The organism is Acinetobacter sp. SAAs474, assembly GCF_032823475.1.
GTDB lineage: Bacteria > Pseudomonadota > Gammaproteobacteria > Pseudomonadales > Moraxellaceae > Acinetobacter.
On sequence record NZ_CP127915.1, the window covers coordinates 2,595,216 to 2,652,886 of the forward strand.

Consider the following 57,671-nt stretch of genomic DNA (forward strand, 5'->3'; position numbering starts at 1 on the left):
CCCTAAAAGTGGGTTCAGGTGGCATTATGCTGCCTAATCATGCGCCATTGGTTGTGGCAGAACAGTTTGGAACCTTAGCAACATTATATCCTCAACGTGTTGAACTGGGTCTTGGCCGTGCACCCGGTACCGATCAGTTGACCATGCGTGCTCTACGCCGAGGGCGTCAAGAAACAGAAGATCAGTTTCCACAAGACGTATTAGAAATTTTAAGTTATTTTCAAGAAGCAAAGCCAAATCAAACGATTATTGCTACACCAGGCCAAGGGACGCATGTTCCAGTATGGTTACTCGGATCAAGCTTATTTAGTGCACAATTGGCCGCTCGCTTAGGATTACCGTATGCGTTTGCATCACATTTTGCACCACGCATGTTAGATCAGGCTATCCAGCTATACCGAGATAACTTCCAAGCATCTGAATATTTAGATCGTCCTTATGTTTCCATGGGAGTACCTACCGTGGTGGCGGAAACTGACCAAGAAGCACATTATTTAGCCACCAGTGCCTATCAACGTGTCTTGGGGTTACTACGTGGACAAAGCTTAAAATTAAAACCACCTGTGGAAAATATGGCAGATTTATGGAGTTCTGCAGAAAAAATGGCCGTCAATAATTTTTATGCTATGGCACAAATTGGCAGTCAAAACACAGTACAAGCCGGACTAGAACAATTATTGACACGTTACGCAGTCGATGAATTTATTTTTACATGTGATATTTACGATACTGAAAAGCGTTTGGCAAATTTCCAATATCTGATGGATATTAAGCATCATTAATTTTTGCCGACAATCATCAAGCGATGCCATCAACATGACATTCACTTGATCCAGCGATACCGCTTTAAGTCAATCATTGTATAATAGCAATGATTGACTTAGTGTTGGCTTATTTTAGATTAAATAGACTGCCGACAATGATATAGTTAAGGTGAAAACCCACTAAAACAATCATAACAACAAAGCCATTGATGTGTTATTTTGATCAACAAGATGATGTCTTAAATCATCCTATTTAACACTGTCATGCTATACCCTCATTTTCTATCGATTTATTGTTGCTGATTACGATCGATTAGGTTTATTTGCATTTATCTGTTACTATGGCTTCAGATCAAATTGCTAAATGAAATGAAATTGTTTCGGCTGTAAACCACGATGATCTATTCCATTTTAAGAAAATATTGGAATATTTGATTCAGTCTCAACCACAAATACCCAACCTCATACGCTTCGTATAACGATCTAAAAACGCTAAAATTCACCATAATTGTGAATTTTTAATTATTTTTAAACACTGTAAATGTAAAATTGTAATTTGAATTGTAGGCGTGAGCCTCTTTTGATATCAGAACTAACAACCTTTGCTGATTTTTAAATATTGAATGATTTCTAATTTTACATGAGCTCAAATATGAGTAAATGAATATGCATATCTCAAATGGCTGGATGATTGCCAAAGCAGTAAACGGGGAACAAATTCGTGTAAAAATTGTTCCTTTGAAACGGAAACAAAACTCTTTATCGGGTCCAACATGGGTGGAAGTTTGTAAGCAAATCCAAGTTGAATCTGGTGAAAAATTTAATTTTAATTTAGATGGTAAATCGTTTTATAAAGGATTAAACAACTTATATAAGTTAGTGCTTTAATCTCCCTATTTTATAACGATATACCGAGTTGCTACGCAACAAATCAAACCAGGCTCATCTTTAAGGTGAGCCTTTTATCATATTTAGATCATGACTATAAGATCAGCACTTGATACAGAACATGATCAAAAATAAGACATATATATTTCTATATTTAATAGTATTTTTTTATAACATCCCAGAAAAAGACAATAAACCAAGCATACATATCCGCATACTTGGTTAGGTCAGCCGATGGCTTAACTAATACGACGTTTTAATCCTGTCATTTGAATCACACGTGTGGAAATTTCCTCAATCGACATTTCAGACACATTTAAATATTTAATTCCTTCAGAAATAAAAATACCTTCAATGGCACGAAGCTCCATTTGGCATTGTGAAAAACTTGCATAACGGCTACCCGCTTTACGTTCAGTACGAATGGCAACAAGACGTTCAGCATCAATCATAAGCCCAAAAAGCTTCTGTTTATGTGGGCGTAGTACAGCAGGCAGGCAATTGTCGTCCAAATCTTCTTCGGTTAACGGATAATTGGCAACTCGAATACCAAACTGTAAAGATAGATAAATTGAGGTGGGTGTTTTACCTGAACGCGACACCCCAATTAAAATTAAATCCGCTTTATCATAATGACGTGTCCGTGCACCATCATCATTATCTAACGCAAAATGTACCGCATCAATACGCGCTTTATAAGATTCCGAATCGGTCACCGCATGAGTCTGACCGACTAAAGTTGTAGGCGCAACCCCAAGCTCATCAGATAATTTACCAATAAGCCCCTCAAAAACATCAAGATTTATAGCATTTGCCGTGTTAATAATTTCGCGTACATAAGGATCTACCAATGTATCAAAGACCAAAGGTTTTTGTCCGTCTTGTTGTGCGCGAATATTGATTTCACTGACCACAGACATTGCCGCTTCTTCTGAACTGATATAAGGAATAATATGGATATCAAAATCAACATTAGGAAACTGTGCTAACAGTGAATGACCAAGGGTTTCAGCGGTAATTGCAGTCCCATCTGAAATAAAAAACACACTTCGCTTAAATTGTTTACCATCTGGCATTAAAATTCTCCCCTAAACATTTGTCTTAGCACTGTATAATCTTTATAGTAAACGCATCTTACACGTGTGTCATGTCCATCGCCCAGTAAAATACAAGACTGGCGGTTTTTGATATATAATGTCACACGGAAATAGTGATTCATACTGCATAAGTGGAGTAACAACTTTGGAAGCGCGCGTAATTGGTCTGGAAAAATTAGGGAAACATGATGTTGAACTTGTCGGTGGGAAAAACTCATCACTAGGTGAAATGATCAGTCACTTATCAAATGCTGGTGTGTCTGTACCGGGTGGCTTTGCGACAACAGCGGCTGCATATCGTGAATTCCTCGAGCAAAGTGGACTAAACGCTAAAATCAATGCAGAACTGGCAGCACTCAATGTAGATGATGTTAATGCTCTTGCAGAAACTGGCGCAAAAATTCGTCAATGGATTGTAGATACTCCTCTGACAGCAGAATTAGAACAAGAAATTCGCACTGCCTTTGAAGATTTATCGCATGGTAATCCGGACATTGCAGTTGCTGTACGTTCTTCAGCAACAGCTGAAGACTTACCGGATGCATCTTTTGCAGGCCAGCAAGAAACGTTCTTAAATATTCGTGGTATTGATAATATTCTGATTGCAATTAAAGAAGTATTTGCATCTTTATATAATGACCGTGCAATTTCTTACCGTGTTCACCAAAACTTTGCCCATGATGTTGTCGCATTATCGGCTGGTGTACAACGTATGGTTCGCTCTGAAACAGGCGCTGCTGGTGTAATGTTTACCTTAGACACCGAGTCTGGTTTCCGTGATGCTGTATTTATTACTGCATCTTATGGTTTAGGTGAAATGGTCGTTCAAGGTGCGGTTAACCCTGACGAATTTTATATTTCTAAACCATTACTCAAAAATGGTAAACATGCCGTATTACGTCGTAATCTTGGCTCTAAGCACAAAAAAATGATTTACGGTGAAGAAGGCGCTGCAGGTAAATCTGTTGTGGTGGTTGATGTTGAAAAAGCAGATCGTCAACAATTTGCCTTGAATGATCATGAACTTCAAGAATTAGCAAAACAGGCCTTAATTATTGAAGAACACTACGGTGCACCAATGGACATCGAGTGGGCAAAAGACGGTGATGATGGTCAAATCTATATTGTTCAAGCACGCCCTGAAACCGTAAAAAGTCGTGAAAATGTTGGCACAATGGAACGCTACCTTTTAAAACAAAAAGGTACTGTTATTTGCGAAGGCCGTTCAATTGGTCAACGTATTGGTTCTGGTAAAGTCCGTATTGTAACTTCAATCAAAGAAATGGATAAAGTACAAGAAGGTGACGTTCTGGTTTCAGATATGACCGATCCAGATTGGGAACCTGTCATGAAACGTGCTGCGGCAATTGTGACTAACCGTGGTGGTCGTACTTGTCATGCTGCAATTATTGCACGTGAGCTTGGTGTTCCAGCGATTGTCGGCTGTGGTAATGCGACTGAGATCTTGGTGGATGGCCAAGATGTTACGGTATCGTGTGCTGAAGGTGATACAGGCTTTATTTATGAAGGTGCTTTGGATTTTGAAATCCAGAAGAACTCTATTGAATCTATGCCTAAACTACCGTTCAAAATCATGATGAACGTCGGTAACCCAGACCGTGCCTTTGACTTTGCACAAATTCCAAATGAAGGGATTGGCCTTGCACGTTTAGAGTTTATCATCAACCGTATGATTGGTGTACATCCTAAAGCATTGTTGAATATTGACAGCTTACCACGCGAAACACGTGCAGCCGTATTAGCACGTACTGCAGGTTATAGTTCGCCAATCGAATTCTATGTAGAAAAACTGGTTGAAGGGATTTCTACACTGGCGGCTGCATTTGCTGACAAACCAGTGATTGTGCGTATGTCTGATTTTAAATCAAACGAATATGCCAATCTTATCGGTGGTAAATTATACGAACCTGAAGAAGAAAACCCAATGTTGGGCTTCCGTGGTGCGAGTCGTTATGTTTCTGACAATTTCCGTGACTGCTTCGAATTAGAATGCCGTGCATTGAAAAAAGTACGTGATGAAATGGGCCTCACCAATGTCCAAATCATGATTCCATTTGTCCGTACTGTGGCTGAAGCAAAACGCGTCATTGAACTTTTAGCACTCAATGGTTTAAAACGTGGTGAAAATGGCCTTAAAGTCATCATGATGTGTGAATTGCCAACCAATGCATTATTGGCTGAACAATTCCTTGAACACTTCGATGGTTTCTCGATTGGCTCTAATGACTTAACGCAATTAACACTCGGTCTAGACCGTGATTCTGGTATTGTTTCGCACTTGTTTGATGAACGTGATGCAGCAGTTAAAGTGTTATTGTCTATGGCAATCCAAGCCTGCCGTAAAGCCAACAAATATATCGGTATTTGTGGTCAAGGCCCTTCTGACCATCCAGATCTTGCGCGCTGGTTAATGGAGCAAGGGATTGAATCTGTATCACTTAATCCTGACTCTGTTCTTGATACTTGGTTCTTCTTGGCTGAAGAAGAAATCTAATCCAGATCGGCTCAGTTGCTGTCAATCAGCAACTGATGCCATTTTGTCCTGCTGTGTTTTGCCCTGTCGCAAACACAGCTTTTTAATCTATAGATCATCAATAGCGATCATGGTCAAGCTGACTAACCAGTCTCTCGATCATCTATAGTGTAGGTCTTGCACCGATCTTATGCTGTAAGCGATCTTGATGATTAATCTATCACAATCACCTCTTTTTTCCTTTTGACTCAATATTGCTTTTAATGCATGAATCATCGTGATCAGATCTAATCACACTGTATGCTTACCATCATGCTAATATTTGCTTTATTGATAGCGATAAGCCCCATCTATAGTGCTTTAACAGCATCAAAAACTTGACGATTTAAATTAAGTTTTCACCTCAATCACAAAAAGGTCTGCCAACTTTATTGCACTGTGTTTTGAAATCAGGTTAAATCAACAGCTAATGGTGTAAAAAATGCATGCAAAACTGGGCAGTTAAATTGGCTTGAGATTCTATATCATCACGTATTTAAAGCTCGAGCGCTATTCAGCATTTTTTTATTTTTGACTTTGAGATTTTATATTTATGCAGATTTACTTGGCACGCAATAACCAACAGGCTGGCCCATATACACTCGATCAACTCAATCAAATGCTGGCAAGCCAGCAGGTATTACTGACAGATTTAGTATGGCATCAAGGTATGACTGAGTGGAAAGCTTTAGGCGAACTTACCCAAGGTAAATTTATTTATCAACCTGAAGGCTTTACTGCGCCTGTTGCGACTGCACCTACAGTGCAAAATGCACCAACCCATCAAAGTACTCAGACCACTACGCCATCACAATCCAAAAATAATGCACAGACCACACTGGCATCCATTACCAGCCGTTTTTTTGCCAAGGTAATTGATTTATTACTTTGGATTCCTGCGTTGATGATCATGTCTTTATTTTTTAAAGCAGATCAAATTCCACAATTGGTGGCCTTACAACAACGTATGCAATCAGCAACAACAGCAGATCAAGCTACGCAATTACAACATCAAGTTTTCCAACTTATTCCTATGGAAGCATGGCAAGCGGCTGGCTTATACATTTTCATCATGTTAATTGTACAAGCAATGCTGATTGTGAAATCGGGACAGAGTATTGGCAAACGCTTACTCAAAATACAAATTGTGGATGCTGAAAGTCAGCAACCAACCACACTTTTTAGAGCTTTTACTCTACGCTCAATTGTGTTTATTTTTCTTAATGTGTTACTTTTTCCCTTTATCACCTTCTTTGATTTTGTCTTCGCTATTAGTAAAAAACGTCAAACACTGCACGATAAATTAGCAAAAACGATTGTTATTAAAAAATAATCTTCCAGCAATATCATCAAGGGAATATTTCCCTTGATGCCCACACTACCTTGATATTCAAATAAAATTTGATTAAAAAAATGATTTTTACAGCAATAAAATTAGTTTCTATTACAACTGTTTAAAGCGAGTTTACATATAGCTTAGTTTGACGATATAAGGCATAATGCGCTACAACGTAGCGGTGCCTCATGATTGGGAATAATTTACTTTAAGAGAGTAATTCTCAATCATGCGACACTTTAATCGCTATCCCATATTTAAAAATTAGGGAATGGGACTCTTCACCGAGGTTGTAAAATGAGACAAACGATTTTAGCTGTATTGTCTTTATCTACGCTTGCTGCACTCTTAACTGGGTGTGGTGGTGATTTAGTACTTCTAAACTCAAAAGGTCCAGTAGCTGAAGGTCAATCAAACTTAATGATGACCGCAATCTACTTGATGCTATTGGTGGTTATTCCATCAATTCTTATGGCACTGTGGTTTGGTTGGAAATATCGCGCGTCGAATAAAGATGCAGACTATAAACCTACTTGGGCACACTCTACTGCAATTGAAGTTGTAGTATGGGGCATCCCAGTCATTATTATTGGTATTTTAGCTTGGTTAACTTGGTGGGGTTCCCACAAGTATGACCCATACCGCCCGCTTGAATCAGATAAAGCGCCTTTAACTGTTCAAGTCATTGCTGAACAATTTAAATGGGTGTTCATTTATCCAGAACAAAATATTGCAACTGTAAACGAATTGCGTTTCCCAGAGAAAACTCCGGTTAGCCTTCGTTTGACTTCTAACTTCACAATGAACTCGTTCTTCATTCCGGCGTTAAGTGGTCAGATTTATGCAATGGCTGGTATGCAAACCCACTTAAACTTCATGGCAAATGAAACAAGTCCTATTGAAGGTTATCGCGGTTTTTCTTCTAACTATTCAGGTTATGGCTTCTCACAAATGCGTTTCCGCGCATACTCTGTGACAGATGCTCAATTTACTGAATGGGTAGATGCAATTAAAGCAGGTAAAGGTACGACCATTAACCCGCATGCAATTCAAAAACCTATTTTAGATCAGGCTGAATTTGCAACCTTACGTGACGGTAACCGTTCTAAGTATCAAATTGAAACGCTTATCGCAAATGCAAAAACTCCTGAAGAAAAAGCTGCTGCTGAAGCAATGAAGCCTTATCCAACTAAGCCTGCTCCAGTTATGTATTTCTCTTCTGTAGAAAAAGGCTTGTTTGAATCAGTCATTAACAAATACATGGCAAACTATCATGGTGCTGATCACTCAGCTTCAGCAGTCGCTCATGATGCTTCTGCATCAGAAGCACATGTAAATGTTGAGCATGCAACTGCTTCTCAAGGGGAATAAGACATGAGCTTATTAGGTAAGTTAGGTCCAGATGCAATTCCTCACGATCCAATCGTGCTGGTTACAGTTGCATTAATGATCTTAGGTGGTATTGCAGTTTTTGCAGGTATTACCTATTTCAAAAAATGGGGCTACTTGTGGAACGAATGGTTCACATCTGTAGACCATAAAAAAATTGGTATCATGTATATCATTGTATCCATTATCATGTTGTTACGTGGTTTTGCCGATGCAATCATGATGCGTCTTCAGCTGTTCCTTGCCAAAGGTGGCGGCGAAGGCTATCTACACCCTGAACACTACGATCAGATTTTCACCGCACATGGTGTGATTATGATCTTCTTCGTAGCGATGGGTCTTGTCGTTGGTTTAATGAACATCTCTGTACCGTTACAAATTGGTGCACGTGACGTTGCATTCCCATTATTAAACTCTTTAAGTTTCTGGTTATTTGCCGGTGCTGCAGGTTTAATGATGGTATCACTTGCACTTGGCGAGTTCGCAGCAACAGGTTGGATGGCTTATCCACCATTGTCTGGTATTGAATATTCTCCTGGCGTAGGTGTTGACTACTATATTTGGGCACTGCAAGTTTCAGGTCTAGGTACACTTTTAACTGGTGTGAACTTCTTTGTTACCATCATTAAAATGCGTGCACCTGGTATGGGTCTGATGGATATGCCAATCTTCACATGGACATCTTTATGTACCGCTGTGTTGATTATTGCATCTTTCCCAGTATTGACTGCAACAATTGCAATGCTGTCTCTTGACCGTTATTTCGGTTTCCACTTCTTTACAAATGACATGGGTGGTAGCCCAATGTTATATGTAAACTTGATTTGGACATGGGGCCACCCAGAAGTTTATATCTTGATTTTACCTGCATTTGGTATTTTCTCTGAAGTTGTTTCAACTTTTGCTCGAAAAACATTGTTTGGTTATAAATCAATGGTCTATGCAACTATCGCAATTACTGTACTTGCCTTTGTTGTATGGGTTCACCACTTCTTTACCATGGGTGCTGGTGCCAACGTTAACGCGTTCTTCGGTATCATGACCATGATTATTGCGATTCCAACAGGTGTGAAGATCTTCTCTTGGTTATTCACCATGTATAAAGGTCGCATTACCTATACCACACCAATGCTTTGGACACTTGGCTTCCTTGTGACTTTTGGTATCGGTGGTTTAACAGGTGTATTAATGGCAGTTCCACCAGCGGACTTCCTTGTACACAACTCTTTATTCCTCATCGCTCACTTCCATAACGTCATTATTGGTGGTGTAGTATTTGCAATGTTTGCAGGTATTATTTTCTACTGGCCAAAAATGTTTGGTTGGAGATTAAACGAAGCTTGGGGTAAAGCAGCATTCTGGTTCTGGTTCTTTGGTTTCTATTTTGCATTCATGCCACTTTATATCCTTGGTTTCATGGGTATGACACGTCGTTTGAATACATATGACAACCCAGAATGGGATCCATACTTAGCGATTGCATTATTTGGTTCTGTATTGGTACTTTTCGGTATCTTATGTTTCATCATGCAAATCGTGGTTGGTTTCTTACAACGTAAAGACAATATGGATTACACAGGCGATCCTTGGGATGGTCGTGTACTTGAGTGGTCAACCTCATCTCCTGCACCGTTCTATAACTTTGCGCATCTTCCAAAAATCAATGGTATTGATACATTCTGGAATGATAAACAAGACGGTATTGCATACGTAAAACCAACATCATATGAAGATATTCATATGCCAACAAACCGTGCAGCTGGTTTTGTCATTGCCATGTTTATTACAGTCATGGGCTTTGCATTAATCTGGCACATTTGGTGGTTAGTAGCAGTTGGCTTTGTCGGCGCGATCATCAGTTTCATTGTGTCTTCTTTCACCAAGAAAGTTGATTACTATGTCCCTGCTGCTGAAGTTGCTCGCATTGAAAACGAACGCTATGCGCTTCTTGAAAAACATTTGAAGAAGGACTAAGACAATGGCTGAAGTACTTCATCACGATAACCATGGACATGATGAGCATCATCATCACGATGATACTGACATCACCGTCTTTGGTTTCTGGACTTACTTGATGAGTGACTTGATTTTATTCGGTACACTCTTCATCGCTTTCGCTGTATTAAGTAGTCACATCCCTGTGGGCACTCCAAGTGCAAAAGATCTGTTTGGCGTATCTTTAGATTTCGTTTTAACTGAAACATTTGCACTATTAATTTCTTCTGTTACATTTGGTTTTGCAGTACTTGCAGCCTATAAAAAAGATGTTGCAAAAGTATTAACTTGGTTGGCTGTGACTTGGGTATTTGGTGCAATCTTTATTGGTATGGAACTTTATGAGTTTTCTCATCTTGTTCATGAAGGCCATGGTCCAAGCAAAAGTGCATTCTTATCTGCATTCTTTACACTGGTCGGTACTCACGGTATTCACGTGACTTCTGGTTTGGTATGGATGCTGGTATTGATGTTCCAAATCAAAAAATACGGCTTAACACTTCCAAATACACGTCGTCTTGCGTGTTTAAGTTTGTTCTGGCACTTCCTTGACATCGTTTGGATCTGTGTATTCAGCGTCGTTTATTTACTGGGAGTTATCTAATGAGTAGTCATGAACACAACTCAGCTGGTGCAGCACACGGTAATGTTAAACAGTACACTGTTGGTTTTATTCTTTCCGTTATTTTAACCGTGATTCCTTTTGGCATGGTGATGTCTGGTGGATTTAGCCGTGGTGTATTGGTCGCAGTAATTGCGATTACAGCCGCTGTACAGGTTCTTGTTCAATTAGTTTACTTCTTGCACATGAACTCTTCTTCAGAACAACGTTGGAATGTGATTGCATTCATTTATACTGTGTTATGTATTGCCATTCTTTTGATTGGCTCTGTATGGATTATGAATCACTTACACAACAATATGATGATCTAAACTGGTTGTCATGCTGAAAAAGTATTTATTCCTGACAAAACCAGGAATTCTCTTTGGTAACTTTGTTACCACTTTGGGTGGCTATTTATTAGCTGCCCAAGGTTCTGTAGATTTCCTCCTGTTATTTATTACGCTTATTGGAACAACGCTGGTTGTTGCATCTGGTTGTGTCATCAATAATGTTATTGATCAAGACATTGATCAGAAAATGCAACGTACTCAAAGCCGTGCTTTGGTCAAGAAAACGGTTACGGTACCTGTGGCATTGGCTTATGCCTTTGTTTTAGGTCTAATCGGATTCAATATCTTATGGTTTGGAGTCAATGCATATGCCTTTTTATTTGCTGTCATTGGTTTTGTAGTTTATGTTGTTTTTTACAGCCTTTGGACAAAACGAACGACAATTCATCAAACACTGATTGGAAGTATTTCTGGTGCTAGCCCACCTGTGATTGGTTATACGGCTGTAGCCAACCAATTTGACATGGCTGCCCTCATTATTTTCCTTGGTTATGCGTTATGGCAAATGCCTCATTCATGGGCGATTGCAATATACCGTTTTGATGATTATAAAAATGCTGCTGTTCCAATTCTCCCTGTTGCACGTTCAATATGGCGTACCAAAGTTGAATCACTGATTTATGTCATTTTGTTTACACTTTGCATGAATGGTTTATTTGTGCTCGGTTATACAAACTGGATATATTTGATTATTTTAAATGCTTTATGTTTTTATTGGATTTATATTGCTGTGATTGGCTTTAAAGCTGAAAATGACCAGCTTTGGGCAAAACGATTTTTCTTATATTCAGTGATTTTAATCACGATTTTAAGTCTTTCTTTTAGCTTTAGTTCCACTGCGCCTGCAACACCTATTGTTCTTTTTTAAAAAGATAGAGGTCATCTCTATCTTTTTTATCTTGTGCATACAATATGATCGAATTGATATTTTATGTAAGAGCACGATATGTATCATCTACATCAATCCGTTCAAACATCAAGATCAATTGTAAATATACAGACACAATAAAAAGCTCATGCGAACATGAGCTTTAACTTCTACACTACAACCGTTTAACTATTTTGTGGCAATCCTAATTCTGAGTTTTTTGCAAAAATTACAGAAATCAAGATTGGACTTGCCAAAATAAATGGGATTGCACAAATCCATGACACAATAGTAGCTTCTCCAGTTGTAAAGCTATGAATAATAATACCCACCACGATTAACACCAGAAAAAGGATGCCTACAAATCGCATTAAATAATTTTTAGCCATGTTTTACTCCCATAAAACGTTTATAGCACAGATACAATATAGGCCTAAGCGTGATGCTTGGTATGCCTTTATTATTATTAAGGTATATCTATTCAGTATTTATGACTGTTATGCTAACTTAGTTTCAGAATAAAATTCAACTAAAAATACTGAGGTTTTTGTTTAGTTTTGATACAAAAACAATGTCGTCTCATTTCCATTGCATACCAATAGAAGCACCACCTCCCCAATGCCCTTGACTATCTGTAGTGCTGGCAAATTTCCAAATATAATTCACCGAATTACGACCAATTTTTTTATCTTCTGTCATACCCGATGCGCCCATAGATACCCCCATTTGTCCCTGCCATACTCCTGTACCTGCTGCCAACATTGCACTACCTTTTTCAACAGGTTGTGGCAATGATGCAATCGCGATGGCAGAAGCGATGGCAGCTTTGCTATTTTTTTCCACTTCATTAATATATTGATGCGCTGATCTAACGACATGATTCATTTGATCAGCTAAGTGCTTTACTTTGTGATTTAATCGGGCATCTTCATCATTTAATGCAGCAATCGCATCACCGATATTATTGACACTACGTTGATGATCACCATAACCAAGCTGATAATGTGGCGCAGTCGCGACACCATTTTCAAATTTAGCCCCACCCCCCAAAGCATTGGCCATGACTTCATAGCTGATATTTAACTGGTTAGCTGTTACCACATCGCTAGAACCTTTGGCGATATTACCATCGGCAACGCCTGTGACCAATCGATTACCGTCAGTACCTGACATTATAATTTTTTGTCCTCCGGTGCTACTGGCCACCCGTATATCAGTAGTATTTTTATCTTGCGTGATTACGCCAATACCACCATGATTTAAATCTGCTTTAAGTATCTTAATATCATCGCGATTGATATTAATTTGCTTTTGTAACTGATCACCAAGCGTAAAAACTTGTCCCCCGTTAATGGCATCTTTTGAATCTAGCGCAATTTTACCGTCTGCCACATTGCTCAACTGTGTACCTTGCTGACCCGCAAAATTAATCAATTGATGATTCATCTCACCCGTTGCCGTTTGATCATAGTGTACTGTCCGATTTTCAACCTGTTGAATCTGATTTTTAACTTGATCAAGATCAATTTTCACACCTTCAAGATGGTGATGTTTAAGCTGTAATTGAGCATTTAAATCTTGCCGTACACTGGCCAGTTGCCCCCCGTTGACGGCATCTTTTGAATCTAGTGCAATTTTACCGTCTGCCACATTGCTCAACTGTGTACCTTGCTGACCTGCAAAAGTAATCAGTTGATGATTCATCTCACCCGTTGCCGTTTTATCATAGTGTACTGCCCGATTTTCAACCTGTTGAATCTGATTTTTAACTTGATCAAGATCAATTTTCACACCTTCAAGATGGTGATGTTTAAGCTGTAATTGAGCATTTAAATCTTGCCGTACACTGGCCAGTTGCCCCCCGTTGACAGCATCTTTTGAATCTAGTGCAATTTTACCGTCTGCCACATTGCTCAACTGTGTACCTTGCTGACCTGCAAAAGTAATCAGTTGATGATTCATCTCACCCGTTGCCGTTTTATCATAGTGTACTGCCCGATTTTCAACCTGTTGGATCTGGTTTTTAACTTGCTCAAGGTCAATTTTTACACCTTCAAGATGGTGATGTTTAAGCTGTAATTGAGCATTTAATTCTTGTTGTATTTTGGCTAACTGCCCTCCATTGACAGCATCTTTTGAATCAATCTGAATGAGACCATCCATGAGTTGTGTAATTTTTTGATTACCCGCATTAATCCCTGAAATGAGTACACTTGGACCCTGATTAAGATGTAATCCTGTGTGATCTAATTGACTTTCGCCTGTAGTTAAACGATGAAATGACGGTGTATCTGATATATTAATTCTATAATTTGTCGCACCATGTGCTGTTAATTCAGCTTTAACCATTAAATTTGAACTTACACTTGTCACATGAGCAACTGCTGCTTGAATCGCATCTGTAATATTCAACTGCGTATGGTCACGAATATTAGATTGCCAACTTAATCCTCCATTTTTGTCGATGGTTGCACTTTGTCCCAAGTTTTTTTGTGTGCTATCAATCACAGCTTTTATTTGCCTTACTGTTACAGCATCATGGTCATGATAACCATCCGCAATATTGATTAAACGTCGAGTTGCATAAGGATCATCTTTTCCTGAACCAAATGACACCACGGAATTCACTGCTTTATTTTGAGTTAACCATGCTGGATGTTTAACGACGTCTTTTACTGTGGAACGATATCCTATAGCAATACTCCCTGCAGCATTCACTTGAGTATTTTTACCTAAAGCCACTGCATAATCGACTTGATGTCCTTTATATCCTGCATTTGAATTATGACCAATCGCAATTGATCCAATACCATTCACTTCTGCACCCGACATAATCGCCAAGGCATCACTTCCTTTAGTTTTTGCTGGATTTCTAATATTATCGCCGATTGCAATTGAGCCACCGTGACTTAACTCAACCCATGCCGCTTTTTTTTGATTCTGTTTTTCTATAATAGATTGATCAACATTTTGCTGTTCTCCTTCAATTCCAGCAGGCGTAATGGTCATATTGGCATTGACTGTTGTGATGTGAATCAAACAACTTATTGAAAATATAACTATCATCCAATTCAAAATTCCAATATAAAATATATGAAACTGAAATCTTCTAAAAAAATTACGATAACAAATAATAAATTGTTTTAATATTTGATGACTATATTGCTTTATTTTTTTAATTTGTCTTTTTTCTCGAATAATGAACAAAATACACTCCCAAAATAAAAAAGATCTGATGAGATTAATCCGTAAGTTTTATGATAATAATTAAAATTATAAATAGATTAAAATCATATCATTAATAATATTTTATGGTTTTTTACAACTTATTTATTATAATTGCTGGATATTATTATATTTTTTATTCTAAAATTTTAAATCACTAGATCAAATAAGATATTTTCTATATAATATCTTTTAAGGTTTAAAATAGAGTTCAATATAGCAGCATAAAGTTGTATATGATAAAAACCATATTTTGCTCAATTTCAATCATTAAGTTATTGTTTTTAAATCTATTAAATTAGATATTTTTCATATATTTACCTAAAAAATAACAAGATTTAATTTGGATTTCAAATCAGTCTTTTTCTTTAAAATGATGAAATAATGGTATTTTTTAAGTTTCTTTTAACTTAACATTAAGGGTGATTAGATTAGTCAATAGATTTATCATTCTTAAAATAGTGAACTAAATAAAAAGTTAAAGAGATTTTTTATTAAAACAGTATGCAGACCATTTTTAAAATATAGATATATGTATATTTTTACTCAACATATAAATTTTTTCCATAATGACATCATGCCAAATCAATGACCTCATATAAGTAATAAATATAATTAAATGTTAATTGATATAAAATCTCCGCTGTTCAAATCACTAAAATATATAAATATGCGTCATCATTTCTAACAAAATCTGATAATCGTATATATTTTTAAGATAAAATCAGTAAACTCCATCATTAAAAATTTCTATCACTATAATTTGGTCACATAAAATCATAGCAATAAAAAAAGGAAAATACGTATATTTTCCTTTTTATCAACAGGATAGATTTTTTTAATCAATAACACCACTCACGCCAACACGGAATGCTGGGGAACCATCTGAACCTGCGGCAACCCCAACATGACCAGACCATCGACCATTTTCTGCTGTTCGGCGCAAAGAAACACCAATCGCATTACCATTTCGATAATTAGCAGCTCCCACCGCATAGGTAAACTTACCCGGTACATAGGCTGGTGCTTCCATAGAAAGTGCCGCAGCAATCCCCGTATTGGCTCTTTTCTCTACATCATCAATACGTTTATTGGTGGCTTGAAAAGCATTATTGACTTGTTGCCCCAAAGTATCGACTTTCTGATCTAAACGACTATTTTGCTCGTTTAATGCTTGAATAGCATCACCGACATTATTAACACTACTCTGATTACGACCATAACCCACATTATAGTGTGGTGCAGTCGCGATACCATTTTCAAATTTAGCTCCACCACCCAAAGCTTTAGCCATGGCTTCATAGCTCATATTGAGTTGATTCCCCGTCACCACATCACTAGAACCTTTGGCGACCTTACCATCCGCCACACCTGTCACGACCCGATTGCCCTCAGTACCTGACATTTCAACTTTTTTACCGCCAGTATTACTGGCAACCATAATATTAGATGTGGTTTTATCTTGGGTCACTAAACCTACGCCGATATGGTTTAAATCGGTTTTTAGGGCACTAATGTCTGCACTGTTGTTATTGATTTGCTTTTGTAAATCATCACGAATACCCACCACTTGTCTGCCATTAATGGCATCGGTTGAACTTGCAGTTAACTCACCATCAGCAACATTATGAATTTGTGTTCCTTGAGCGCCTGCCAATGTAATGGAGTTGTTATTAATACTGCCATCTTTATTTTTATCATATTGAACGGTATCAGCCATAGCACGAGTTAATTGTCCAAAAGTAGCTGCATCATCGGGAGCTGTCCCATCTGCAACATGAATAATTTTTCGACCTCCAGCATTAATCCCAAGAATATCGATTGCTTTTTGATTATTGACGAATGCGAATGTTTGATTGTTTCCTCGTGAAAATGCATCATTATCATTATTATTAAAATGAATGTTATATTGCATTGAACCATCGCTGAGTTGTTGACTATCCACCGCTAAAGAAGGATCTGTTGTAATCACTTTGGTAACCGCGGCTTTAATCGCATCAGTAATATTATTTTGTGTTCTACCTCGAATATCAGATTTCCAAGTTACATTACCATTATTTCCCATAATAGCAGCAGATCCCATCACACTTTGCATATTATTCATTGCCATAAGCAACTGTGTTGCATTAATGGCATCTGTTGAATTTTGAGCTAAACTACCTGCTGCGACATTGGTTATTTTTCCACCCGCAGCATCAATACCATTGATGGTTAGACTCGGGCCAGCAACAGTATTACTTGATACTTTAATTCCTTGGGCATTTAAGGTCATCATATTGTTATTTTTATCACTAAAACTCGTATTTTCTGCATTAAAATTGGCGATATAATCATTATTTTTTGACTTATCTTGCATTTTTAAGCTGTCAATATGTAAGTTTTTAGAGAGTTGGATGGCAAGTTGCCCTTTGGTCACATCTGCCTGTGTACTAATATTACTATCTCCATTCACTGCAATTGAGCTGCCCAAATCCTTGGTAATTTTATTGCCATCATCTGCAGTTAAAGCAAATGTTCCTCCCCCACCTTTAATATTTTTAATCAAATTTTGCACTTGCGATAGATTTGTAGCATCACCCGCATTTATAGCATCACTAAGATTGGTTATTTTTCTATTACCGGCATCAATACCGCTCGCCAATATTTTTGGACCACCGACAATGGTTAAGCCATCCTTATTTAAGCTACTTGCACCGGTAGTCACACTGTTAAAACTTGGTGTAGCTGATAGTGCCAGTGCATAGTCCGTCGAACCATCTTTGGCCACAGAAGATGAAACATTCAAATTGGCATCTTTACTGTTGACCGTCGATACTGCGGCTTGAATTGCATCGCTTACGCTACTTTCTGAAATTTGAGGATTGCCTCGAACACTTGATTTCCATACCAAGGCACCATTACTGTCTAATGTTGCATCATGACCTAGAATATTTTTGGTACTGCCGAGTGCACCCAACAGTTGTGCGCCATTAATAGCATCCATAGAATTTGCTGTTAATTGACCCGCAGCCACATTGTGGATTGTGGTGCCATTGTTGGTATCCAAGCTGATTGAGTTTTTATTGATGCTACCATCTTTATTTTTATCATAAAATACAGCAGTATTGAGTACATTACTACTCAGTGTTCCCAGTGCTGTATCAAATTGCGTTTTATTAATCGCATCACCCGCATTTACACCATCACTGAGATTGGTTATTTTTCTATTACCGGCATCAATACCGCTCGCCAATACTTTTGGACCACCGACAATGGTTAAGCCATCCTTATTTAAGCTACTTGCACCGGTAGTCACACTGTTAAAACTCGGTGTAGCTGATAGTGCCAGTGCATAATCCGTCGAACCATCTTTGGCCACAGAAGATGAAACATTCAAATTGGCATCTTTACTGTTGACCGTCGATACTGCGGCTTGAATTGCATCGCTTACGCTACTTTCTGAAATTTGAGGATTGCCTCGAACACTTGATTTCCATACCAAGGCACCATTACTGTCTAATGTTGCATCATGACCTAGAATATTTTTGGTACTGCCGAGTGCACCCAACAGTTGTGCACCATTAACGGCATCCATAGAATTTGCTGTTAATTGACCCGCAGCCACATTGTGGATTGTAGTGCCATTGTTGGTATCCAAGCTGATTGAGTTTTTATTGATGCTACCATCTTTATTTTTATCATAAAATACAGCCGTATTGAGCACATTACTACTCAGTGTTCCCAGTGCTGTATCAAATTGCGTTTTATTAATCGCATCACCCGCATTTACACCATCACTGAGATTGGTTATTTTCTTGTTGCCTGCATCAATACCACTCGCCAATACTTTTGGACCACCGACAATGGTTAAGCCATCATTATTTAAGCTGCTTGCACCTGTAGTCACATTGTTAAAACTCGGTGTAGCTGATAGTGCCAGTGCATAATCCGTCGAACCGTCTTTGGCCACAGAAGATGAAACATTCAAATTGGCATCTTTACTGTTGACCGTCGATACTGCGGCTTGAATTGCATCGCTTACGCTACTTTCTGAAATTTTAGGATTGCCTCGAACATTTGATTTCCATATCAAGGTGCCATTACTGTCTAATGTTGTATTATTGCCTAAAATATTTTTGGTACTGCCGAGTGCACCCAACAGTTGTGCACCATTAACGGCATCCATAGAATTTGCTGTTAATTGACCCGCAGCCACATTGTGGATTGTAGTGCCATTACTTGCATCCAAGCTGATTGCATTTTTATTGATGCTACCATCTTTATTTTTATCATATTGTAGCGATTCCGCACTCACATCATCTAATTGCTGTTTATTTACTGCATCAGTAGGATTTGTTCCAGCACGAAGATTGGTAATTTTTCGACCGCCAGCACTGATCAATACTTGTGAATTATCTGCTAATGCTAATCCCTGACTATTATTATTAAAACGAACGTCATATTGCATTGAACCATCGCTTAGTTGTTTACTATCTACCTCTAAAGAAGGGTCTGTTGACACCACTTGTGCAACAGCGGCTTGAATCGCCTCAGTAACATTGCTCTGTTTTTCACCCCGAATATTAGACGTCCAAGTTAAATGACCATTATTCCCCATAATAGCAGCAGGCCCCAGCATACTCTGCATATTATCCATCGCACTCAGCAGTTGAGTTGCATTAATGGCATCCGTTGAATTTTTAGCCAAACTCCCTGCTGCAACATTGGTTATTTTTTCACCAGCAGCATCAATACCATTGATGGTTAAACTCGGGCCAGTAGTGGAGGTTTTTTCATTGCTGAGTGTGATGCCCTTGGCAGTTAAATTCAGTTGATTTTGATCTGTATCTATAAAACTACCACTGCTGGCAGTCAGGTTAAATTGATTATTCTTTTTATTGCTGGTATCTAAAATATTTAAACCTAAGGTATTCATTTCTGCCACCTTACTTAAGTCGGCTGTACCCATGCTAACCGAATCAACCAGTAAATTTTTAGCAAGATTGACTTGCAGCTTATTGTCTTTGATTTCAGTCTTCAGGTTATCTCCACCTGCAACTTCAATCGACTGATTCAAATCTTTGTCAATACTCTGACCATCATCTGCGGTTAAACCAAAAGTACCTGCTTTACCTCCACCAGAGAATGAAGCCTTTTTAATTAAATCATTTACCTGAGCTAAATTCGTTGCATCATGATCTGCTGTACCTTCGGCTAAATTATGTAAAGTGGTAAAATGTGTACCATCGCCTAAGGTAATTGAAGTTTTATCTTTTTTTGTCGGATCATATTGCACCACATTAGCTGCTAAATTGGCTAAATCAGTATTTACCGTATTCAATTGTTTTTTATTTACAGCATCGCTATCTTTTACACCATCCGCAACATTACTCACCACCATGCCACCCGCACCAATCCCATCGAGGGTTAAACTCGGGCCAGTAGTAGAGGTTTTTTCATTGCTGAGTGTGATGCCCTTGGCAGTTAAATTGAGTTTATTTTTATCTTTATCGCTAAAGCTTGCTTCACCAGAATTTAAATTAAATTCATTATTTTCAACAAAATTAGTATACTGCAGCCTTGAAACATCCATGAAAGCCGACTTCAGACTCATCCCCGAAGGGTTGGCCTCATACATTCCAACACTATCAAGCGCCAGATCCCGAGTTAGATTGAGGTTAAGCACTCCATTTTGATCATCTGCCGTCGCGGTGATATTGCCATCACCATTCACTTGAATCGCTTCTCCAAGTGGTTTACGGACCGTTTTTTGATCTGTTCCTATACCTGTACTTAAAGCAAAATCTCCCCCACCAGAGAATGAAGCTTTTTTAATTAAGTCCTGCACTTGGGCTAAATTTGTTGCATCAGTTTGCGCTTGCGCTTGAGCAACATTACTCACCACCATACCGCCAGCACTGATTCCATCAAGAGTTAAACTTGGACCAGTCGTAGCAGTTTTTTCATTGCTGAGTGTGATGCCCTTGGCAGTGAAATTCAGTTTATTTTTATCTTTATCGCTAAAGCTTCCTTCACTGGTATTGAAATGAAGTTGATTATTTTGACTGGCAAACTCTAGACCGCCTTCAGTACCTAAAGTCATCATGGTCGGTATATTATTTGAATCAGTACCAAGCATGGTGATGGAATCAAGAACAAGTGCTCTGGATAAACTTAAATTAAGTTCTCCCTTATCATTATTGGCAGTAGCAGTAATATTACCATCTCCATTAATTTGAATCGCACTGTTCAGCGCTTGTTCTACCGTTTTTTTATTTGTTCCCGTTCCAGTACTTAACTTAAATTTTCCACCTAAGCCAGATGCGCTACTAATAAGTGCTTTGACTTGATCTAGGTTGGTTGCATCGGTATTCGCAACACCTTTGGCCACATTATGAATCATAGTTAAGTTTGGTGTTGTGCTGAGCGTTCCTTGCCCCCCACCCAAGGTGAGTGAGCTATAATCTGTTACCAGATTTCCTTGCACTTTTTTCAGATCGTACTGAATCATTTTTTGATTAAAAGCATTGAGTTGCTTTAGATTGACTGCATCGGTCAATGCATCTGCATCAGCAACATTGGTGATTCTTTGACTTCCAGCGCTGATCCCATTTAAGCTTAAACTCGGTGCATTGGTGATGACATTATGATTGGTTTTATCTTTAAATTGGATGCCTTGAGCCGTTAAACTCAGTGACTTATTATTGTAAGGGTCATCTCCATCGATCACCGTCACCGAATCTAGCGTAGGATCAGAAGACAAACTTAATTTATAATTGGTCTTATTATTGCTCAGCTCTGTGACAGCTGACAAAGTCAAATTCGAACCTGCCGATACCGTTGGAAGCATCCCCCATACTTTTTTGACTTGTGCAACTGTTGCCGCATCACTATCTTCTGTACCATCTGCTAAATTGATTAGACGGCGAGTTGCATAAATATCGTTAGGTTTTCCAGATCCAATTGAAACTAACGAAGTAGAGGGGATACTATTGGTCAGCCAACCGTTAGTACTAGAAACAGCACTCGCAATAGAATACTCACCTAATGCAACATCTCCAGAGCGATCGGCTATACTATATGCCCCCAAAGCAACTGCACCATTTGCACTTAATGCTGCTGCCTGTGGACTTCCGCTTCCGGATCGTGCATCTCGCCCTATGGCAATGCCATTCTCTCCTGCATTAGCACCAGATATCATGGCCAAAGAATTATTGCCCCAAGCCTGTGTGACATCATAAGGATCTGTTCCTACAGCAATTGCACCAATCGTTCCTTGTCTTCCCCCATCCGTATTTCCAGCAATTGCAAGCGGTTTATCATTAGGATCACTACACACAATTTTACCATCGTGAAAAATACCCACGGCACCATTTGAGCACATGGCTATATTTCCATTACTGCTTTCAGCCCAAACGCTGGTTCCAGCCAATAAAGATATCGATACCACTAAGCCTTTTAAGCCTTTGCCCCACAACTGTTGCGCTTGACCCTGTTGCAATAGAGTTGGTTTTTGAGAGGTTATGTTATTTTTTAAAGCTCTTTTTTGATGTGACTTGGTATTTTCCGCAACCGCAACCCAGATTCCTAAAGATACATTCCAAACCACTTTATAAATTTTGTTCATACTTCTAAACTGCCCAGTTGTCTAAATAGACCTCTTAGTGCATGCCGTACTTGTGCTTATTTTTATGCATACATCATGGCTATTGCGCTGAATGAAGGCAAAAATTTAAGCGAAAGCTTAGGCAAAAAAGGCTATTTTTTTTGTTTTTTTACGCTCAATGCTAAAGGTTGAGCCCTTAAATCCAAAACAAAAGTAACAAGGAAGGCATGTGCATATCGTTTAGATATGTTAATTAAAATTACATAGTGATATTAATAATTATTGATAATTTTTTTAATATGCTGAGTAAAAAATACAAAACAATCAATTAAAACTTAAAAAATGCAACCTAAATCACATCAAATTTTCATATGCTATCGCATTACGCTTGTAATACAAAACTTCACCAAGCTGACTATCAGTATGAAAGCGGCTAAGGCTATAAGTCAATTCAAGCAACAAGATGAATCACGATTCAACCACTGCCAAGTGTCTTACTTCGCCTTCCTTGGTCAGTTTTAAGGAAGGCGCTTTTTTATATGTTACATTATCGGTTTATACGCATGATCAGCTTGAACCTATGGATCTAAGCTGGCCATAAGGGCGCTAAAATCTGTTCAAATTGTTGATTGTCTGTTTGCCAACGCGGATTTTTGTCTTTATCGACAATCAATGCACGTACCCCCTCAATAAAATCGCCTTGATCGGCCCAAATCGCCTGTAAGTTTTGTTCCAATTGCATCGATTTTTCTAAAGATAAACTTTGCCCAACCTGTTGTAATTTTAAACTGACTTTTTTTGCCAGCATTGGGCGTTGTTGTAAAATATCCAAGACCTGTTTAGCCCATGACGCATCTTGCGTTTGACTTTGATCTGCCAAGCTTTGTTCAATTTGCTCAATGCTGGTATAGGCAAAATGCTGGTCAATCGTTGCAACTTGCTTTTGTAATTCACTGGCCGATGGATGGGTAATAAATTGCGCAATAATACGTGCAATTTCAATATAATTTAATTTTGGTGCCACACTCAGCGCCTGCTGTAAAGCAGCCAAACTTGCACTTGGAACATAATAATCAATTAAATCTAAACTCAATGCATCACTGCTGCTGATCTGAGCACCAGTTAAAGCCAAATAAACCCCAATTTCATCTAGGCGTGATAAAAAATAAGTGGCACCCACATCGGGAAAAAAACCAATCGCTGTTTCAGGCATGGCAAAACGTGACTTTTCACTACTGACGCGTATATGACAGGCTTGGGCTAAACCAAATCCTCCACCTAAAACATAGCCATCCAGTAAGGCAATCACCACTTTAGGATAATCACGTAACATGCTCAGCATGGCATATTCGCTACGGAAAAACTCAAGATATTGTTGATCACCAGCATGATAACTATCATACAGTGCGCGAATATCGCCACCTGCACAAAATGCTTTGGCACTATTGGATTGAATTAAAATCGCTTGAATTTGTGGATCATCACGCCATTGTAAAAGTTGCGCCTGAATCCCTTGTACCATTGCTAAATTTAAGGCATTTAAATGTGCACTACGATCTAAAGTGATTATACCCAAGTGCCCCTGACGCTGAATAATCAGATTATTTTCATTGTTCATGCGGTTTTCCTATTGTTGTCTATGCATGATTTTCTATGATATATCAAGTAAATAACCAATTGTGCTTGACTGTAGCCCAACATATTCCACTTGAATTTAAGCTTGATTGATCTTTTTATTCCACACAATCTTAATTCAATTGCTCAAGATATTGTGCAGATATCATCAATCGCAACATCATCACCCTATCATCATGTAAAGTTATAAACTACGTGCAATCACCAAACGTTGAATATCGCTGGTTCCTTCATAAATTTGACAAATACGTGCATCACGATAAATACGCTCTATACAGAAATCTCTTAAATAGCCATAGCCACCAAAAATTTGTAAGGCTTTAGAGCAGACCCGCTCTGCCATCTCTGAGGCAAATAGTTTGGCCATTGATGCTTCGGTTAAACAGGCTTCACCACGTTGTTTTTTTGCTGCAACAAAATGTAATAGCTGACGTGCAGCTTCTATTTCAGTCGCCATACTGGCCAAACGGAAGGCAATTGCTTGGTGTTCAAAAATAGGTTTCCCAAAAGTGGTACGTTCATGGGCATAACGTGTCGCTTCTTCCAAGGCAGCACGTGCTAGACCCACCGCCTGAGCAGCAATCCCGATTCGTCCACCTTCAAGATTGGCCAAGGCAATTTTTAATCCTTCACCCTCAGCACCTAATCTCAAGCTTTCATGAATGCGTAGATCAGTTAGTGCGATTTGACAGGTATCAGAAGCATGTAAACCCAATTTTTCCTCTACACGAATCACCTCATAACCCGGTGTCTCTCGTGGCACAATAAAAGCACTAATCCCCTTTTTACCAGCACTTGGATCTGTTACTGCAAAAACAATAATCATGCCTGCATTATGGCCAGAGGTAATAAACTGCTTGGCGCCATTGAGTATATAATGATCACCATCTTTTACTGCACGCGTTTTAATAGCAGCAGCATCAGAACCTGTATGAGGCTCTGTTAATGCAAAAGCACCAATCATCTCACCTTGTGCCAGAGGAATTAAAAACTGTTGTTTTTGCTGTTCTGTACCAAACTTTAATATGGGCATACAACACACTGAGTTATGGACACTCATAATGGTCGATGTGGCACCGTCGGCTGCTGCAATTTCCTCCAAGGCCAATACATAGGCCAATGTTCCAGTATCTGAGCCCCCCCATTGTTCGGGGATCAACATGCCCATAAAACCCAATTGCCCCATCTGGTTTAAAGTTTCTCTAGGAAAAATACCTTTTTCATCCCACTGTGCGGCAAAAGGTTTAATTTGTTGTTGTGCAAAACTCTTTGCCATATCTTGGATCAGTTGTTGTTCTTGGCTAAATTGCATGGATAGGTCCTTTTATCTATTGCTTAAATCTTAGTAGGGCTTACATTTTTACTGAGATTAATATAAGCAGCCTACAGGGTGTGTCATACACCCTGATTTTGTTGCTTATTCACTTCTTGATTGCGCAGTAAAAAACGTTGAATTTTGCCACTCGGTGTTTTGGGTAATTCAGTGACAAACTCAATTAAACGCGGATAGGCATGTGCAGATAAACGCTTTTTAACAAATTGTCCCAAAGTTTCAGCCAGTTCTGTGGTCGCAGTCACCCCCTGTGCTAAAATCACAAAAGCTTTAATGATTTCAGTACGCTCAGGATCTGGAACGCCCACCACCGCCGCTTCAATCACGGTATCATGTTCTAATAAGGCACTCTCAACATCAAATGGTCCGACTCGATAACCCGAAGTGGTAATCACATCATCGCTACGCCCGACAAAACTCATACTGCCATCCGCATGAATCTCGGCAGTATCTCCGGTTAAATAATAATGTTTAACAAAGGGAGATTTTCGGCTTTCTTCATAACCTAAAAACCACATCATCGGTGATTGCTGAATATCAACTGCTAAAATCCCAGGCGTATCGGCAGGTAATTCTTCACCCTGTTCATTCAATACCGCAATGCGATAACCCGGACTGGCAAATCCGGCAGCACCCGAACGTATTGCATGGCTTAATGCATGATGATTACACACCACCATCCCCACTTCAGTTTGACCATAATGATCATAGATCGGGGCCTGTAAAACTTGATCAAACCAGCGAATTACCTCGGGATTTAACGGCTCACCTGCACTACTCACCACACGTAATTGACCACGAAGCTCTGCCATTTGTGACGGTTCAGCCGCCATCATCATGCGATAAGCTGTAGGTGCGCCAGCTAAATTGTTAATATCATATGCTTTAACAATCTCACAGACACTTTGTGCATTAAAACCACCTTCATAAAATAAGGTCGCATGGCCTAATAATAGTGGTCCTGTAATCGCATAATATAAACCATAAGCCCAACCTGGATCGGCAATATTCCAAAACCGGTCTTCTGCTCGTAAACCAATAGCGTGCTGCATATATGCACCAAATGCAATCAGTGCCTTAAGCGGAACTTTTAATGGTTTTGCAGGTCCCGTCGTACCCGAGGTAAACATCAATAAAAACGGATCATCAATGCTGAGCATCACTGCAGGATAATGCGAATCTTGTCCCTGAAGAACCTTCCAAAAACTCAAATCATCTGGATAACGTGCGGCTTCAGTGTCCACATTGACTGTCACAATTGTAGGACAGCCACTCATTTCTGATAATTTATCGCGATTGGCTAAATCAGTCACGACCAGTTTACTCTGAGCAAGTTGAATCCGATGTTCAATTGCTTTTGGGCCAAAAGCAGTAAATAGAGGCTGATAGACTGCACCAATACGCCAAGCTGCCAAAATCGTAATGATTAATTCAACTGTTCGTGGCAATAGTCCTGAAATACGATCACCACGACCAATGCCTTGTGATGTTAGAAAATGAGCAAATTGAGCTGAATATTGTTGTAATTGCTGAAAGGTATATTGTGCTTTAGCACCCTCCTTTCCCTGCCAATATAAGGCAATGGCATCAGGATTGGCATCAGCATGACGATCACAGCATTCATAGCAGGCATTTAATGCATGAATTGATCCAGATAAAAGTTGATTGGCGACTTGATTAAAATCAAAATCTTGTTTTATGTTTTCATAACTTAACATGGCTAAACCTCAGTCTAAATTTATCGTTATTCGCGACAAGGTATTGGGTTTTGTTGCGCATCCTTGCAACATCATTGTTTTAATCTTGGGCGTATTCAGGACAATACTGATACATAATGCTGGAAAAATCTAAATGTGCATCTCCCTCTCGACATAGCTGTTGATACATTTTTTGTACCACATTGCCAAGCACCATTGGATATTGCGCCTGCGCTGCTGCTTCTACAGCCAAACCTAAATCTTTGAGCATCAACTGTGCAGCAAAACCATCACGATAACCACGTGAAGCAGGTGCATTTTCACAAATACCCGGCCAAGGATTATAAACTTCTGAACTCCAGCAGCGCCCTGTTGAACTGTTAATCACACCTGCCAATGCTTGAGGATCCATACCAAGCTGAACACCCAATGCCATACTTTCAGCCACAGCAGTCATCGAAATACCTAAAATCAAATTGTTACAGATTTTAGCCACTTGTCCCGTACCAATTGGACCACAATGTACCAAGTTTTTCCCCATAGCACTTAATACTGGTTGAATAGCAGCAAAAGTATCGCTATCCGCACCGACCATAAATGTTAAGGTCGCATCTTGAGCCCCTAAAGTTCCCCCAGAAACAGGAGCATCACAAACGTGAACCTGACATGCTTCTGCTGCCGCAGCAATTTCCTGAATGGTATTAGGATCAATCGTACTACTATCAATACAAATCGTTGCTGCTTTAAGCACATTTAAAATACCATTTGCACCTAAATATACATCACGGACATGTTTTGCTGCAGGCAACATGGTCAGCACCACATCAGCATGTTGCGCTGCATCTTGAGGACTGGCACAAACAATACCGCCAGCCGCTGCAAAATGCTCAAGTGCCAGTGTATTTAAATCAAAACCATAAACTTGATAACCAGACTTGAGCAGATTTTTTGCCATCGCGCCGCCCATGTTACCCAAACCAATAAATGCAATATTCATGGCATGCTCCTTAACCTAAATTAATGGTAGTATTGACTGTACTGCTACTTGCCTGACTATCTTCAAACCAACGACTGGTGATGGTTTTGGTTTGGGTATAGAACTGAATCGCCTGTTTACCATAAGGTCCTAGATCACCTAGTTTTGAACCACGAGAACCCGTGAAACTAAAGAATGGTACAGGGACTGGAATAGGAATATTAATGCCGACTTGACCGATGTTAATCTGCTGCTGAAAAATACGTGCTGTACTGCCACTTTGGGTAAATAGTCCAACACCATTACCAAATGGATTGGCATTAATCAACTGAATGGCATCTTGTAAACAGTCGACATGAATAATCACCAATACAGGACCAAAAATTTCTTCCTGATAGATACGCATATCGGTATTGGCATGATTAAAAATCGTAGGTCCAATAAAATTACCCTGCTCATAGCCTTTGACATCAACATTGCGGCCATCGAGTAATAATTCTGCGCCTTGTGCAACACCACTTTCAATTAAATCAAGAATACGTGTTTTAGCACGTTTGGAAATGACAGGACCTACATCCGTATCTGGTTCATGACCAGCATTCACTTTTAATAATTTAGCCTTGTTGACTAAATCATCCACCCAATGTTTGCTTTCACCGACCATCACCGCGACAGAAAGTGCCATACAACGTTGACCAGCAGCACCAAAAGCAGCACCCACCAATGCATTGAGTGTCTGTTCTTTATTGGCATCAGGCATGACCACGACATGATTTTTGGCACCCATCATCGACTGTACACGTTTGGCATGTTGTCCTGCAAGCTGATATACATGCGTGCCAACAGCAGTTGAACCGACAAAAGAAATCGCTTTAATATCTTGATGTGTACATAATAGATCGACCACCTCTTTACCACCATGTACTACATTTAATACTCCTGCAGGAACTCCAGCCTGAATTGCCAGTTCAACCAGCATCATGGTCGATAATGGATCTTGCTCAGAAGGTTTTAATACAAAGGTATTACCACAGACGATCGCCATTGGAAACATCCATAATGGAATCATGGCAGGAAAATTAAACGGGGTAATTCCTGCACAAACACCAAGTGGTTGCTGTATGGTATAGGTATCAATACCACGGGCAACGCCCTCGATATATTCTCCCATTTGTAATGTCCCAATCGAACATGCATGCTCAACCACTTCTAAACCACGCTGAATATCCCCCTCTGCATCAGCCAGCGTTTTTCCTTGTTCAGCAGTCAATACTTGGGCAATATCTTTTAATTGACTACGAATTAAGGCCTGTAGTTTAAGCATAATACGCATACGGGCCTGAATTGGTGTCTGATGCCAATCTGCAAATGCAGTTTGTGCCGATTGAATGGCAGCATGTACTTCTTCTGTCGTGGCAAAAGGGACTTGCCCTAATACTTCCTGAGTTGCAGGATTAATAATATCTTGCCAGTGACTGGTTTTTGACTCAACAAACTCACCATTAATCAGAAGTTTTACTTTCTTGGTTGCAAGGTTATGCTGCTGTTGATGAATAGCGTTCATGATTGCTCCGTGCTCGGTTGTTATTGTCCTTGTCCTAGCCTTTACTGGCTATTTATTTTAAACGTATAATTTTTACGCTGTTTTTGCAGACTAGCAAAGAATACTTTAACCACCAATAGAAATTGATGCACGATGGTTGTGCATATTTGCACAAAGATTTAACAGGATGTTAAGTAGATGATGAAAGTTGACTGGGATCACTTACGGTTTTTTTTAACCTTGGCACGTGCTAAAACACTGACCAATACAGCACGATTAATGACAGTTGAACACAGTACTGTTTCACGTCGAATTCAAGCATTAGAAACGGCCCTTGGTAAACAGCTTTTTAAACGTGAAGCAAGCGGTTATGAATTAACTGCTGAAGGTTTAATACTGTTACCGCAAGTCGAACAAATGGAGCAGGCTTTTGCACAAATTGATATCTCTAAACACCCGTTACAGGGCCGTGTGCGTATTGGTGCACCAGAAGGATTTGGTACCGCATTTTTGACCCGTTTATTGGCCGAATTTTCACAACACTACCCCTTACTGACGATTGATTTAATTCCAGTTCCTAAAACCATAAAATTGTCACATCGAGAAGCCGATATTGTGATTTCAATTGATCGGCCTAAATCTGGACCTTATATTATTACTCGCCTCTCCAATTACTGTTTAAAGCTCTACGGCAGTGAAAGCTATTTAGCGAATAATGCTTTAATTTCAAATATCAATGACTTAACTCAACATCGTTTTATCGATTATATTGATGATTTAGTTTACAGTTCAGCTTTATATTCATTGGCACGCCTTCCTGTACCATTATCTGCATGTTTTCGCAGTAATAGTATTTTGGCACAGCAGATCGCAGTCAGTGCTGGCGCAGGTCTGGCAATTTTGCCATGTTTTTTAGCGCATAATAAAGCAGAACTCAAGACAGTACTCAGTGATCAAATCTGTTTTACCCATACCTTTTGGATGCTGACCTTGGTTGATTTACAGCATGAACCGAAAATTAAATTAGTGTGGAATTTTTTACGTAAACAAGCCGACCTACAACAAGATATATTGATGGACCATGAATATGTTACCCAGCAACGATGGCCCAAATAGGCTTTACAGTCATTTTTTCGCCAATAATATATGATTTAAACCATATGAACTGGCGAGCTATTTCTGATCGATACTCAGCTTTCGCTATGTATCGATCGCATATCTAAATACAAGAAATCGATGACCAAATCATAGGTAATCATATGTGAGCTGCTGAACCAGTGTGGTATGAGCTATGTTCAGTGGCATCGTGCTGGCGTAAAAACGCCAGTCAATACTTTAAGCAGCCATCGCATTACTCAGCGAAATTATGCACCAACTCATCAATACGCTGTTTTTGAAAATTTTGAAATGCTTCGCCTTGTTGCTGTTCAATAATAAAATCTTTACATGGATCAACAACTGCAGTACGTATCCCTGTCATGTCTTCAAGTACCGCAAGACCGCAAAACGGTACATAAGATTCTGAATAGCCTCCTTCATGTACAATCACCAGTTTTCCATCACAATATTGTTCAGCAGCCTGTCGGGTAAGACGGGTCATCTCACGAAAGGAATCACTATGCAATAACATTCTTGCTAAAGGATCCAGACCATTGGCATCATAACCACACGCAACAATAATCATTTCAGGTTGAAATTGTGCTATCGCAGGCAAGACAATTTGCTCAAATGCATAGATATAGGCGTCATGACCACTGCCAGCATATAAAGGAATATTGATATTATAGCCTTTACCTAAACCTTCACCACGATCCTGATCGCCACTATAACCAGGTGGGAAACACTGATCTTGATGAATAGAAATGGTCAATACATCATCACGTTGATAATAGATATGCTGGGTACCATTACCATGATGCACATCCCAATCAATTACCACGACTTTGCCTAAACCATGCTCTGCTTTGGCACGTTCAATGGCCAGTGGAATATTGGCCAAAAAGCAAAAGCCCATAGCCTGATCAGGTAAACAATGATGACCTGGTGGACGCGATAAGCTATAAGCATTAGCAAATTCACCCAAATACACCTTTTCAACCGCTGCACAGGCTAAACCCGCAGAAATTTTAGCAATTTCATAACTACCAGGACCAATCGGTGCTTCCACACCCAACGGACCACCCCCTTGATCACTGACTTGTTTAAAATGATCAAGATAATGCTGTGGATGAATACGCAATAAATCCTGCTCCGTTATGGCGGGTGCAGACAATGAAACCATGTGCTGCATTAAACCTGAAACTTCCAGCAAATTTTTTAAACGTCGTTTGGTTTCGGGAGATTCTGCATGACTGGCGCCACTGGGTACTTGTACCCAACCACCAATCGGTAAAATTCCGGCATATAATCCAGTACTATGCCAGTAACACCATTCATCATTAAAAAAGGCTGTTTTCATGATATATAGCTCATTCAATTATAAAGTGAGGACATCAGTTATAACCGAAATTTCAAATAAAAAAATCATCCGAAAAACTGATTTATTGCATGTTTTAATGTGATCGCTATTTTTATCTCTAGGTAAAAAATAATGATTACTTTAATTATTTTAATTGTATGGCTTTTTATACATTTCATTTTTGTATAATGCTAAAAATAAATTTAACGATTTAAAATTTCAAATAAATCGTCATTTTTATTTTTTTAAATTATATGATAGAACAATCAATTATCTAAATATATTTAACTTTTATATTTTAAATATAAATGTACCGATTTATCAATAATAAAATTTAACATTCATTATTTACATAATAAATAGATATCAAGCTCTATATTTCAACATAAAATTAATTTGGATTTTTTATACAGCATCGTTTGTGATGGTGATTCTCCAAATAAGCGCTTATAATCTACTGCAAATTGTGATAAATGCCAAAAACCCCAATGGGCTGCAATATCACTAATTGTCATTTGTGTGGATGAATACTGTAACATTCTACGTACTGCATTCAATTTCATCATCTTTAAAAATAATGCTGGACTTTGTCCGGTAATCTGCTCGAAACAGTTTTGTAATGTTCTACGTGATGTGCATGTAATATGACATAATTCTTCAATTGAATAACAATAGTCAGGATTATCATTCAAGACTTCACAGACTGTTTTAACCACATTTTGTGCTTTTTGGTTGGAAACTCGAATCGGTTGATGATGAGCATTTAATACACTCAAAAAATCGTCACCAAGGGCTAAAATTTCAGATTTTACCTGCTGTTGTGTCGCAGAATTTTGAATTAAATGTGAATTTTTTAATACATCATTAAGTAGTTGGGTAAATTTTCTATAAAAAATTTCACTATATTGTGCTTCAAGTATATGACCGTATTTTGCATGATTATATTGCAAATTATGATCATTTAATAAGTTAAATGGAATAGTTAAGGAGTAAAATGCACTATTTTCAGGCAATCGTAATAAAATCTCTCCTTCATCATAACAAGAAAGAATTTCATGTCCTGTAATATTTTTACCCAACCAAATCGCATTATTTGAAAGTTGCGAAAACATCCCTATACATAATGAATTTTTTTTAGCCAAACCACGTTGGAAAATTGAAGGTACAAATCTTTCTTCATAAATTTGAATATCGTCGAAGGAAATTTCACGTAGATAACTTTCAAATTTTCCAGCAGAAACTTGGTCATAGGTCAAAATCCATTCATTTAATATTTCGGCATGTACATATGACTCGGTAATACACCGATTTTCACTCATTGACTGTAATTGCATCCGTTCTTCTCATTTAGCATGAATAACATTGATTCCTATCAATGCAAAATATATACCACTCTTCCTTAATTCATTCTCTAATTCACAAATTAGTTAATACTTTAATTAAAATATATTTCATTATTTACTGATATAAATTAAAAATCAACAAAAAAAGAGTAATTCATTATAACTACTCTTTTTTATGATTTATTTATATTGCAATATCTTATATTTAATGTAAAAAACATTATTTTATCTATAAATCTTAGATATATTCAATCAACTTTTTTAATTGTTTAAATTTCTGTGGTTGTACCATTTGAATCATTTGTGCCCAGAAAATACCGACAAAAACAACTGCAAAAACAAACCAAGGAACCAGTTGAATAACGGGTGACTCACTACCACTTAATGTCTTAATATTTTGTACCACCAGAACCAATACACAGCTCATACCAATCAGGGCTAAAAATGGTGCAATCGTACCGTTCCATAAAGAGACTGGAAGATGTGAGTTTTTTCTAAAGAAAATCATCACTGCAACAGAAACACCGATCTGTAATACCAAAATAGACATACTGGCGATCACGGAACCCCATGCAAAAACATCAACCATCGGATCTAGATTTTTTAATCCGGTCAATGCCAGAATCACGATAATGAATATACCTTGAATGATACTGGCAATATAAGGTGTATTATTATTCGCATGTGTATTGGCCATTTTTGACCAAATCAAACCATCACGGCTCATGGTAAATAAATAACGTGAAAGTGAATTGTGAAATGCTTGTGTTGCAGCAAATAAACTGGTGATTAATAATAATGACATTAATTCAATTGACCATGGTCCCAGACTTTGTTGTGCAATGTTATAAATCATCATACCCGGATCGGCAGCAGCAACTTCAACCAGTTTGCTCTGACCAACATACTGAATGAGTGACCATGACGTTACGGCATAAAATACCGTAATTAAACAGACGGCAATAAAAGTCGCACGTGCTACGGTTTTTTGAGGATCTTTACATTCTTCCGAATAGATAGCAGTCGCCTCAAAACCGATGAATGAACAGATGGCAAATACCAATGAAATCCCAATATTACCACTGAGAAATACACTGGGTGCAAATGATGCAAAACTATATTGTGCAGCGTTATTTACACTCACAAAATCAAGTAATAACACAATCCCAATTTCTAAAAGTAATAATATTCCTAAAACTTTCCCACCGATTTCAACTTTTAAGATGCCTAAAACAACCACCAGCATTTGCATTAAAATTGAATAGATCCACCACGGGATTTCAATATTCCAATGTGATTGAATAAACTGATTGGTAAAGAAACCAAACATAGCACTGACCGCCAATTGAATTGCAATATAGGCAAGTAATGCAGCATTTAATCCTCCTAAGCCACAACGGACACCAATACCCTGTACAATATAGGCATAAAATGCACCAGCATTAACCACATATTTAGCCATGGTCACAAAGCCAAAACTAAACAATAACAACAATATTCCCGCTAGAATAAAAATACTTGGTACACCAACCCCATTACCAATAAAAAAAGTTACTGGAAGTGCACCAATAACACCAGTTAAGGGTGACGCTGCAGCAACGACAAAAAATACTACTGTAAATAGCCCTAGGCTTCCTTGTTTTAATGCGTTATTGTTCGTCATTTTTTTCTCCGTGAACAATGTATTGATTCAGTCTATGGGTATTCGTCCCAAGGTATTATCAAAATTAAGCATTTTTTAGTTTTTATAGATAATTTAGAATATCGGCTTAATTTCTCTGACATCATCATCCATCAAAAATAGCCAAATTTAGCCGCATCACCTGATGGCATACACTGCACGATCTAGATGATTTGAGTTATTTTAACTCGGTAAAAATTGCCCAATTTTGATAACAGTCCACCCAAGATCAAGGGATGATAGGTAAACAATGCGCAGTTATTGGCTGAGATTTGTCATCAATTCTATAGTTTAAGCTCAGATTAGCATCTCACCATCAGCTGTAAATAAATCCAGAATTTATCGATATTATTTGGACATGGAGTCAAACCAACAATGCAAACAAAATCATGGAATCAATTTGTCGATCATTTTATCTATGCCTTAAATCGTGTAGTTCCACTACAAAGTTTCTTTGCTTATCATGTTAAGTTTTCAACGACAACAGCACATTTAAACGCCTATTATGCTAAAAATATTCCTCAACATTCGATTCATCATTATGTTGATTATATGTGTCAATATGATCCAATTAATGCACTACAACAACCACAAAAATCAGTCATGACACAGCTAAAACATCAACATATTCCTCAACCTTATTCTGATTTTTTAAAAGACAATCAGGTACTCGATAATATTGAATTAATTTTTCAGGCTGATCATGAAAACTGCCTAGCAATCAGCCTTATTCGCAGTGAAAATGAGCAGGTTTTTAGTCCACAAGAAATTGAAATGATTCAAAGTTGTTATGATTTAGCACAATATAATGGTACTAAACACTTAGGTTCTCAGATAGCGAATACTGCTTGTCAAGAGATGATTAAATTATTAACACGCTCCGAACGTGAAGTTTTAACCCTTATTTTAACTGGCAAGAAAAATCAGGAAATTGCCGATGCCTTATTTGTCAGTCTTGCCACAGTTAAAACACATATTTATCATATTTTTCAAAAAACCATGGTTAAAAGTAAACGTGAACTCATTCTTAAAGCCTTAGCAGCATCATAAGGCAGTTTTTTTAAGCACCTTAAATAGGAAATTAGCATGCCTTAGACCGCTAATTTCACGAATGTTCTATAACCGTTTAAAGCTATAAGGTGTTGGATCAATAATGGGCTGATGCTGTGAAATCAAATCGGCAGCTAAATGCCCAGCAGCAGGCGAAGTACCAAAACCATGACCTGAAAATCCTGTTGCAATCGTTAGCCCTTGGATATGTTCAATTGAATCAATAATCGGATTGGAATCTGGCGTTACATCAATCATGCCTGCCCAACTATTTTCAATTTCAGCATGTTTAAATATCGGCCACGCGGCAGCTAAGTTTTGCCATGCTTCTTGATTTAAGGTTTGATTTGCTACTGGGTCCATCATACGTACTTTTTCAAATTGCGTGACTGTATCTTTAGACCATTTACGTGGTGCCGATAAATCCTGAAAAAAATAACGTCCAAACGAAATATTTAAAAAATCACGTTGTGTTTTTAATTGTTGCCAATATTTACTACCCAATAATAAATGATCCAATGTTAAAGGTGCATCCAACTTACCGCGTTGAGTAATAATATAGCCACCATCAATATGTTTTCTAAAAGAAAAATTAGATGCGCCTACGGCAATTTCTGTTGGCCCCTGCATCGGTTTGGTCTTAAATACAGAACACACCAATGGTAAACTTGGTAATGAAATACCTAAATTCCCCAAGAAACGACGTGACCAGAAGCCGCCTGCAAGTAAGATTTGATCACAACTGATTTTACCCTTTTCAGTATACACCCCTACCACACGCCCATTTTGGATATCTAATTGACGTGCAGCACATTGCTCAACAATAATCGCACCATGCTTGATGGCTGCTGTAGCAATTGCACTGGATGCCAAAGTTGGCTCAGCACGACCATCGGAAGGTGTATAGAGCGCACCGGCCCAATTGGCTTGACCATGTGGAACCAATTCATTGACGTCTTGTGCACTGATAATTTTTGAATCCAAATTTAAATGAGCAACTGATTTTAGCCATTTTTGCTGTAATTCAATCTGTTCTGGCTGACTCGATAAAAACATAATTCCAGCTTGACGATAACCCACCTCTCCTGCAACACGTTCATTCATTTCTGACCAAAGTTGATCAGATGCTAATGCAAGGGGTACATCATCAGCCAATCGATTGGTTTTACGTACCCAACCCAAATTACGTGAAGACTGTTCAGCTGCAATCTGGCCTTTTTCAATCACCACCACAGAAATATTTCTTTCTGCTAATGTTAAAGCAGCATTGAGTCCAACAATGCCTCCACCAATAATCACAACCGTTGCCGTTGCAGGTAATTGACTTGACGTTTTTACCGGAACAATCGTTGGAACCATGCAATTTTTTCCTTTTATTTATATGAGCAAGCGATTTGATCAATGGCAATCTAATCGCTTAACCATTCATACTTAAGCAATTTTAATATGCTCAAGCTCTAATTTTGCTGCACCACGATATGCTGTGAGTTCTAACTCAACTTTATATACTGTAGAGCCCAGTGGAGGACATGTCACGGTCGTTGCTGGATTAATGCCTTTAAATTTAGTGCCAATAAAATCCATTACTTTTGCTGTATCTGCAGGATCTTGAATAAAGACACGAGACATCACGACATCTGCCAATGAAGCATCAACAGTGGCTAAGGCTACTTCAATATTTTTAAAAACTTGTTCAGTTTGTTGTAAAACATCTTCTGAAATTAATTTAGTTTCAGGATGACGCCCTGCAGTGTTAGAAACATAAATCCAGTTATCTACCATCACTAAACGTGAATAACTACCTTTCTCTTCGAATACTGAACTGGTATTAACTTTAGTAATTTTACTCATGTACTTTCATCCTCATCATCAATAATTAAATTGGGTTAATGTTGTGTTTTAACGTAAGGTTGGACTATCCCAAAGATTAAGTTTGGTCCCAATGCCTTGTGCTAATGCATTTTGATAAATCACGGTTGCCCAAGCGACGTCTTCAACAGGCATACCACCGACTGACATTAAAATAATTTCATCATCGTTTTGACGTGCGGGTGCTTCTTGTGCCACAATTTTTCCGAAATCTTCTAATTGCGTTGCTGCAATTTTTCCTTCTTCGACCAAATCCATAAATTTAACCCCAATTAATGGTACGGTGTGATGTGCTGGTTTTGGTAATTCTTCAAACCAAGCTTCATACATCCCCGGATTATCGAGTACCTTACGCACATCTGCGGCTTGCATTGCATCATCAATATTGCATCCTGCTGGCATAGCTAAAAATGCACCTTTCTTGACCCATGCTCTTTTAACCATCGGATAGGTATTTGGATCACCCACCTCGCCAGAATTACAATAGGTAATAATGTCTGAACCTCGAACCACCTCTTCTACACTTTCTACAACTTGAATATTAGTGATTTGTGGGAAGTTTTCTTTGAGCCACAGTACAAACTCATCAATACTCTTTTGACTACGCCCTTTAATTTTAATCGTATCGATATTTGGACGTACCGCCATAAATGCTGCAACCGAAGTCCGTCCCATGACCCCGGGACCCACCAAACCAATGACTTTTGCATCTTCACGTGCCAGATGTTTTGCACCTACACCAGGAATCGCACCAGTACGATAAGCTGATAATAAATTTGCAGACATATACGCCATTGGCGCACCAGTGTCCGTATCATTTAAAGTGAACATTAAAATAGAACGTGGTAGGCCTTTTTGGCGATTTGCAATATTAGAGCCATACCATTTCACGCCCGTCGTACCAAACTTACCGCCCAAATAGGCTGGCATCGCCATAAAGCGTCGATCGGCTGTTGGTTTGGGCATATTGGGAAAAGGAGAGTTTTCAGGAAAAACCATCATGGCACCATGTGAATCATTATTAGGTCCAGCCATACGGTAATCACCGTAGTACAGTAGACTAAACATATCTTCCATGGTTTGAACACAAGCAGGCATATTGGTGACGCCAGCCTTGATCATGTCTGATTCCGATAAGTAAATAAAATCAATTTTTGTATCTTGAGTCATGCGCTTACTTTCCCTAAAAGCACACTTTCTTGCACTAAATTTGTAATGTAGATCCTGTTATTGATCTGGTATAAATTTAAGCATTTTGCTTCAGTGTGACTTTAAATAAAATATTTTGATGAGATCAAGTTATGATAAATAATGATAAAAAACATCAACCTTAGGGTTGATTTGATGATGGTTAACTCACCAAACGATACTATATTTTTACGATATAAATAGACTAAAAAAAAATTTAATTTAATATTATTCAATATATTATATTTTTTTATTTATCAAAAATTAAATTTGTATTACACAAATCAAGCTGCAATCATGATACTGAAAATAGCCTGCCGTACGCTTCATTCGCATCCAATTTCAATATTGTATTTTTTAATAACGCATTAGGGATACGATAACGCTATTCGTATCCCTGTGATTATTCTGGATTAGATTTAGAAATCACTATATTCATATAAATGTGACATACGTTTTTTTTTGGTTTGTAAATAATTCTGATTAAACAGACTTAGTCCTACTGTCAACGGTACGCGCTGTACGACATTGATATTTAATTGTTGTAATGCTTTAATTTTCAATGGATTATTTGTAATCAATTTAACATCTTGAATCTGTAAATGACGGAGCATAATCTGACACATAGCATAATCACGTGCATCTGCAGGTAAATTGAGTAATAAATTTGCATCTACAGTATCATGTCCTTGGTCTTGTAGTGCATAAGCACGGATTTTATTGGTTAAACCAATACCTCGACCTTCTTGACGTAAATATAAAATCACTCCCTGACCTTCATCATTGATCATTTTCATCGTCGAATGTAATTGTGGTCCACAATCACATTTGAGTGATGCAAAAGCATCACCTGTTAAACATTCTGAGTGTATGCGTAGCAGTACAGGCTGTGTCTGAATAGATGGCAAGCCTTTAGCCAATGCAATATGCTCTTCACCTGTGTCTTGATCTTGAAACGCGTAAATATCAAAATCACCAAACGCTGTGGGTAATTTCGCTTTAGAAACAAATTTTATCGCCATTGATTCACCCAGTTTATCTTTAAAAATCACGCACGCAATAGATCTGATCCATTAATTTTATTTATTTTAATATGATTTAAATTACAATCATTTAAAATAATTATAAAATTGAAGATCAGTATGTTAATACAGATTAATATTTATTGATCACTTTGATCTTAAATAAATTAATCACATGATAAACATAATATAGATAGAGTGAATTTTATGTGAAATAATCTAGAATATAGTTATTATTAATATAAAATTTATTTTACTTTAAATGATAATAAAAATTCAATATTATGCCTATATCTAATGCCCTCATTTATGCTCAGTGAGCATACACTACATTAAAATAAGGATACTTTATGTTAAAACAATTGATGTTTATTTCTCTATCCTGTATTGCCTTCAATATTCAGGCTAATGAAAAAAAAGGCAGTATTAATAAACCCGATGGTTTAAGTATAGGTATTGGTGCCGTCGGTCAAAGCGGATTATATCTAGGTGAAAAAACCGAAGTAACGCCTATTCCGGTGATTGCTTATGAAGGAGAACATTTTTTTGTACGTGGCTTATATGCCGGTATGCAGTTTTACCGCGATGAGAATATTACAGTAAATGGAATTGTCAGTGCCAATATGATGCATCTTGATGTTGATAAACTGAGTGATTCAAAGTTAAAAGAGAAAAATATTGATAAATCTCAGCTAGAAGATCGTGACAGAAGTGTTGATTTAGGGATGGAAACACTGATGAAACTTCCTTATGGTGTACTGTCAATGCAAGCTTTACAGGATATTGGCGCTGCAAGTAAAGGAACAGAAATTAAAGTAAATTATCAATATTTTTGGCGACTTCATCCTCAGTTTACACTGATCCCAAATGTTGGTTTTGACTGGTTATCAAATAAACGTGCCAATTATTACTATGGTATTTTAGATGAGGAAGTTGCCCGTGGTATCACTGCTTATCAACCGAATCAACTGATCATTCCTCATCTTTCATTGGGTGCGCGCTATCGCATTAATCCACGCTTTGATATTACCGGTGTTGCTGTATATAAGTTTTTACCGAACAAAATTGAAGATGGCCCTCTCGTCGATCAAAAATCATTAACCAATTTTTTTATGGCAGTGACTTATAAATTTTAACCATTAAGTTTTTATCCATTTGGTCTGTGCCGTTTCACTGTGATACGGCCAGAAAAGAAATAATCTCAAGCATTTATCATTTAATCATCATCTGAATGATAAAAGTATATTTATTACGCTGAGAGATATTTTAAATATATATAGGACAAACTTATCATTGCAATATTCATGACGACTGGATTAAATGCAGCAACCAATAAACTGGGTTGTAATATGCTCAGTAAAATCAGTAACAGAATTAAAGCCAAGATATTTACAAAATGAAAAAATTTATAGCCTAAACATAGCCACAATATACCAAAAATTATTTCTGACACACCTGAAAAATAACATGCAAGTTGTGCAGTATTAGGATCAAACCCTATTCGCTGCCAAATTAAAATTTCCTCAGGCTGAGTAAATAAAATTTTAGGTACCAAACCTTGATATATCCATAAAAATCCTAATACAAAGTTAATCAATCCTTCAAGTTTTAAATTAAACATGTGAGATAAAAAATATTAAAGATACTTTATTCTATATTTTTTTAGCATATTAAAAAATGAATTTAATATATAAATTTTTTAGATCACTTTTAATAAATTTACAATAATAAAACAAGTTAAATCTTCTAGCTTATTTGAATAAAATCTTGATCATAATTATTTTAAATCATATTTTTTCATTATCAACCCGAATCCCGCTTAAGCCAATGACTCCATAAAGTGTTGTTAAATCAAATTAAAGCCACTTTTATCTTCACTTTCTTTAGCAGGATTCGGGTTAAATACAATGCAGATGGTGTTAAAAAATCAGATCAAATTTCAACATTATTAGATAAATACATCACTTTAAATCAAATTAAATTGAAATATGACAACAAAGTATAAAATACTTTTAAAAAATTATTTTTTTTAGTATAAAATGTTTATTATTGTATAGTTTAGATATCCAATTTACTGTGAAATCATTACGCTTCTTACTGCGAGCTCGTCTCGAATGGATAGAAAATCGCCTGATGGCAAATGCGAAAAAAAATGGTTATGGTTATATTTCACCCTCTATGGCAAAGCTCTATAGTTATTTAGGAGATGAACCTATCCCCATGTCTAAACTTGCACGTGATCTCAAGATTTCTCGACAGGCGGTACATCAACTCGTTACAGAAGGAATCAATGCAGATTTTCTAAGTTTGGTTAATTCACCCCAAGATAAACGTATTAAAATGGTACAATTTTCTACCAATGGTGAAGCGATGGCAAAAGCCGCACTTGCAGAACTCAAACAAATTGAATATGAACTGGAAGCAGCATTAGGGCATAAAAATCTCAAAGAACTCAAACGAATTTTAGCATTAGACTGGCCAAACTAAGGCTTAAAGCTGTGGTTCATGGACTTTTATGATACATTTTACTACACTGAAAGATTAGATGTAGCCTAGATATCCGATCAGCAATATAAATCATCATATCTCAATGATTCAATCCACGATAAACAAAATAAAATTCAACACTTTGTTATTCTAAGATATTCATTCTAGACTATATTTTCACATGTAATTCACGACTTTTTAATTAACTTAAGCGCATACCATAAACATGGAGCGTCTTGAATGAACAGTATCAAAAAAGTATTGAGCATTGCGCTCACATTTCCATTACTGTCCTTATTGGGTTGTAAAAGTACACCGAGTTATTCATCTGATTATGCTCAAGCCAGAAATCGCATTCAAGGCGTTAACCTCGATGCCAATAAGGCCCAAGAAATTGGTCTACGATTTACCTCTGCATTCAATACATTAGGAACAGATGCATTTATCAATAATGCCACCAATCTTTATGATCATTCATTATTTATCAATGACACCTTGTCACAATTTAACTCTAAAAATCAACTGATTACACATTTTAAAGCAATGAATCAGCGCGTTAAAAATGTCAGTGTAGAGTTACTTAACACCTCTTTCCATCATGATTCTGCCTACGTACATTGGTATATGCGCTATGACTTTAAATTTCTTGGCAGTACACGGCGTATGGCCTCATATGGAATCAGCGAAATTAAGATAAATACAGACGGTAAAATTATTTTCCAGCAAGATTTCTGGGATCCTGCCAATGGTTTGTATCGTTCACTACCTTATGCTGGAGGCATTTACTCATGGCTACTGCCATTCAAAAAATCCTCTTAATCACGATACTACTCGGCAGTCATCAATTCAGCGTGGCCAGTAATACAACATTACAGGTCTGTGGTCGTGGTGCTTTATCTGTTGCTCAAAAGCATATTGGTACAGCAATCTATTATGCTGAAAATTGTCAACAATCTTGGCAAACACAAAGTATAGCAATTGATTTTAATTATCAACATGCGATTCCAGAATGGGCATTTAAACGTGCTGCTGGTTATTTTTTACAACGTAATATTCAGCAGCAAACATTATTAGATATATTCAATCAAGTCACAGCATTATATCGCCCTGTCAAACCGGGAGACCACTATCGTCTTCGTTATGAGATACAGAATAAAACACTGACATTAAGTCTGAATCAGCGTATGTTAGGTTCTATTCAACATCCCGAAGCACAAAAATATTTTAGTATATGGTTCGGTGCACAGCCGTTTAATGTTAAATTAAAACAACAGCTTCTTGATTTAAATTAGTGATTCTCCATGTCAAAGTATTTTATTTTAATGGTCGAAGATCATTATGAACTGGCTTCAACAGTCTATGAGTTTTTAGAAGAACATGACTTTGTAGTCGATCATGCACGCAATTTAACGGCGGCTCAAACCCTACTTAAACAACGCCCTTATCATTTATTATTACTGGATATCAATCTACCTGATGGTTCTGGTTATGACTTGTGTCAATGGCTACGTCAAGATGCTGATCTAAGCCTTCCGGTACTGATGCTCACAGCACGAGATACGCTACATGACAAACTAAAAGGATTTCATGTTGGCACAGATGATTATCTGGTGAAACCATTTGATTTTAATGAACTTGTTATGCGTATTAAAGCATTAATTAAACGCTCACTCGGTGAAGTTTCTAGTCATAAACTCCAGATTCATGACCTGATTTTAGATACTGCCACACAGCAGGTCAGTCGAGCAGGCAAAGCGATTGAATTACAACCAATTCAGTTTAAATTACTGAAAATTTTAATGCGTCACTCACCACATGTGCTATCCAAGCAGCAAATTATTATGGAACTCTGGGGAGATGAAGAACCTGAAAGCGATTCTTTACGTAGTCATATTTACAATTTACGTAAAATGATTGATAAACCTTTTGAAGAAAAACTGATTCATACCGTTTCTGGTGTAGGTTTAAAGATCGTATTAGCACCATAATACCTAAGCATTAACATAAATATACCAATACAATTAAGCCTGTACTTAAAGCAAGTTTGGTGTCTTGGTGTATATTTAAATAATATTGGCGATCAAACAATTCGATACGCCATCCTAACTGCCGACACAACTTTTCAACCAACTGTAGCCCAATACCATATCCCTTAATCTCTAATTGTAATGGGTGATCAGAAAGTTGCTGTACTTTAACATTATTTGGCAAAGTTACGCCGATGCCATTATCGGCAATTAATACCTGATTTTTTTGTACAATGATATCAATTCGAGTTCCTTGAGAATAATTGAGTGCATTACGTAAAATATTACTAAATACCATTTTTGCCATAGATACATAAATATCACGAGGACGCTCATTTAAATCGTGCTGCAGATGAATCTGTATCCCTTTATGACCACTCACAGCACTTAAATCATCAATGAGTGCTTGTAATACTGTTGATAACAGCATGTGTTCAGCATTGAGTGTATTGGTGGTATTACGTGCAATCGCCAATAAAGTATCGACCAACAATTGCATATCTTCGATGGTATTATGCAACCGAGTAAAAATCTTATTTTCACCGTAACGCGCTTGGCATAATTGAATATTCCCCTTTAAAATCGTCAATGGTGTTCGCAACTCATGACTGACATCACCGGTAAATTCACGCTCACGCTGAATAAACTCACTCAAGACTTGATGATATTTTTCCAATGCTTGCTTTAGATATTCAGCCTCAATATTAGATTCAGTGCAAATCGATTGAAATGGTGATGCTTGATTATTTTGATGTTGCCAATCAATATATGCCAATGCATTGGCCAAGCGGGTGATTGGAGAAAAATGACGTCGTGCACGACGATTCCACCACCAAAGTACGCTATATAACACCACCAGACTGACCATCAGTGGCGCCAATCCAAATAACCAAATCAGTTTATTGACATTACTTTCACCAAAAACCAGCAATACATGCAAACCATTTTTTTCACCATAGACAGCCATACGTTGTTTGCCATCAATAAAATAACGATGAACACCAGGTTTTAAATGTAAATGCTGAAAGGCTTTAGGAACGACGTCACGCCAACGATATCCATATAAATTTTTGGTATCTGGTAATGCTGCGCTAGGATTACGTTCTAAACGCTGCCAGTAATGTGACATTTCTTGCTCAAGTGCTGTTTTGAGTAAAGAGCCCTTAATCACCCACGCACTACAAGCAATGCCAATGATGACGGCCAGTGCAATAAATCCAATTTGTAAAAAGTAATAACGATTAAATACCTCACCCAAAGGATGATCACGTTTATCTTTAAAGAACTTTAACATGGAGTAATTTCTCGTACTGCGCCAATCTCAGCTTAAATGGTGGATGATCCTATCTAAGCTAATTATCATCATGCTGATATGTTATGGATCATCAATATGAACTTAATTGATATTTACTCAAGGATGAACTGGCTTAAATATAAAATGACCAATCACCCATTCTTGCCCATGATCATAACCAAATAACTCGGCACAAGCCATAAAGAAAATTCGCCAACGTTGCCACCAGATCGCAGCATCCTGACCATAGGTCTGTACAAATAATGGCTGCAATCTCTCTTTCTGGCGATCCATATTTTCTAGCCAAGCATTAGCAGTACGTTGATAGTGTGTGCCAGCCCATTGCCAATGCTGTTGTAATTGTAAATCTTGCTGAAAGTGTAACAAGGTTGATGCCGATGGCATTAAACCGCCACTAAAAAAATATTTTGACATCCAGTCAAATTGATTTTTAATTTCAAATGGATAGTGTAAAAAACGATGACAAAAAATATGACACCATAATAGACCATCTGGTTTTAGCCATTGCTTAATTTTATGGAACAGTTGCTGATAATTCCGTACGTGTTCAAACATTTCTACCGAAACAACACGATCAAAACTGGCTATTGGCAATTCTAATACATTGATATCACAAGTGATCACTTTAAGATTTGTCAGGTTTTTAAGTACTGCTTGTTGTTCAATATACTGACGCTGCGTTATCGAGTTTGAGACTACCGTAATACGTGCCTGTGGGTAATGCTCTGCCATATACAGGCTCAAAGATCCCCAGCCACAGCCAATTTCAAGAATGTCTTGTCCATCCTGTAACTGTGCACGCTGACAATAAGCCGCAAGGGTCGCTTCCTCTGCCTGATCTAGCGTCGTATCTGCATGCTGAAAAAAACTCGCACTATATTTTAAACGTTTGCCCAGTACGGCCTGAAAAAATGCGGTTGGTAATTCATAATGCTGCTGATTGGCTTTATCTGTTTCAATCGCAATCGCACTGTTTTGCAATAAATTTAAAACTTCCATATAACGCTGTGCAGCACGTTGAGGATCAAAACGGCCTTCTTCAGTTAAACGCTTTTTACTCAGTGTACGAATACCTGCACGAATAGCAATATCAGGAATCTTGCCACTTTCGATAAGTTCTAAGGAACGTTGAATCATAGAATCCATATTTATTTACTCTTTTTTTTCGGTGGCCATGGAAAAAACATGGAGGTTCGTTGCTGATAGGCTGCATAATTATCAGCACGATGCTGTAATGCCTGCTGTTCGCTAAAAGGAATACCGGTAATGTAATATAAGAATAACCACATCAAAACAGGATATAACCACAGGCTATAGACATCCGCAGCAAGTGCTAATATAGGGTAAGAAAACCAATGTAACCATTCAAAAAAATAATTCGGATGACGTGAATATCGCCATAATCCTTGATCTAAAGTTTTGGCTTGATTGGATGGATTTCGCTTAAAGCGATACAACTGTTGATCTGCAACAGTTTCACCCACTAAAGCCAACAACAGAATCAAAACTGCAATCATCAGCGTTATAGGCATCCAATTCTGCCATTGTGTTTCATTGAAACTCAGTAACGTGAGCATCGGATAAGAAAATAAAATCGCTAATCCTGCTTGAAAGATAAAAAATGCCAAAAATCCCCAATGCTGATAACGACCCATTGCACGGCGCATATTGGCATAACGCGTATCTTCTTGTGTTTCACTGAGATAACGACGTAACAAATGCCAGCTTAAACGTATAAACCAAAAACTACTGCCTAAACCAATAAATAGACGAATCAATAATGGTGCACTGCTACTTAAATATGCTGCCCAAATCACATTACAGGCAATACAGCAGCTCCACATCACATCGACTAATCCTGCCCTGTGGTTATAGGTCACGATCAGCCATGCGATCAACATCAGCAGCAGATTTATCAAAAATAAGGACAAGAACATAGGTATATACTCAACCTTTGATCGATCAATGTGATTTAATAAGCACTGGCTTCAAATAACAGCTGTACATCACTAATCACGCCTTCACGAAAACCACCCTCGCAATAACATAGATAAAAGTCCCACATCCGTATAAATGACATATCAAAGCCGAGTGCCAATACCTGATCATGTTGCGCTAAAAAACGTTCACGCCAATAATGTAGGGTTTGTGCATAACTTTGACCAATATCCTCTAAGTGCTTAAGACGTAATTTTTGCTCAGAAGCTGCCTTGGTCATCACACTAATACACGGAATAAAGCTGCCTGGGAAAATATAGCGCTTAATATAATCTACGGTATTTAATGCCTTGCTATAACGCGCATCTTCAATAGTAATCGCTTGAATAAGTGCTAAACCATTCGGCTTAAGCAATTGATAACACTTTGTAAAATAAGTTGATAAATACTGTTCACCCACCGCTTCAATCATCTCAATCGAAACCAGTTTATCGTATTGACCTTGCAATAAACGATAATCTTTTAACTGTACATCTACACGATGAGACAATCCTGCTGCGGTGATACGTGCTTGTGCTTCATGATATTGTGCTTCAGAAATGGTAATTGTGGTCACTTTACAACCATAATGCTGTGCAGCATAAATGGCAAATCCACCCCAGCCACTACCAATTTCTACCACATGATCTAAAGGACGTAATTGAAGCTTTTGACAGATCAGCTCTTTTTTATATTCAGATGCCTGTTCTAGATCCATATGAGGGTTTTGAAATACTGCACTGGAATACATCATGCTCTGATCAAGAAACAATTTAAAAAAATCATTACTTAAATCATAATGCTCAGCAATATTTTTACGACTTCCTGCAATTGAATTTTGACGTGACTTATACCACGCCTTTAAAACAAGCTGGCTGGTCTTTACGATCGCATTCTGATTAATACGATCAAGTACATCGCGATTACGTGCCAAAATACGAATAACATTAACCAAATCATCACTATGCCAATAACCACGAATAAATGCTTCTGCAGCACCTAACACGCCATTACGCAATAATAAATCCATTAATCGAATATCATGCACTTCAATCACAGCCACCAAATCATCAGCTTCACCAAACTGGCCTTGCCAAATACCTTGGAAAATGAATTGACCATGACGTAGTTTTAACAAGTGACGTAACACGATGGGTAATGCCACATTCTCAAGCTGTTTTTTCATCAACCTTTATTTCCTTTATCTTTCTGAGGATGACGATAAAATGGAACTTTCTTTTTCCATAATCGTAATGCATTCATATAAATACCAGCGACCATCCTAAAAGGCTCAATTACTTTACATACAGCATAACGATACTGCTGTGAAGGAAATGTGATTGCCTGCAGGGAAAACTTCATTGTGGCATCAAATTGCAATACATCTTGCTCAAATAATTGCATATGAATCACATAATATTGCTCAGAAAAACTAAATCGCCAACGATAATCTAAAGCCATCGGCATAAATGGAGAAATATGAAAATCTTTCTTAAAGTCAAATTGATAGGTTTTATAAGGTCCATATTGAATGCCTATTTTTCGGCAATCATGAATATAGACTTTTCGTTCTTTCCAAGGTGTATTGGTAATTTCACTCAGAATAAAAACAGGTTGCTGATCTAGATCAAAAATGACATAAAACACCACCGAGTTAAATCTAAAGCCACAGCTTCGTGGTAAGGCTAAAACACGAATAGTTTCAGTAGCAGATAAATGGTAATGTTGTTGTTGCAGCAGTAAATCAGCCACTTTTTCTCTAATGGTGCCCCTGTGCATAATTAAAAAATCTTGGGGATCTAAGCCAATCACATTCCAGCCTCGATTCGACCACAATACACATTGTTGAGTAAATGTTGCTAGTTGATCTGGATCAAACCATAAGTAACTTAATGTGGTGTTAAAGCGGTGCGACTGAGGCAGATAACGTCGATGACGAATATGTGCCGATGCAATTGCAAGTGGATAAATAGCCATATTCGTATCCTCAATCAGCTAGTTGGATAATTGAAGTAATTGTTCAACCACCCAAGAAGCACTTCGTGCACCATCTTCATGAAAGCCCCAACCCCAGTATGCACCACAATATGACGTATTGCGTTGCTGATTAATTTCCGACCAACGCTGCTGTGCACCAATCGCGGCAGCATCAAATATCGGATGACGATATTGACGTTGGACCCATATTTTTTTAGGATCAATCACCATATTTGGATTTAAAGTGGCAAAGACTTGTGTTTTACATGGCAGGTTTTGTAGACGATTCATCCAATATGTAAAGCCATAATGAATGCCATTTTGCTGAAATGGTGTTTGTTGCTGGTGCTGTTTTGCGGTTACATGAACATGCCAACTGGCCCATTGTCGTTTGGATTTTGGCATAATACTGCAATCTGAATGCACCACCATGGTATTATCTTGATAGCGAAACTGCTGTAAAATATCCTGCTCAAGCGTAGATGGATCTTGTAGCAATTTTAAACTGTCATCGGCATGACACGCCAATACAACCCAATCAAAATTCATTGTTCCTTGTGCAGTTTCAAGCTGTACACCTTTGGATGTACGTGTAACAGCATGAACAGCCGTATATTGAAAATCAATATTTTTTGACTGTTGCTGTAATGCACGTACATAACTTGCTGAACCACCTTTAACCGTTTGCCATAAAGGGCGATCTTTAAGCTGCAGCATACGGTGATGCTGGAAAAAATGAATCACAAATTTATAAGGAATTTGCCCTACCTGCGTTACAGGACAAGACCACAATGCACCACACATCGGGTATAAATGCTCTTGACGAAATGCCTGAGAATATCCTTGCTGATCCAGATATTGCTCAATGGTCAAATCAGCATTAAGTTCTGTGACATCAATTTCTTTATTAGTTGCATAAAACCGTAATAAATCTGCCAACATACGACGAAAATCAGCTTTTAAAAAATTTTGTGGTCTCAGTAATAAAGAAAATTTTTGCGAAGGATTATACTGTAACTGTGAAACCTGATTGTTGACTGAAAAACTCATATCGCTGCTTTGTGTCGTCACACCTAGCTGATCTAGCATGTCAGAAAATAATGGATAGTTATAGGCGTTAAATACAATAAAACCACTGTCTACTGCAATATGATCCCCATCAATAGTCAGTTGATGCGTATCGGTATGGCCACCGAAATAATGATTTTTTTCAAAGAGTGTAACTTCATGGACTTGGCTTAATTTCCACGCGGCATATAAACCCGAAATCCCTGAACCAATAATTGCAATTTTCATAGTAACTCCTTTGATTTAATACAATATTGTTTCAACTTTCTGGCTTTCTTCTGTTGTTTTGCTCGTGCAATTTTGCTGACTTGATAAACACGTGCGGGGATAGGTTTAATCCCCCAGACCAAACCCAACCAAGACATCAGCTTTAATCCGTAATAGGTCATATCAATTTGCCACCAATAAAAACCTTGTCGCGCACTACCCGCATAATAATGATGATTATTATGCCAACCCTCACCTAAAGTAATCACAGATAAAAACAAATTATTCCGACTATGATCTTTGGTATCAAAATCACGATGACCATAATGATGTGCCAATGAATTAATACATAAGGTTGCATGTATTAATAATACGGTAGAAATGACAAATCCCCAGACCAATAACTGTGCACCAGAGGTTGCTAGTTGTGGCCAAGTCACTGCTAAATATTCACCCAAGCCATAAATCAACACCGCGGTCAATAGCACAACAATCAAACTAAAACGATCTAGCCAAATTAACTCAGGATACTTAAGCCAATCTTTAATCACTGCTTTACGAGTAGCAAAGTTATAATCGTTCAGAAACCACCCAATATGACTATAATAAAAGCCACGTGTAGATGCATGTGGATCATGTTCGGTCTCAGTATAGCGATGATGATAACGATGATGTGCAGCCCACCATAAAGGACCACGCTGCGCACTCATGGTACCAATCAATACAAAGATAAACTGCACAATACGAGAAGTTTGAAAAGTTTTATGTGATAAGTAACGATGAAAAAAAGCAGTAATTGCAAACATTCGGATTAAATAAAAACACAGCATAAAGCCAACAGCAAACCAGGAAACCCCAACCCAAAATACAGCAACACAAGCAATATGCAGCACAATAAAAGGTAAAATCCTGAGCCACTGAATCTGGGTATTTTCAACTGTTGGTGTATGTTGTGACTCTACGCCAGACCAACTATCGATCCAACGTAGTATATTTTTAAACATAAACTCATCCTCAGATTAAGATCATCTTTACTCTGTTTAATGAGTTTAATCAGTTAGATATGAATTTTATGTGAACTTAAAACATGATGATTAAACATTCAGTACAAGAGATCATTAAGCCAAGGAATTTGGCTTAATGTGATGATTTTACCAGTTTAGTGACATCATAACCGTAGTGTTTTGCAGTATTTAAATAAGACTGATAGGTTTTTTCATCTAACTGTGGTTCACGCGATAATATCCATAAATATTTATCACTAGGTCCACCAATCAGCGCAACTTTATACTCAGGATCAATACGTAAAATCCAGTAATCACCACGCGTAAAAGGAATCCATCTTAAACCTTTAGGTAAAAAGCTGACCTTAAGCTTACTGTTACCTGCATTTTGCGAAACAGCAACACCCTCAGCAGTCATCATTTCACCATTTTTATCACGGCAACGATTAATCACGCCGATGGTTTTATCGGCATTCAGCTGATATTGTGCAGTGGTATGAGAAACGCAGTGGCGCTGAAAATACATGGGTAAATGTGCAATTTCATACCATTTTCCAGCATAACGCTCAATATCAATCTGATTGACCGCTTGAGGTGCAACAACAGCAGTATTTTGTGCTTGGCTATGCCAAGATAAACTTAAGCTGGTGATCGCCAGCATGGTGCTGAATAAAAATCGTGATGACATGGATTTAATCCTTCACAAATGAGCATTGACCATAACACAGCAGAATGTGAACAAAACGTCAATTACCCATCAATATATTGGCCTAGCTGAGCAATTGTTCTCCGTTGTCAATCTACTTAAATTGATTGCATTGATTTTTCATCCTCTGAATCCAATCCATAATCATCCGATGTGCAATACTGCCTGAAAAGGGTAACTCTGGTAACTGGTCTAACTTAAAGAATTGTGCATCACTCAACTCTTTTGCTTGAAGCTGAATATCGCCTGCTGCATATTCGGCCCGAAAAGCCAACATCAAATTACTGGGAAAAGGCCAAGATTGACTGGCAAAATATTGAAGATTCTTAATTTGCAAACCAACTTCCTCAAAAGTTTCACGGTGTACAGCCTCTTCAACATTTTCTCCTACTTCGACAAAACCGGCAATAAGACTATACATTTGAGTTTTAGTTCGTGCATTCTTTGCCAATAAAATTTCATCTTGACCACGTGTAATTAAGGTAATGACACAAGGATTCACACGTGGATAATAACGATAACCACAAGCACTACAACACATGACGTATTGTGTTAATAGCAGTTGTACAGGATGTGCGCAGCGGCTACAAAATTTATAATTACGTTGCCACTCTAATAATTGTAATGCGCGACTGGCTTGTTTAAATTGTTCTACATGCCATATTTGTACCAATTGGCGTAGATCTAGCCATTGATAACCTTGAGCCACCATATGGCTGACATCGTGATCTTGCACGTCACGTGCAATCACATCACTTGTAACTGATACAATTAAATCCTGTTGCTGCTGCGGAACACTTGGCAATTGAAAATGAGGATTAACCAACAATTGCTGCTGTTTAAATAGATATGCTGTTACATACATGATCATAAATCCAAGATAAAAAAAATCCCACATAGCAGGATATATGGGATTATAAAAAAGAAATCACCAAACTCAGTAGCTTACTTTTAATCATCTTAAGCGCATATTATGCGCAGTAAAAGTGAATTACAACTTTAATAATTGGTCTTTTTTTATCAGAAATCACATAATTTTCACATCTTTTATGGTGGTAAAATTAGTCAAAATAACTCTTGGTACTAAACCAGATATACGACATGGTCAATTTAAAATAGCAACGGGGATGATTTCACAAAAAATTGAATATGCAAGAATAATGATGATGATTTCTATAACGGATATGGCGGATGCGTTTTGGTTTAATTTTAGGAGATCAACTCAGCCATTCATTGGCAACACTACAAGCATTAGATCGTGATCATGATATTATTTTAATGGCTGAAGTATTAGAAGAAGCAACCTATGTTGCACATCATCCACAAAAAATTGCACTCATTTTTAGTGCTATGCGCCACTTTGCCAAAGCCCTTAAAGCACAGGGTTGGCGTATACATTATCATTGCTTTGCATCCAATCATTTAATTAAAAAGTTGCTTGATTTTGTACAATTACAACAACAACGCTATCATGCAACTCAATTAGTGTTTACCCACTGCGGTGAATATCGATTACAACAAGAAATCGTACAATATTGGCCACAGCAATTACAACTGTCGATACAATGTCTTGACGATACACGCTTTTTTTGTACTCCCAGACAATTCCAATCTTGGGCTCAATCTTATTCACAACGGCGCATGGAATATTTTTATCGTCATCTGCGTAAAAAAACGGGCTATTTAATGCAAGATGGACAACCGATTGGTCAGCAATGGAATTATGATCATGTTAACCGTAAAGCTTGGTCTGGTACTCCGCCTTTAATAGCAAGGCTAAAATTTAAACGTGATCAGATTGATCTTGATGTCATTGCTTTAGTCAAACATCACTTCCCACACCATATCGGTCAACTTGAGCAGTTTGACTGGGCGACCACACGAGATCATGCATTAGATGCTCTTCACTATTTTATCGAGCATCATTTGGCTTATTTTGGTGACTATCAAGATGCCATGGCAATAGATGCAGATATCTTATTTCATAGTGCATTATCCCCCTATCTCAATTGCGGCTTGTTATTGGCCAAAGAGGTCTGTGATGCGGCTGAGACGGCATATTATCAAGGTCGCGCACCATTAAATGCAGTAGAAGGTTTTATTCGGCAAATTCTTGGCTGGCGCGAATATGTTCGTGGGATTTACTGGTTATATATGCCGCAATATGCCACACAAAATTTCCTCAATGCACAAGCAAAATTACCGCAATTTTATTGGACTGGCCAAACCAAAATGACATGTATGGCAGAATGTTTTCGCAATACATTTCAACATGCCTATGCACATCATATTCAACGCCTGATGGTAACGGGTAATTTTGCATTATTAACAGGAGTCAATCCACAAGCGCTTAGCCAATGGTATCTTGCTGTCTATGCCGATGCTTATCAATGGGTAGAACTGCCAAATACCATTGGCATGGTGATGTATGCAGATGGTGGCATCATGGCCAGTAAACCCTATATTGCCTCAGGCAATTATATTGATAAAATGTCAAATTACTGCGCATCGTGTCACTACAATGTCAAAACACGTACCGCAACAGACAGTTGTCCATTCAATAGCCTATATTGGTATTTTTTAATCCAGCATCAAGCGATATTTCGAACGCATCCACGAATGAAGATGATCTATCGTCAACTTGATCAACGTCAAGATCTCGATGAGATCAGCACCCATGCCCAATACCTTCTCCAGCATATTGATGAGCTATAAATGACAAAAAAACAGCATCTACCTGAAAAAATATGTGTACACTGTAAGCGCCCTTTTTTATGGCGTAAAAAATGGCACCGTTGCTGGGAAGAAATTAAATATTGTTCTGAGCATTGTAAACGTCAAGGAAAAATCTCTCAGCGTCATATGCGTGATCATTAAAAACGTTTATATTGCCGTGAACAATACGCTCGGTTTACATCAGGTGAACGTAATTGCAGATGCTTGGTTTTTCGTCCTGCCATACGTTGACGCCACAGTTTAAAACTACTTGGTTTTAAATGTTGACGCATCAAGCGAACTACGGCAGATTCATTTAAACCAAACTCGTCTTCAATCGCTTCAAAAGGTGTACGATCTTCCCATGCCATTTCAATAATACGTGATAAATTCTCTATTGTATGTTGAGTTGTCGACTGCATAGTTAATGTCTCTAGATGCCTCTCATAGTATGTAATAAAAATCAGATTGGCGAAAATAGTCCATGATTTAAACGATCAATAATAATTAAATCATTGATCACCATACTGCTATTTTGCTGATATTAGAGAATATAAAGTGAAAAAAATGTGATTTTTTAAATAGATGACACCGCAACCAACTGCTATGCCTAATCTGTTATTAGGTGACAAAATCACCATCCAATGCCATCACTTATATCTGTATGAATGGTGATTTGAACATATTTTGCTCTGCGACTTGGTATGCTCAGCATGTCATAGATTAGAATTTTGACATCCCATACAATAACATAAGCATAGATAAGCAGATATAGAGTAATATGATTCTGAACATATCAGGAAGTCAGCTAGAAATCGAAAAATGATACCTATTATTCCATTAAGATCAAATAGTAAGAAATTCAATCCTGATTTTGATAAGTACTTATATCGCTTAAGACATTTAGTTGAGAATGCCTTTGCAAGATTAAAACACTTCCGTGCAATAGCAACTCGATTTGATAAACTCGCACGTAATTATCAGTCTATGATTTATATCGCCTGCATGTTCATTTGGTGTAAATCTAAATGAGGACACACCCTAGTCACCATCAAATTTATAAATATTTTATTCAAAAAATGCACAAAAGAATATCATCTCATTAAATGACTAGAATAGCCCGTATAGCATCATCATATTCAATACTTATTTTTAAATATTTGCGATATTGCTATATTTTTTTAATGCATTTTATTTTGCCAGATAAAAATTCTGTTTCGAAATACCACATCACATCTATGATCGATTTAAGCATTCTGCTTTACACTATTCTGTCATGTCTCCCACCACACTGTCAGTGGGAGTTTTTGCTCAAGCTAAATAAAAATCATCATATGCATCGATGATATGATGCCAATTGCAATACTAACATGCACCATGGTCTGACATCATTTACATCATGATGGTCAAAATTTTAGTATTGTACTTGACCTGGTACCCAATTGGTTCCTGCAAGCGGGACACGAGCCATCGCTGCAGCTTCAACATTCAATGCCACCAAATCTTCTGGATCAAGATGGTGTAAATGTGATTTACCACAGGCACGCGCCATCGTTTGTGCTTCGAGCACCAATACACGTAAATAATTGGCTAAATGACGACCTCCCTCTACAGGATCTAAGCGTTGGGAAAGTTCAGGATCCTGCGTGGTAATCCCAGCTGGATCACGGCCATTTTGCCAATCATCATAATAACCTGCAGCCGACCCTATCGCCTTTAATTCGGCATCTAATCTTGGGTGATTATCACCCAGTGCAAT

The 57,671-nt window shown here is 37.9% G+C and carries 46 protein-coding genes and 1 pseudogene (2 of these 47 cut by a window edge); 19 read left to right on the top strand and 28 right to left on the bottom strand.

From position 1 onward, the window contains the following. Together QSG86_RS13145 and QSG86_RS13150 are read left to right on the top strand one after the other, a co-directional pair. Positions 1-782, top strand: partial view of an LLM class flavin-dependent oxidoreductase gene (locus QSG86_RS13145; protein WP_317031915.1) — the 3' portion only. The gene continues 220 nt to the left of window position 1, outside the view; 782 of the gene's 1,002 nt are visible here — the last part of the coding sequence; the start codon falls outside the window, past its left edge; the stop codon is at positions 780-782. 648 nt (positions 783-1,430) lie between these two features. Next, positions 1,431-1,652 (top strand): transposase, encoded by a 222-nt coding sequence (locus QSG86_RS13150; protein ID WP_317032577.1) that lies wholly within the window; start codon positions 1,431-1,433, stop codon positions 1,650-1,652. Positions 1,653-1,891: 239 nt separating this feature from the next. Here QSG86_RS13150 and QSG86_RS13155 read toward each other — a convergent pair whose 3' ends face one another. Next, a complete protein-coding gene (locus QSG86_RS13155; protein ID WP_317031916.1) occupies positions 1,892-2,728 on the bottom strand; it encodes a pyruvate, water dikinase regulatory protein in 837 nt (278 codons plus the stop codon). A 118-nt stretch (positions 2,729-2,846) separates the two neighbouring features. Between QSG86_RS13155 and ppsA the strand changes: the two genes are divergently transcribed. From ppsA to cyoE, 7 genes are all read left to right on the top strand, one after another. Next, positions 2,847-5,264, top strand: coding sequence for a phosphoenolpyruvate synthase (ppsA, locus tag QSG86_RS13160; protein ID WP_317031917.1), 2,418 nt, complete (start codon positions 2,847-2,849; stop codon positions 5,262-5,264). Between the two features lie 571 nt (positions 5,265-5,835). Next, positions 5,836-6,615 carry an RDD family protein gene (locus tag QSG86_RS13165; protein ID WP_317031918.1) on the top strand — a complete coding sequence of 260 codons (780 nt, stop codon included), beginning with the start codon at positions 5,836-5,838 and terminating at the stop codon, positions 6,613-6,615. Positions 6,616-6,915: 300 nt separating this feature from the next. Beyond that, positions 6,916-7,989, top strand: coding sequence for a ubiquinol oxidase subunit II (gene cyoA, locus QSG86_RS13170; protein ID WP_317031919.1), 1,074 nt, complete (start codon positions 6,916-6,918; stop codon positions 7,987-7,989). 3 nt (positions 7,990-7,992) lie between these two features. Then, positions 7,993-9,981, top strand: coding sequence for a cytochrome o ubiquinol oxidase subunit I (gene cyoB / locus QSG86_RS13175; protein ID WP_317031920.1), 1,989 nt, complete (start codon positions 7,993-7,995; stop codon positions 9,979-9,981). Between the two features lie 4 nt (positions 9,982-9,985). Next, entirely contained in the window at positions 9,986-10,606 is a 621-nt protein-coding gene (gene cyoC, locus QSG86_RS13180; RefSeq protein ID WP_317031921.1) for a cytochrome o ubiquinol oxidase subunit III, read from the top strand. Continuing rightward, positions 10,606-10,935 carry a cytochrome o ubiquinol oxidase subunit IV gene (locus tag QSG86_RS13185; protein ID WP_317031922.1) on the top strand — a complete coding sequence of 110 codons (330 nt, stop codon included), beginning with the start codon at positions 10,606-10,608 and terminating at the stop codon, positions 10,933-10,935. Before cyoC ends, QSG86_RS13185 begins: the two co-directional genes overlap by 1 nt. 10 nt (positions 10,936-10,945) lie before the next feature. Next, a complete protein-coding gene (gene cyoE, locus QSG86_RS13190) occupies positions 10,946-11,824 on the top strand; it encodes a heme o synthase (protein ID WP_317031923.1) in 879 nt (292 codons plus the stop codon). Positions 11,825-12,009: 185 nt separating this feature from the next. Here cyoE and QSG86_RS13195 read toward each other — a convergent pair whose 3' ends face one another. The 8 genes from QSG86_RS13195 to QSG86_RS13230 all read right to left on the bottom strand — a co-directional run bounded on the left by QSG86_RS13195 (position 12,010) and on the right by QSG86_RS13230 (position 29,839). Next, complete coding sequence (locus tag QSG86_RS13195; protein WP_317031924.1) at positions 12,010-12,213, bottom strand: hypothetical protein; 204 nt, start codon at positions 12,211-12,213, stop codon at positions 12,010-12,012. A 190-nt stretch (positions 12,214-12,403) separates the two neighbouring features. After that, a complete protein-coding gene (locus tag QSG86_RS13200) occupies positions 12,404-14,863 on the bottom strand; it encodes a YadA-like family protein (RefSeq protein WP_317031925.1) in 2,460 nt (819 codons plus the stop codon). A 1,024-nt stretch (positions 14,864-15,887) separates the two neighbouring features. Continuing rightward, positions 15,888-22,655, bottom strand: a complete 6,768-nt coding sequence (locus QSG86_RS13205) for an ESPR-type extended signal peptide-containing protein (RefSeq protein WP_317031926.1) — start codon at positions 22,653-22,655, stop codon at positions 15,888-15,890. Positions 22,656-23,220: 565 nt separating this feature from the next. Continuing rightward, positions 23,221-24,252 carry an enoyl-CoA hydratase/isomerase family protein gene (locus tag QSG86_RS13210; protein WP_317031927.1) on the bottom strand — a complete coding sequence of 344 codons (1,032 nt, stop codon included), beginning with the start codon at positions 24,250-24,252 and terminating at the stop codon, positions 23,221-23,223. A gap of 201 nt (positions 24,253-24,453) precedes the next feature. Then, positions 24,454-25,581 (bottom strand): acyl-CoA dehydrogenase family protein, encoded by a 1,128-nt coding sequence (locus QSG86_RS13215; RefSeq protein ID WP_317031928.1) that lies wholly within the window; start codon positions 25,579-25,581, stop codon positions 24,454-24,456. Between the two features lie 83 nt (positions 25,582-25,664). Beyond that, positions 25,665-27,320, bottom strand: coding sequence for an AMP-binding protein (locus QSG86_RS13220; protein WP_317031929.1), 1,656 nt, complete (start codon positions 27,318-27,320; stop codon positions 25,665-25,667). A 79-nt stretch (positions 27,321-27,399) separates the two neighbouring features. Then, on the bottom strand, positions 27,400-28,296 hold the full coding sequence (gene mmsB / locus QSG86_RS13225) for a 3-hydroxyisobutyrate dehydrogenase (protein WP_317031930.1): 897 nt from the start codon (positions 28,294-28,296) through the stop codon (positions 27,400-27,402). Between the two features lie 10 nt (positions 28,297-28,306). Next, a complete protein-coding gene (locus QSG86_RS13230; protein ID WP_317031931.1) occupies positions 28,307-29,839 on the bottom strand; it encodes a CoA-acylating methylmalonate-semialdehyde dehydrogenase in 1,533 nt (510 codons plus the stop codon). Between the two features lie 180 nt (positions 29,840-30,019). On the opposite strand from QSG86_RS13230, the gene QSG86_RS13235 reads away from it, so the two are divergent. Further along, a complete protein-coding gene (locus tag QSG86_RS13235; protein ID WP_317032578.1) occupies positions 30,020-30,934 on the top strand; it encodes a LysR family transcriptional regulator in 915 nt (304 codons plus the stop codon). A 235-nt stretch (positions 30,935-31,169) separates the two neighbouring features. On the opposite strand, the gene QSG86_RS13240 is transcribed toward QSG86_RS13235, so the two are convergent. From QSG86_RS13240 to QSG86_RS13250, 3 genes are all read right to left on the bottom strand, one after another. After that, entirely contained in the window at positions 31,170-32,276 is a 1,107-nt protein-coding gene (locus QSG86_RS13240) for a class II histone deacetylase (protein WP_317031932.1), read from the bottom strand. 380 nt (positions 32,277-32,656) lie between these two features. Then, positions 32,657-33,610: a helix-turn-helix domain-containing protein gene (locus QSG86_RS13245; RefSeq protein ID WP_317031933.1), complete on the bottom strand. Its 954-nt coding sequence runs from the start codon at positions 33,608-33,610 to the stop codon at positions 32,657-32,659. A 247-nt stretch (positions 33,611-33,857) separates the two neighbouring features. Continuing rightward, positions 33,858-35,282: an APC family permease gene (locus QSG86_RS13250; protein WP_317031934.1), complete on the bottom strand. Its 1,425-nt coding sequence runs from the start codon at positions 35,280-35,282 to the stop codon at positions 33,858-33,860. Between the two features lie 393 nt (positions 35,283-35,675). Here QSG86_RS13250 and QSG86_RS13255 point away from each other — a divergent pair, with 393 nt between their 5' ends. Further along, complete coding sequence (locus QSG86_RS13255; protein WP_317031935.1) at positions 35,676-36,350, top strand: response regulator transcription factor; 675 nt, start codon at positions 35,676-35,678, stop codon at positions 36,348-36,350. 66 nt (positions 36,351-36,416) lie between these two features. On the opposite strand, the gene QSG86_RS13260 is transcribed toward QSG86_RS13255, so the two are convergent. The 4 genes from QSG86_RS13260 to ribA all read right to left on the bottom strand — a co-directional run bounded on the left by QSG86_RS13260 (position 36,417) and on the right by ribA (position 40,429). Next, positions 36,417-37,709 (bottom strand): FAD-binding oxidoreductase, encoded by a 1,293-nt coding sequence (locus tag QSG86_RS13260; protein ID WP_317031936.1) that lies wholly within the window; start codon positions 37,707-37,709, stop codon positions 36,417-36,419. A 72-nt stretch (positions 37,710-37,781) separates the two neighbouring features. Further along, on the bottom strand, positions 37,782-38,201 hold the full coding sequence (locus tag QSG86_RS13265; RefSeq protein WP_317031937.1) for a Rid family hydrolase: 420 nt from the start codon (positions 38,199-38,201) through the stop codon (positions 37,782-37,784). A gap of 48 nt (positions 38,202-38,249) precedes the next feature. After that, positions 38,250-39,389, bottom strand: a complete 1,140-nt coding sequence (locus QSG86_RS13270) for a tyramine oxidase subunit B (protein ID WP_317031938.1) — start codon at positions 39,387-39,389, stop codon at positions 38,250-38,252. Between the two features lie 437 nt (positions 39,390-39,826). Next, positions 39,827-40,429: a GTP cyclohydrolase II gene (gene ribA, locus QSG86_RS13275; protein WP_317031939.1), complete on the bottom strand. Its 603-nt coding sequence runs from the start codon at positions 40,427-40,429 to the stop codon at positions 39,827-39,829. Positions 40,430-40,779: 350 nt separating this feature from the next. Between ribA and QSG86_RS13280 the strand changes: the two genes are divergently transcribed. Then, complete coding sequence (locus QSG86_RS13280) at positions 40,780-41,565, top strand: MipA/OmpV family protein (RefSeq protein WP_317031940.1); 786 nt, start codon at positions 40,780-40,782, stop codon at positions 41,563-41,565. A gap of 113 nt (positions 41,566-41,678) precedes the next feature. On the opposite strand, the gene QSG86_RS13285 is transcribed toward QSG86_RS13280, so the two are convergent. Beyond that, the gene (locus QSG86_RS13285; protein WP_317031941.1) at positions 41,679-42,050 is read right to left on the bottom strand and encodes a DoxX-like family protein; all 372 of its coding nucleotides are present in this window, start codon (positions 42,048-42,050) and stop codon (positions 41,679-41,681) included. A 512-nt stretch (positions 42,051-42,562) separates the two neighbouring features. On the opposite strand from QSG86_RS13285, the gene QSG86_RS13290 reads away from it, so the two are divergent. The 4 genes from QSG86_RS13290 (at position 42,563) to QSG86_RS13305 (ending at position 44,904) form a co-directional block, all read left to right on the top strand. Next, positions 42,563-42,916, top strand: coding sequence for a MarR family winged helix-turn-helix transcriptional regulator (locus tag QSG86_RS13290; protein WP_317031942.1), 354 nt, complete (start codon positions 42,563-42,565; stop codon positions 42,914-42,916). A 240-nt stretch (positions 42,917-43,156) separates the two neighbouring features. Further along, on the top strand, positions 43,157-43,735 hold the full coding sequence (locus tag QSG86_RS13295; protein WP_317031943.1) for a nuclear transport factor 2 family protein: 579 nt from the start codon (positions 43,157-43,159) through the stop codon (positions 43,733-43,735). Beyond that, positions 43,705-44,208, top strand: a complete 504-nt coding sequence (locus QSG86_RS13300; RefSeq protein ID WP_317031944.1) for a chalcone isomerase family protein — start codon at positions 43,705-43,707, stop codon at positions 44,206-44,208. The genes QSG86_RS13295 and QSG86_RS13300 overlap by 31 nt, the downstream gene beginning before the upstream one ends. Before the next feature lie 9 nt (positions 44,209-44,217). Next, positions 44,218-44,904, top strand: coding sequence for a response regulator transcription factor (locus QSG86_RS13305; protein WP_317031945.1), 687 nt, complete (start codon positions 44,218-44,220; stop codon positions 44,902-44,904). A gap of 10 nt (positions 44,905-44,914) precedes the next feature. On the opposite strand, the gene QSG86_RS13310 is transcribed toward QSG86_RS13305, so the two are convergent. The 9 genes from QSG86_RS13310 to nudC form a co-directional block, all read right to left on the bottom strand. Then, on the bottom strand, positions 44,915-46,237 hold the full coding sequence (locus tag QSG86_RS13310) for a HAMP domain-containing sensor histidine kinase (protein ID WP_317031946.1): 1,323 nt from the start codon (positions 46,235-46,237) through the stop codon (positions 44,915-44,917). A 117-nt stretch (positions 46,238-46,354) separates the two neighbouring features. After that, on the bottom strand, positions 46,355-47,404 hold the full coding sequence (locus QSG86_RS13315; protein ID WP_317031947.1) for a cyclopropane-fatty-acyl-phospholipid synthase family protein: 1,050 nt from the start codon (positions 47,402-47,404) through the stop codon (positions 46,355-46,357). A gap of 2 nt (positions 47,405-47,406) precedes the next feature. After that, the gene (locus QSG86_RS13320) at positions 47,407-48,195 is read right to left on the bottom strand and encodes a DUF1295 domain-containing protein (protein ID WP_317031948.1); all 789 of its coding nucleotides are present in this window, start codon (positions 48,193-48,195) and stop codon (positions 47,407-47,409) included. A 35-nt stretch (positions 48,196-48,230) separates the two neighbouring features. Beyond that, complete coding sequence (locus QSG86_RS13325; RefSeq protein WP_317031949.1) at positions 48,231-49,421, bottom strand: cyclopropane-fatty-acyl-phospholipid synthase family protein; 1,191 nt, start codon at positions 49,419-49,421, stop codon at positions 48,231-48,233. Beyond that, complete coding sequence (locus tag QSG86_RS13330; RefSeq protein WP_317031950.1) at positions 49,421-50,212, bottom strand: DUF1365 domain-containing protein; 792 nt, start codon at positions 50,210-50,212, stop codon at positions 49,421-49,423. Before QSG86_RS13330 ends, QSG86_RS13325 begins: the two co-directional genes overlap by 1 nt. A gap of 18 nt (positions 50,213-50,230) precedes the next feature. Further along, positions 50,231-51,508, bottom strand: a complete 1,278-nt coding sequence (locus QSG86_RS13335) for an NAD(P)/FAD-dependent oxidoreductase (RefSeq protein ID WP_317031951.1) — start codon at positions 51,506-51,508, stop codon at positions 50,231-50,233. Further along, positions 51,505-52,491, bottom strand: coding sequence for an acyl-CoA desaturase (locus QSG86_RS13340; RefSeq protein ID WP_317031952.1), 987 nt, complete (start codon positions 52,489-52,491; stop codon positions 51,505-51,507). Before QSG86_RS13340 ends, QSG86_RS13335 begins: the two co-directional genes overlap by 4 nt. A gap of 133 nt (positions 52,492-52,624) precedes the next feature. Next, a complete protein-coding gene (locus tag QSG86_RS13345) occupies positions 52,625-53,179 on the bottom strand; it encodes a lipocalin family protein (RefSeq protein WP_317031953.1) in 555 nt (184 codons plus the stop codon). Between the two features lie 112 nt (positions 53,180-53,291). After that, on the bottom strand, positions 53,292-54,068 hold the full coding sequence (gene nudC / locus QSG86_RS13350; RefSeq protein WP_317031954.1) for an NAD(+) diphosphatase: 777 nt from the start codon (positions 54,066-54,068) through the stop codon (positions 53,292-53,294). Positions 54,069-54,388: 320 nt separating this feature from the next. Between nudC and QSG86_RS13355 the strand changes: the two genes are divergently transcribed. Together QSG86_RS13355 and QSG86_RS13360 are read left to right on the top strand one after the other, a co-directional pair. Next, positions 54,389-55,912, top strand: coding sequence for a cryptochrome/photolyase family protein (locus QSG86_RS13355; protein ID WP_317031955.1), 1,524 nt, complete (start codon positions 54,389-54,391; stop codon positions 55,910-55,912). After that, positions 55,913-56,074 carry a DUF2256 domain-containing protein gene (locus QSG86_RS13360; RefSeq protein WP_317031956.1) on the top strand — a complete coding sequence of 54 codons (162 nt, stop codon included), beginning with the start codon at positions 55,913-55,915 and terminating at the stop codon, positions 56,072-56,074. Here QSG86_RS13360 and QSG86_RS13365 read toward each other — a convergent pair. Further along, entirely contained in the window at positions 56,071-56,334 is a 264-nt protein-coding gene (locus tag QSG86_RS13365; protein ID WP_317031957.1) for a TIGR03643 family protein, read from the bottom strand. The genes QSG86_RS13360 and QSG86_RS13365 overlap by 4 nt on opposite strands. A 358-nt stretch (positions 56,335-56,692) precedes the next feature. Here QSG86_RS13365 and QSG86_RS13370 point away from each other — a divergent pair. After that, positions 56,693-56,944: pseudogene (locus QSG86_RS13370) on the top strand (transposase); the annotation flags it as partial. Positions 56,945-57,326: 382 nt separating this feature from the next. Here QSG86_RS13370 and QSG86_RS13375 read toward each other — a convergent pair. Continuing rightward, positions 57,327-57,671 carry the 3' end of an FMN-binding glutamate synthase family protein gene (locus QSG86_RS13375; RefSeq protein WP_317031958.1) on the bottom strand. The gene runs 990 nt beyond the window's last position, so only the last 345 of its 1,335 coding nucleotides appear in the window; its start codon lies off the right edge, out of view; it ends in the stop codon at positions 57,327-57,329.

Bases quoted from the DNA above. Each gene is read 5' to 3' on its own strand.
- QSG86_RS13150 (WP_317032577.1), top strand. From the start codon at position 1,431: ATGCATATCTCAAATGGCTGGATGATTGCCAAAGCAGTAAACGGGGAA.
- QSG86_RS13155 (WP_317031916.1), bottom strand. From the start codon at position 2,728: ATGCCAGATGGTAAACAATTTAAGCGAAGTGTGTTTTTTATTTCAGAT.
- ppsA (WP_317031917.1), top strand. From the start codon at position 2,847: ATGTCACACGGAAATAGTGATTCATACTGCATAAGTGGAGTAACAACT.
- QSG86_RS13165 (WP_317031918.1), top strand. From the start codon at position 5,836: ATGCAGATTTACTTGGCACGCAATAACCAACAGGCTGGCCCATATACA.
- cyoA (WP_317031919.1), top strand. From the start codon at position 6,916: ATGAGACAAACGATTTTAGCTGTATTGTCTTTATCTACGCTTGCTGCA.
- cyoB (WP_317031920.1), top strand. From the start codon at position 7,993: ATGAGCTTATTAGGTAAGTTAGGTCCAGATGCAATTCCTCACGATCCA.
- cyoC (WP_317031921.1), top strand. From the start codon at position 9,986: ATGGCTGAAGTACTTCATCACGATAACCATGGACATGATGAGCATCAT.
- QSG86_RS13185 (WP_317031922.1), top strand. From the start codon at position 10,606: ATGAGTAGTCATGAACACAACTCAGCTGGTGCAGCACACGGTAATGTT.
- cyoE (WP_317031923.1), top strand. From the start codon at position 10,946: ATGCTGAAAAAGTATTTATTCCTGACAAAACCAGGAATTCTCTTTGGT.
- QSG86_RS13195 (WP_317031924.1), bottom strand. From the start codon at position 12,213: ATGGCTAAAAATTATTTAATGCGATTTGTAGGCATCCTTTTTCTGGTG.
- QSG86_RS13205 (WP_317031926.1), bottom strand. From the start codon at position 22,655: ATGAACAAAATTTATAAAGTGGTTTGGAATGTATCTTTAGGAATCTGG.
- QSG86_RS13210 (WP_317031927.1), bottom strand. From the start codon at position 24,252: ATGAACAATGAAAATAATCTGATTATTCAGCGTCAGGGGCACTTGGGT.
- QSG86_RS13215 (WP_317031928.1), bottom strand. From the start codon at position 25,581: ATGCAATTTAGCCAAGAACAACAACTGATCCAAGATATGGCAAAGAGT.
- QSG86_RS13220 (WP_317031929.1), bottom strand. From the start codon at position 27,320: ATGTTAAGTTATGAAAACATAAAACAAGATTTTGATTTTAATCAAGTC.
- mmsB (WP_317031930.1), bottom strand. From the start codon at position 28,296: ATGAATATTGCATTTATTGGTTTGGGTAACATGGGCGGCGCGATGGCA.
- QSG86_RS13230 (WP_317031931.1), bottom strand. From the start codon at position 29,839: ATGAACGCTATTCATCAACAGCAGCATAACCTTGCAACCAAGAAAGTA.
- QSG86_RS13235 (WP_317032578.1), top strand. From the start codon at position 30,020: ATGAAAGTTGACTGGGATCACTTACGGTTTTTTTTAACCTTGGCACGT.
- QSG86_RS13240 (WP_317031932.1), bottom strand. From the start codon at position 32,276: ATGAAAACAGCCTTTTTTAATGATGAATGGTGTTACTGGCATAGTACT.
- QSG86_RS13245 (WP_317031933.1), bottom strand. From the start codon at position 33,610: ATGCAATTACAGTCAATGAGTGAAAATCGGTGTATTACCGAGTCATAT.
- QSG86_RS13250 (WP_317031934.1), bottom strand. From the start codon at position 35,282: ATGACGAACAATAACGCATTAAAACAAGGAAGCCTAGGGCTATTTACA.
- QSG86_RS13255 (WP_317031935.1), top strand. From the start codon at position 35,676: ATGCAAACAAAATCATGGAATCAATTTGTCGATCATTTTATCTATGCC.
- QSG86_RS13260 (WP_317031936.1), bottom strand. From the start codon at position 37,709: ATGGTTCCAACGATTGTTCCGGTAAAAACGTCAAGTCAATTACCTGCA.
- QSG86_RS13265 (WP_317031937.1), bottom strand. From the start codon at position 38,201: ATGAGTAAAATTACTAAAGTTAATACCAGTTCAGTATTCGAAGAGAAA.
- QSG86_RS13270 (WP_317031938.1), bottom strand. From the start codon at position 39,389: ATGACTCAAGATACAAAAATTGATTTTATTTACTTATCGGAATCAGAC.
- ribA (WP_317031939.1), bottom strand. From the start codon at position 40,429: ATGGCGATAAAATTTGTTTCTAAAGCGAAATTACCCACAGCGTTTGGT.
- QSG86_RS13280 (WP_317031940.1), top strand. From the start codon at position 40,780: ATGTTAAAACAATTGATGTTTATTTCTCTATCCTGTATTGCCTTCAAT.
- QSG86_RS13285 (WP_317031941.1), bottom strand. From the start codon at position 42,050: ATGTTTAATTTAAAACTTGAAGGATTGATTAACTTTGTATTAGGATTT.
- QSG86_RS13290 (WP_317031942.1), top strand. From the start codon at position 42,563: ATGGCAAATGCGAAAAAAAATGGTTATGGTTATATTTCACCCTCTATG.
- QSG86_RS13295 (WP_317031943.1), top strand. From the start codon at position 43,157: ATGAACAGTATCAAAAAAGTATTGAGCATTGCGCTCACATTTCCATTA.
- QSG86_RS13300 (WP_317031944.1), top strand. From the start codon at position 43,705: ATGGCTACTGCCATTCAAAAAATCCTCTTAATCACGATACTACTCGGC.
- QSG86_RS13305 (WP_317031945.1), top strand. From the start codon at position 44,218: ATGTCAAAGTATTTTATTTTAATGGTCGAAGATCATTATGAACTGGCT.
- QSG86_RS13310 (WP_317031946.1), bottom strand. From the start codon at position 46,237: ATGTTAAAGTTCTTTAAAGATAAACGTGATCATCCTTTGGGTGAGGTA.
- QSG86_RS13315 (WP_317031947.1), bottom strand. From the start codon at position 47,404: ATGGATTCTATGATTCAACGTTCCTTAGAACTTATCGAAAGTGGCAAG.
- QSG86_RS13320 (WP_317031948.1), bottom strand. From the start codon at position 48,195: ATGTTCTTGTCCTTATTTTTGATAAATCTGCTGCTGATGTTGATCGCA.
- QSG86_RS13325 (WP_317031949.1), bottom strand. From the start codon at position 49,421: ATGAAAAAACAGCTTGAGAATGTGGCATTACCCATCGTGTTACGTCAC.
- QSG86_RS13330 (WP_317031950.1), bottom strand. From the start codon at position 50,212: ATGGCTATTTATCCACTTGCAATTGCATCGGCACATATTCGTCATCGA.
- QSG86_RS13335 (WP_317031951.1), bottom strand. From the start codon at position 51,508: ATGAAAATTGCAATTATTGGTTCAGGGATTTCGGGTTTATATGCCGCG.
- QSG86_RS13340 (WP_317031952.1), bottom strand. From the start codon at position 52,491: ATGTTTAAAAATATACTACGTTGGATCGATAGTTGGTCTGGCGTAGAG.
- QSG86_RS13345 (WP_317031953.1), bottom strand. From the start codon at position 53,179: ATGTCATCACGATTTTTATTCAGCACCATGCTGGCGATCACCAGCTTA.
- nudC (WP_317031954.1), bottom strand. From the start codon at position 54,068: ATGATCATGTATGTAACAGCATATCTATTTAAACAGCAGCAATTGTTG.
- QSG86_RS13355 (WP_317031955.1), top strand. From the start codon at position 54,389: ATGCGTTTTGGTTTAATTTTAGGAGATCAACTCAGCCATTCATTGGCA.
- QSG86_RS13360 (WP_317031956.1), top strand. From the start codon at position 55,913: ATGACAAAAAAACAGCATCTACCTGAAAAAATATGTGTACACTGTAAG.
- QSG86_RS13365 (WP_317031957.1), bottom strand. From the start codon at position 56,334: ATGCAGTCGACAACTCAACATACAATAGAGAATTTATCACGTATTATT.